We start from the raw sequence: 57,671 nt of genomic DNA, 5'->3' as shown, positions 1-57,671 counted from the left end.
AACCGGCAGCAGCTCAGTCACGTGTTTCTGTTTAGAATGCACGAGCCGCTCAACAGACACGCCAGATTGTTCATCCATGCGACGCCTTCGGAGCCACTTGATCTAGGACTGACAAAGCCTATAGCGCGCCAATCAGGATGAGAGCGCGTATTGCCTCATGTACTGATGCTCCCGGGTGCGATCGGTTGCCTCATTTATTTTGCTCCTGGCTTGAGTTGAGGAGGAGACCGGGTGCGGAGATGGCCGGGGTTTCGGAGCGCCCGGCCTCCTCCGCTGGTACCTCGCACGTCATTGGAGTGTTGTGACCTCGTACCCTGGCGGCATTTTCTCGCTAGGAGCGAACAGCAGCGCGTTCGCTTGCTCGCTGCGCCAGGATTTCAGCCGACGTTGAAGCGTTCGAAGAAGCTTGTTCGGATAGGCTCCAGGATATTCCTCCTGCAAGCGCGAGAGCAGTTCGCTGCCAGTCCGCCAAGGCTCGGTTTCAAACCATTTTCGCAACTCTGGCGTTGCTCGGATGTGCGGGTCGGGACGACGTCGGCCTCTCTCCGCCTTCACGAGTGGCCGATCCGTCGGTCGCATAGCTCCGTCCTTCCAGGCCGTGCGCAGGCTTGCCAGGAAGCGATCGATCGATTGCGATGCCGCAGCAGGATGGCCGATTGGTTGGGTGTCCCCGAGGACCGCGAGGCGCTCCTGCACGTCGCGGATGTCGCGCAACAACGCGACTGGATCGAGGGCGGCATAGATTTCTTGGAGATGATGGCGGACAGCGTCAGGCGTGCGGGCGTCCGCTGCCAGGCGCTGGTGTGGTGTAGCCGGCGCGCTGTATGTCTTGCGTACACGGGCACCGTCGCGCTGCTTGGCTATCAATTTGAACGAGGGTTGGAAGAAGTTCACGAACAGCCGCGCCGATCGATAGAGTTCAGCCAGCAGCTTGGCCGCTTCCAGGCGCCCTCGAACCGACGATAGCCGACTATCCTGCGCACGACGGCGCCGTTCTTCTGCTCGACGAACGCCTGGTCATTTTTTCGGTAGGGCCGGCAACGCGTGAAGACGATGTTGGCCGCCTCGCAGTAGGCTTTCAGCGTCTCGTTCATGAACACGGTATCATTGTCAGTATCGAAGCCGAGCAGCGCAAAAGGCAATTGTTTGCGCAATTCCGTCAGCACCGTGCTCAACAGCGTTTGTTCGCGCACGATCAGAGGAGCGCACTCCGTCCAGCCGGTAGCAATGCCGGTGAGCACGAGGGTCTGGATGAAGCTGCCGCGCGCAGATGGACCGCTATGCGCGACAAGGTCGGCCTCGACGAATCCGGGCGCCGGATCATTCCAATCTGCCGACGTCCTTATTGGAGCCCTGCGACGCAGGGAATGCGTCGCGTGCCGCTGTCGGGCGACATGGAAAATTGACCCCCTGACGACACGAGGAATTGCCCCCCTCGCGACACGGTCAGAACGGGGGTTTTTATGCAGCGACTCAGTTCAGGTCCTCTGCGGTTCAAAGATCCGCGGAGGGAGGCCATGCTGGAGCCGGACGAGGTTTCGGCGATACTCCGGCTCAACGAGCTGGGGTGGGGTAGCAAACGGATTGCCCGGGAGCTCGGGATTAGTCGCAACACGGTGAAGGACTACGTGGCGGCCGGCGGCTGGACACCCTATCGGCAGCCGCAGCGCAAAAAGGCGCTCGATGGCCAGGAGACCTGGCTCAAGGAGCGCCTGCGGCAGCACCACGGCAATGCCGATGTGATTCGCCAGGAGCTGGCAGCCGAGAAAGGCATCATCGTCAGCCTGCGCACGGTCGAGCGGGCGGTACAGCGCTATCGCCAGGAGCTTGCGGCCGAGGCGCGCGCGACGGTGCGGTTCGAGACACCGCCCGGCAAACAGCTGCAGATCGATTTTGGCGAGCGGCTGGTCGAGATCGGTGGCAGCAAGGTTCGCGCCTACCTGTTCGTCGCCACGTTGGGCTACTCGCGCCGGCACCATGTCAGAGCATTCCGCAACGAACGGCAAGAGAGCTGGTTCGATGGCCTGGAAAGCTCCTTCGTGAAGTTCGGTGGCGTGCCCGAGGAGGTACTGTTCGATAATGCGCGTGCGTTGGTCGTGGAGCACGATGCCGCGATGCGCACCGTCGTGTTCAATGACAAGCTGACCGCGTTTGCCAAGCACTGGGGGTTCCGGCCACGGGCCTGCGCGCCATATCGAGCCCGCACCAAGGGTAAGACCGAGAATGGCGTCGGCTACGTCAAACGGAACGCGGTCGCCGGCCGCACCTTCCCGAGCTGGGAAGCCTTTGAGGCGCATCTTGAAGCTTGGACGCGGGAGATCGCCGACCTACGCCAGCATGGCACGACTGGCGAAGCACCAATTGAGCGCTTCAGGCGCGCTGAGGCGCACGCGCTGAAGCCCATCGCTGGGAGGCCGCCCTTCCAGGCCGCACGTGAACTGATCCGGCGCGTGCAGGCCGACTGCGCGGTCGAGATCGATGGCAACGCCTACTCTGTGCCATGGCGGCTGATCGGCGAGACGGTGAGAGCGACGATCGCCGATGGCGTGGTGCGCATCCACCACGGGATCCATGAGGTGGCCGCTCATCCGATCTGTGTCGGTCGGCGCCGTCGCGTCGTTGACCCTAAACACTTTGAGGGCCTGACTGGCTTTAAACCGAGCCGTGCTGGCGAGCTCGCGTTATCGCCTGTCGCGCCGCCGTCGCCGACGCTGCTGCGGCCACTCGGCGAGTACGAAGCGATTGTGGGAGGGGGCTTCTGATGCGAGCCATTGTCCCCGACCGCCTGAGCGATATGCTGACGCGCCTGAAGCTGACGGCTGTCCGCGACCAACTGGATGGGTTGTTGGATGAGGCCGGTCGACAAGAGCTGAGCCTACGCGAGACTCTGGTGCTGCTGTGCGAGCGCGAGATCGCCCGCAAGGATGAGCGGCGCATCGAGATGACGCTCAAACTTGCTCGCTTCCCGTTCGTTCGCGATCTGTCGGGCTTCGACTTCTCGGCCCAGCCCTCGCTGGATCCGAAGCAGATACGCGAGCTTGCGAGCGCCCGCTGGATCGCCAATGGCGAGAACGTGCTGCTCCTTGGGCCACCTGGCGTTGGCAAGACGCACCTTGCGGTCGCGCTTGGGCGCGAAGCGATCCTGGCTGGGCATTCCGTTCAGTTCGTCGCAGCCACGACTGTCGTTGCGCAGCTTGCCAAAGGTCACAGCGAAGGCCGGCTCGAGGAGCGACTCGCGCAATTTGCCAAGCCAAAGCTCCTGATCATCGACGAGCTCGGGTATCTGCCCTTTGAACCCGATGCCGCGCATCTGTTCTTCCAGCTCGTTAGCCGTCGTTACGAGAGAGGCGCGATCCTGCTGACCAGCAACCGCAGCGTCGGCGAGTGGGGCTCGGTCTTCAGCGACCCCGTGGTCGCCACCGCGATCCTTGATCGTCTGCTGCACCACAGTCACGTAATCACGATCCGCGGCGACAGCTATCGCTTGAAGGAGAAGCGCCGCAGCGGACTTCTGCAGAAGCCCGCTGTACCAGAAGCCAAATCGGAGAAGAAGTCGTGACGCAAGCCGCTCGCTCGCTACAGCGCTATGAAGGGCGCGCTTCGCGAGCGGCTTGCTTCAGTCCTGCAAACAACAAGGGGGTCGCTTCCTCATGTCGTTGCGGGGTCAAATCCGGACGTCGCTTGACAGCCGCCGACGCTTGCGACCTAATCCTTCTCGGACCCCCACCAATGCGCGGTCGATCGTCGCAGCGCTCATTGCCAAAAGTTTGTCGCGGATCTCGGGGGTAAGGTCGAGGTGGCCATGCCGTTCCATCGCCTCAATCAACGCAGGCATTAACGCCTTCAGCCGCTTCCCGCAGATCCGGTCTGACGCCTCCCAAAGGAGCACGAGCGCGTTGTGTTCTACCTCATTATACATTCGACGTCGCGCCCTTCGGCTTGGGCGCGCGTCTTCCTCACCTCGAAGTAGTCGCATCGCCTGCTTGCGATGGAATCCGGTGATGTCGACGAACTCGTCCAATATCCGCGTCTTCTTCGCGCGATCCGAACGCCGATAGCGCGCGCCTGCTGCCGCCGTCAGTTCCTTCCGCGTTGCCATGCTTAGCCACCCCATCTTCGCCCCCGCTCGCTCCCGATCCAAGGGAGCAATTTACGTGAGGCAACGGCTCAGCATTTGGTAACAATTAGGGCGAGACAATGCGGAGTCTCACCCTGATCGCCGCCGCGCAAAAGCCAACCGATCGGAGGACGAGGCAAGGCTTAGGCAGTTTATTTTTGCTGTGCGAAGAGCCTTGGCCTCACACGTCTGCAAATGAAGGAGGCCGGCGCTCACACCACGCTTTTAGGCCCTCTCGGGCATCAGGTGATGTTAGGCTTTCGAAAAACTTCGCATTGATCTCGACCGGGTCAGCAGTGCCTCGACGAATTGAATTGAGCGACGTCTTCAGGCCCCGGAGAGAAGCCGGCGAACGCTGGGCGAGCATCCCGGCAAAATGCTCTAATCGCGCTTCAAGCGCATCCGAAGTACACACCTCGGTAAGATAACCCATCTGTAACAACGTGATGCTGTCAACTTGCTCGCCTGTTAGAAAAAGGCGTTTCGTTTGCGACAGGCCAAGCCGCTCCACGTAACGTCGTAAACCAGAATAGTAGTACTGAATACCGAGGCGAGAAGGAGACATTTGCAAGAGACATCCCCGCGTTCCGATACGAAAATCACATGCAAGCGCGAGGTCAGTAGCGCCTCCGTAAATGTTTCCATTCAGGCCGCATATAGTAGGAAAGGGGCATTCTTCGACAAGATCGCACATCGCGGCGAACAGGGCTGTACATGCCGCCGCACGATCACTCGACAATGTATCCAGGTCAAATCCTGAACTAAAACTTGGACCTTGAGCCGTTATCATTAGTACTCGCACGCTCGACTGCCGAGCCAAAGTCGCGACGATTTCAGAGAAAGTCTCGATGTCTGTTGGCTCGAACCGATTGTGCTGCCGAGACCGGTTCAATTGAATTCTCGCGATCCCTTTTGACACATGCAAGGTCGGCAAGTTCCCGAGCTCAGATGCTTCTTCATTCCTTTGTTTCCCTGCTGCGACCTCACTTCCAAATTTATTCATTCGATTCCCTCGACTGGCGAAACCTGCGCTGCAGGGACGGGTAGGTGAGGCGCGGTTGTCAACGATGAAGCACAGAAGCTTCGGCCCTATGCCCTCAGCCCCTCCGTATTCTTTTTACGTTGACAGATATTTTTTTTACATTCAATAGAATATCTCGGAAACTGGCCCTGCCGGCAGCGCGGCGAGGAGAGGCGTAAGTCATGTCCAACCGCAATTTCTATGTCCTGGTTGAGGGGAGGGCCGAGGCAAACCCGACAGACGTGCTCCTAGAGCTTGAGAGCGGCGAAACGCTATCCGCTCAGTGGCTGCACAAGCTCTGTGGTAGCTATGCCAGCGTCTTCCGGCGGCTCGGATGTGCGGTCGGTGATCGCGTGGCCGTCCAGGTCGAGAAGTCCGCACATGCTTTCGCGCTCTATCTTGCCTGCCTCCGTGCTGGGCTCTGCTATTTGCCCATCAACACAGCTTATCGCTCAGCTGAGTTGGCCTACCTTCTAAAGGACGCGCAGCCTTCCTTCCTTCTCAGAGGACCAAATACGGAAGCTCTTCCCGACATGACGGTGCCTCGGTCAACCAAGGTCTTAACGTTTGGCATCCGGGGTGAAGGAACATTCGCATCACTTGTCAAAGCAGGAGAGACCTCGTTTAGCACCGTCGAACTCAATGGTGCGGCTCCCGCAGCTCTCCTCTACACCTCAGGCACAACCGGCCGGCCCAAGGGTGCTCTGATCAGCCATGCTGCGCTCTCGTACACCGCTCAAACGCTGAGTCGATTGTGGGGCTTCTCGTCTTCGGATGTTCTGCTACATGCGCTGCCGATCTTCCACAGCCATGGTCTATTCATCTCATTCAACGTCGCGCTGGCAGGCGGAGCGCGAATTCTCCTGCAAAATAAATTCGATGTAAGTCCAGTGCTCGACGCAATTCCTCGCTCAACCGTTTTTATGGGAGTGCCAACTTACTATCATCGTCTATTGACCTGCCCTTCGCTGGCCAGCTCTCTTTGCCGAAACATGCGACTGTTCATATCCGGTTCGGCACCACTATCGGCTCCGATGCATCGCGATTTTGAAACTCGGACAGGGCACCGTATCCTGGAGCGTTATGGTTTGACCGAGGCAATGATTCTCTGCTCGAACCCCCTGGAAGGTGATCGTCGACCAGGTTCGGTAGGGCTACCGATTCCCGGTGTTGATTTGCGTATTGCAGGCGAGCGAGATGAAGCTCTGCCTGTCGGACAAGTAGGTATCATTCAAGCGCGAGGACCGGGGCTTTTCTCCGGTTACTGGAACAATGCTGAGCAAACCAAAGCCGAGCTCACAGCAGACGGGTTCTTCCGTACCGGCGACATGGGTCTCGTCGACGAGAAGGGATACGTCTCGATTACAGGCCGCGCCAAGGATCTCATCATCAGCGGCGGATACAACGTCTATCCCGCAGAAGTTGAGGCTGTAATCGATGAACTGACTTCCGTTAAGGAGTCAGCCGTTGTCGGAGCAACTCACGCGGATTTCGGAGAGTGCGTCGTTGCCTTCGTAATTGCTAGCGATAAGAGCGACCCACCGAGCGAAAGCGAGGTGATTCAGCAGGTCAAGCGAAACATGGCAAGTTACAAAACCCCCAAGAAGGTCATCGTAGTCGATGATTTTCCACGGAATGCTATGGGAAAAGTCTTGAAGAAGGAGCTCCGGACGACACTAGCGGACTTTCCCACGCTTGGCTCGGATAACGCCAATAGATAATCGGCCTCCCTAGGCTAACTGGAGATTGCACACTTGTGCGCATACCATCCCGCTGAATTTCAAGCGCTGACATTTCATGATGCGGTACCCGCCTTCAGAGAAGGACGAGATAGCCCGCGCAAATACCTTGAGCGCTGTCTCGAAACGATCGACGCTCGCGAGCCCACCGTGCGAGCTTGGGTCGAAATGAACGTGCGAGAGGCGAGGTCCGTGGCTGATCGATCCACAGCGCGTTACCTCGCGGGACGAGAGCTTTCGACCATCGATGGCATGCCGGTCGGGATCAAAGACCTCTTTATGACAAAGGATATGCCCACGCGTATGGGATCTCCCTTGTTCAGAGACAATCACACTCATCAAGATACGGCTTGCGTCCAGGCATTGAGAGCCGCGGGCGCCATCGTGCTCGGTAAGACAGTGACGACGGAACTCGGCATGTCCTACCCTGGACCGACTACCAACCCGTTCAGCCATCGCCATACCCCCGGCGGATCGTCGAGCGGATCGGCAGCGGCCGTCGGCGCGCGGATGATACCTGCGGCAATCGGAACGCAAGTGGCTGGCTCGGTGATTCGACCAGCGAGCTTTTGCGCGAACTATGCGATCAAGCCGACAATGGGCGCCATCCATCGTGGGGAGCGTCTGGCACTTAGCCAAAGCCACGTGGGGATCCATGCTGGCGACCTTCGTGACATGTGGCATGTGTCGATTGAAGTCGCAAAGAGATCAGGCGGCGATCCCGGCTATCCCGGCCTTTACGGTGAGACAACTCTTCATCCGGCAACCCGGCCACTACGAGTGATTGTGATGGAGGCCCAAGGTGCGGCAGAATTGGACGACGATTCCAGAGACGCATTTGAACGGTTCCTCACTCAGCTTCGCCACGCCGGCGTCCACACCATCGACAGAACCAACCACTCGCTGGTCGACTCGTTCGAACGTGCCATCGACGAAAGTCTTGAAATTACTCGTGACGTTTGTGCCTACGAGATGCGCTGGTCACTGGAGAACCTTGTAGAAAGGTTTGGCGGAGGGCTGAGTGACAGCTTGACCTCTCGTCTGGAACTCGCGAGAAAGATGAGCATAGATGACTATCGTCAACTACTCGCCCAGCGCGATAAGGCAAGAGCAGCCCACGCCGCAATTGCTCATATCGCCGACGCTATCGTTGCTCCGTCCTCCGTTGGACCAGCTCCAAAATTAGACAATCAAGGACTTGACTCGGGCATCTCACATACAACAGGCCTGCCGAGTTACAATGCTGTTACCTCCGTCTTAGGGGCGCCAACTATCACGCTTCCGCTTCTTGCGGTGAGGGGAATGCCTCTCGGAATTCAGGTTATTGGCCAGCAGCATACCGATCAGCACCTTGTAGGTTTAGGGCGTTGGATCAGCGAGACTATTCCGGCGCGATCGGTCTAATCTCTGCTGGCTCATTCTGAGTTCGACCGGCATGGGCCCTTGGCGAGGTAAATTCGGCAGCATCTGATCTCGGGCCCGTATGTTCGTCGATCGTCTCACCATAGGTAGGGGAAGTAGCGCCTAGGTTGAGCGCCGGGCCGGCAAATCGCGTGCTCCTTCGAGTATTGTTGGGCTAAAGGTTCGAGCCTTTGAGCTACCGGTTGACGAACCGGTCCGCCTCTCGTCGCGATACAATTGCGAAACTTTTCGCTATCTACTCGCGGATCGTGGTATGAACTCCCATACCCGCGGGCAGGACCGTGCTCAAATTCAACCGAACTAGCGAAATCGCCAACTGGATCAAGACCGAAATTGATTCCGGTGCTTTGCAGCCAGGATCCAAGCTTGATGAAAAGCAACTCTCCGACAGGTTTAACGTTTCGAAGACCCCTGTCCGGGAAGCCCTGATACAGCTGGCATCGCGTGGCTTGGTAGATCTGAAGCAGCGGAGGGGTGCGACCGTCTCGGTTCTGAGTGCGGAGCAAATTGTCGCTATGTTCGAAGTTATGACGGAGCTTGAGGGAATGTCTGCAAGGCTGGCCGCGGCGCGAATGCCGACGGACCTACAGGCGCGCCTCCGCGACATACACTCTCGCAGCGAAAGCGCGCTTCACAATGCGCAGCTGTACGATGCAATTAATAAAGAGCTCCATGAAACTATCTACGAGGGTGCGCAAAACTCATATTTGGAACAGTCGATAAAAGAGACCCGCGCTCGCCTGCGTCTCTATCGTCGGTACCCATTCCAAAAACCAGGTCGCATTCAACAGTCCTATCAAGATCATTGCTCAATTGTGGCAGCGATCACCCGAGGAGATGCCATGGCGGCTGCTCAGGCTATGCACGATCATCTCACGACTGGCGGACGCGTTTTCGCAGATCTCGTGGCGGAAGCCGCTCGTTTTGCGAATACACCTGATAAGGCGGCGGGATAACCCCGCCCAATTGCCTCCACCTACTCGGCAACTCTTCTCGTCTTCTAACCCGCGTGGCGCGATATGGCGCGAGCAGCAATGTGGAGCACGAACTATCACCGGTCACATAAAACCTACTGATCAACTCAACCGACGAATTGATGATTTTCTCGCTTGCCGATGACACATCGATCGGATCGTATTACATCATCTGCTTCACCTTCCAGGCGCCATCCCTCGCAAATCCCACAAGGGCTGCAGGAATTCTTCAAGTCGGCAAGAAAATGCGACGCAAATCTCTGTACGATACTAGTATCCTAAGCGCATGGAATATATCGGAGACGACCTCGCGGGGACCGACAAATGACGCTCCAATCGAACAGTCACAACAGCCCGCAAGCGATTGGCGCTACTCCAGTACACGAGCATCTCTACCATTTCCATCGCCGCGATTTTCGTGCCGGGCGGCTCTTCTTGTTGGCCCGTAGGAAGCGGGCACGCACAGAGACGGGCCAACCGCCGATGTTGCTCGCCGTAGCGCCGGCGACACAAAGGCGGCAATCACCGCGGCTGAGCGCTCATTTCCGGTCCGCCGAATTCTTGCCTGCAAAAGCGCAGCAATTCTGAGGTCGTGGGCCGGACTAATGCGGAAGAGCTGGCGCTTCTGGTCGCGAGCGAACAGGGCCAGTTATGGATGAACCCGCGATAAGAAAACACTCTTGTGAACGAGCAACAGGCAGCCCGCTCTTGATCAAGGCTTTCCAACGAAACTTGGCTCATAGGCCGACCGAAGGTCGGTCTCAAGAAGCGCGAGTCGCCGTCACATGATAGGCCCAGGCCCGATGGAACGATCCTTGCTAGATTGATCGGAAGGGTAGATCAAACCCAGGAGCGATACATGAAGAATTATGACGGCCCCATTGACCCTCAAAAAACAGCATTGCTAGTTGTCGACCTGCAGAACCACGAGATTTCTGAGGAAGAACAGCGCAAATATCCGGAGTACGTGGACCGCGTGAAACATCAGATCGTGCCGAACGTCCAGCGGCTACTGCAAGCCGCGAGGTCGTGCGGCGTGGAAGTGATGTACACGGTAATCGAAAGCCTCACCAAGGATGGGCGCGATCGTTCGCTTTGCCACCGTAAGCTAGTCATCCCAAAGGGGTCATGGGGAGCTCAGGTAATTCCCGAGATAGCGCCTGGCGAAGACGACATCGTCTTACCAAAGACAGCTTCTGGGGTATTCAGTTCGACCATCCTGGAGCGGGTTCTTCGTAACATGGGCATTGAGGAGGTAATTGTTGTTGGCGTTTTAACGGATCAATGCATCGATATGGCGCTGCGCGACGGTGTAGATCGCAGCTTCCATATGATTTGCGTCACCGACTGCTGCGCCGCCTATACTGAAGAGAGACACAATTACTCTCTTCGTATGCAATATGGCGCTGTCCGGAAAGTGACGACGGAGGAGATTGTATCGGAACTCTCAGGCAAGTTATTCGCCCGAAACAGCTGAGATTTCCCTTCTTGAGATTCCCTCAGTAAGCCGAGCGGTTTGTTTTCTGTCTCTTTTCCGCTGAGCAAGAGATGCAAAACGAGATCCTAACGTCTTACCCCTGAGAGGGAATCTCGAAGAGCTGCGTTGAAGCGTATGACACGCGCGTCAACGTTAACACCTGTGGCGCTTGTGCATTGCGGAGACTTCGGATGCGAAAGAGCCTGGTTTGCGTGCTGCGCAGACTATAAACCGTAGATCAAAAGCCATGCGACGAGGAGATGCAAGCCGTGCCGCGTAAACTTCCCAACACGCCTGTTGATGTCTGGCGCACAACTCCGGAAACGTTGGACCTGGCGGAAAACGCCAAGCGATTTGGCTGGTGGGATTTTCCGCTCGAAAGCGCTGCAACAGATTCGGCAGAAATGGATGGAATTGACCGCGCGTACTGGTTCTATAAAAGCGCGCGCCCAATTACGAGAACATCACGGGATGTTTCTGATGCGTTGTTCTTGAACGACAAGTCTATTGTGGAATTACCGACTGCATTTCGAAAGCAGCAGACTGCGACTCTGAGTGCACTGGGGGATCTGATCCAGGCGCGCGGGCTAGAACACTCTAAGGATCTTTTGTTCGAGAGCATCGAAGCCGCTGTCTTCAATGCCGATATCTCTTTCGCGAATTATGAATCTGTGGTGGCAGACGATCATGTCGTGAGCGAGGCTATAGGCGACGGCCGCTCTTCGATGATGTGTTGCTCATCGGCCCAATATTCCGCATTAACAGAACACCAGGGTAGACGTTTCACGATTCTTAACCTCGCGAACAATCACTCATTGGACTTGGGCGTTCAGGGTCTTCGAACCACTCAAGAGCTCTGCAGAGCGAATGGGATCATTGAAATCGGCGCCCCTCGATGCGCCGAGGAGTACGGCCGGGGCACGGTTTTCACGAAGAGGGGCATCAGGTTCGGGTTCGTGTCGGTCACATTCGGTCTCAATGGGCGACCCCTACCCGACGGTGAACATTATTGTGTGCACGCGTCACCGCTCATGTCCAAACGTGTCGTGGCCGATCTTGAGCTACTCAAATCGCAAATAAGGAGCTGTAAACATCAGAATGCCGATGTCATCATCGCCTCAATCCATTGGGGCTTCGAATTCGAGTTTTTTCCAAGACGAAAGCAAATTGAGCTCGCTCATGCGCTTGTGGAGGAAGGCGCCGACATAATTTTGGGCCATCATCCTCACGTAGTTCAGCCGATCGAGTACTACCGCACTACACGTGATCCCAACCGAGTTGCGGTCATCGCTTACTCCTTGGGTAGCCTAACTTGGGACTGGTATACGGCTCCACATTTAATTTTGAGCTTGATGCTGAACTTTCAGTTCGCAAAAGGTGATACAAGTGCAGGAAGCCGTACTTACATCGAAAGTGTCACCGCTACTCCTTTGTTTAGAAATATCTTCTACAGGGGCGATAACAAAGTGATGCGCATTGAACAACTTAGAGACCACCTGGATGCGAAAAATGCCGACTTCGGTCACTTAGAACAAATGCAACAATACGTAGACTTGATTTCGGGCCGCGGAGCCCCGGTTTGACGAGCTCGCGACAGCCTCTCATCCAAATGCTCTCCGCCATCAGGTGCGACCGTGAATGTGTAAGCGGAGTGACCTGCCACTGAATGTTCATCCAGCGGCAGTTAGAGTCTCGGAGTTTTGTGCAGCGAGACCGAACTTTGGACCACCCGGAACTAGAGTTTTGCGCCTCTGATCACGTTGGCGGGCTGGTGTCGCCGACGTGATTTTGCAGCAAAATCGGCGGCCGATTGCCGATCGCCCCGTGGGGCCGTTCTTCGTTATAGTATCTTCGCCAAGTCTCCACCTTTTGCCGGGCATCCGCAAGGGACAGGAACCAATGGGTGTTGAGGCATTCGGCCCGGAAGCGGCCGTTGAAGGCTTCGATGAAGGCGTTGTCGGTCGGCTTGCCGGGTCGTGAGAAGTCCAGCGTGACGCCGCGCTGGTAGGCCCAGAGGTCAAGATCGCGCGACACGAACTCGCTGCCTTGATCGACCCGGATCGTCGCCGGGAGTCCCACTTCATTGCAAACCCTTTCCAGTACCTCCACGACATCGGTGCCGCGGAAGGTGAGCCGCGGCTCCAGTGCGGGCGAGAAGCGGGAGAAGATATCGACGATCGTGAGCACCCGGAGATTGCCGCCGGTGGCCAGCTGGTCATGAACGAAGTCCATCGCCCAGATCTCGTTGACCCGCGTCGCGGGCCGTCGGTCGTCGCGCAACTTGGCCTTGACCCGGCGCTTGGGCGATTTGTTGCGCAATTGCAGGCCCAATTCGCGATAGATGCGACGGGTCTTGTTCTGGCCGTGACGCCATCCCTCGCGGCGCAACAGCACATGGACGCGGCGATAGCCGTAGCGGATGCGAACATGGCAGATCTCCTTGATCCGAGCTTCGAGGGCCGCCTGGCCGGAGCGACGAGATTTGTAGTGATAGGTCGATCGATCGAACTCGAGGGCCTTACAAGCCTTGCGGATCGAGACCTGCCACTCCCCGCAAACCTCATCGACGAGCTTGCGCTTCCGACCAGGCTTCACAGCTTTCGGCGGATCACGTCCTGCAGCATCTCCTTGTCGAGCGATAGGTCCGCCACCAGCTTCTTCAGCTTGGCGTTCTCGTCCTCGAGCTGCTTCAACCGGCGCATCTCGGTCGGCAGCAGTCCGTCGTACTTTTTCTTCCAGTTGAAATAGGTCGCCTGGCTGATCCCGGATTTGCGGCAGATCTCCGCAACCGGGACCCCGTCGTTGCCCTGCTTCAGGATAAACGCCTTCTGGGCGTCCGAAAACTTCGAGGCCTTCATCGTCGTCCGCTCCTCCCAGCCGAGGGGATTCGGCAGCGCAAGACTCTAGCCAAAATTGGTCCAGTTTGCCGGCCTCAGGTCAGCGGTAGCTGAAGCGCCGCCGCTCGTTGGCGAAATCGCGCAATCGGCCACGCAGAATTGCGTCCGGCGGGCGGCTGGAGCGATAGCGGATCATCTGTAAGCGCGATTTTCTCCGCACGCCGGCGGTTTTGATGGACTGCCTTGAATCGGGCGATGCGGGGCCGTTCAGGCGGTGGCGGCTTTGTGGAAGTTGAAGGGCAGCAGGTCTGCAATATCGGCGTCGCCGGCGCGCTGAGGCGATTCGGTGAGGACGTGGCGCAACCACGCTAACGGCACGACACGTGAGGCGCGGCAGGTCAGCATCAGGCTATAGACGACGGCGCTGGCCTCGGCTCCGTCCACGGTATCACTGAACAACCGTAAGCGGTACGAGCAGACCACGGACCTGGCGTGGACGGCCTACGCGCGCCGCTGGAAGCGCATAGGCATCCAGAACTGCCGCAGGGCCTCAACGGCTATTGGAATGTCGCGCCAGGCGTTTTGAGCGACGGGCAGCGTTGCCAGCGTATGGCGGGCCGGGGGTAGCAAGGGTCGACCGGCGTCATCGATGCAATGGACCAGGATCGGCCGCAGCATAAGGTGTTCGGTTCCGTTCGGGGAGAGAAGCCGCGACCAGACGAGAAGCCGAAGCTTCATGACGGCGTGGAAGCCCATGCACCAGGGCTGCGGGTCGACGTCGCCGTCCGGCGATCGCAGGAACAGCGGCTCGAAGCTCTCCGGTCTCGTCGACAGCGTCTCGCTGATCGCGTTGTGGCGCATCAGCGTGGCAGCGATCGCCGAGAACTCCTCGGTGTCGTGATTGAAGGCGTCGGGATCTACGCCAAGGAGCGGGCACACCCATTCCTCGGAGGCCATCGAGACCGGCCCGGCGACGACAGCGGCCACTGCGCCGTCGAGCATGGAGAGCGACGTCGCCCGCGGATGCCGAAGCGTCGGCGACCTGGCGCGCTCGCTCATCCATTGCCCGAGCCGCTCGAATGACATGGCATAGTTCGCCATCGTCGTCTTGCGTGCTTTTCGCGTTCCCCGCCGTTGCTTCGGCTTCGTCATGCCACGGCTCGCTTTTCGGCTTCGCGTGCGGCCTTCCAGTTCCAGGCCAGAAGTTCGTGCAGCTGGTTGGCCTTCGCGGCGCCGCTCACCATGCGCTCGAGAACGTCGACGAGATAGGCCTCGGGGTCGAGGCCATTCAATTTGGCCGTGTTAAGAAGCGAAGAAAGTATCGACCAAGTCTCGCCTCCGCCTTCGTCACCACTGAACAACGAGTTCTTTTTTCCGATCGCAATCGGCCTGATTGATCGTTCGACCGTGTTGGTGTCCGCCTCGAGCCGCCCGTCGTCCAGGAATGCCGTCAGGCCCTGCCAGCGTTCGAGCATATAATCGATCGCCTTGATGAGCGTCGAGCGGCGGGAGATCCCGTCCTTCACCGCGATCAGTCGAGCCTTCAACGCCTCCATGAGCGGCTTCGTCTCGGCCTGTCGCGCCGCGCGGCGTTCCCCGGCGCCGAGACCGCGGATCCTCTCCTCGATCGCGTAGACGGCTGCGATGCGCTCGATGACCTCCGCGGCGAAGGGTGAGTTCGTCGTCTTGTGCACCCTCACGAAGTTGCGGCGCGCGTGAACGAGACAATACGCCAGCTGGATCTGCCCGGCACCTTCGCATCGCCCACCAGCGAGGCGTAGGCGGCATAGCCGTCGACTTGCAGCACGCCTTCGAAGCCGGCCAACTGCGCCACGATCTCCTTCTTGCCGCGACCGTCTGCGAACACGTAGGCGACCGCCGGCGGCGCCGGACCCTTCCACGCCCGATCGTCCGTCGCATGCGCCCAGAACTGGCAGATCCTCGTGCGGCCGCGTACCGGGTCGAGCACCGGCATCGGCGTCTCATCGCAGAACAACCGCTCAAAGCCGTGCATGGTCTTCAGTTGCAGGTCGTAGAGGCCCCTGACCAGCCACGCCGCGCTGCCCATCCAGCGCGCCAGCGTCTGACGATCGACGACAACACCTTGGCCCGCCAGGATCTGCGTCTGGCGGTAGAGCGTCGATTGCCAGGCATATTTGGCCGCGGCGATATGCGCGATCAGCGCCGTCGTCGCCATGCCGCCCTCGACGAGCCGCGCTGGTGCCGAGGCCTGGACGATCGGGCCCTCACAGGCGCGGCAGGCATATTTGGGAGGGATCGTGCGGAGTACACGCAACCACCCGGGAAACCGAACCGCAGAGTCGGAGATCGCCCCTTCATCCGGTAGGTGGCCGCTGAACAGCGCCTACGATTCACGTGACTAGTGCGCCAAACAGCTTGCTAAGACGTTCCCGTTCAGAAGCGGAAGCCGGCCGCGGACGGTATCCCCAAAGGGCCGGCCATCAGACACTCGCTTGCTCAAAGCTCGATCCCAAACCGGAAACTCACGCCAGACGTAAACCGGCTGTCGGCACATGATGAGATAATGTGATAAAAGGCCCGCAGTTCAGTGGGATCGGACGTTCCTAACCCAACGGTCACAGGACCTATAACGAGACCTAGACCAGGAGCAGGGAATATTCAGCCGACTGTCGCAATCCTGCGCAATCGCTGGGAATACGCGTAATTGCTGCAGAGGACGCCCTGAATTCGCAGCCCACGGCAGCCCTCGGCCGGCAAACTGCAGCAAAAAACGGCCGAAGCCTGTCCGATGTGATAGCCCACATCTAGCGGCGCAGTTTACCCTGCGATCAAGAGAGGAATGTCCCAAATGCCGAAATCCACTGCGCGCTGTTTCATTCACAGACCAGCCCGTCTCAAGCGGCGTTTTGCCGCCATAGCAAGCGTGGCGGCACTACTAATGACCGTCTCACCCGGGGGCGCGGAAACGCTGAAATGGGCTCGGAGCTTGGACGTTCAGACTCTAGACCCTCACGCCTATAATGAGAACGTGACCTTTGCGTTCAATCGGCAGATGTACGAAGGCCTTGTGGAGCGCTCCGACGACGGAAAGCTCATTGGAGTACTAGCGACCGAATGGCGGATGTTGCCTGATCACCCCGACGTTTGGGAGTTCAAGCTTCGCCGGAACGTTACGTTCCACGACGGCGCACCATTTAAGGCCGACGACGCCGCATTTTCAATCCAGCGAGCTATGGCACCAACCTCGAATGTGCGGACCTATCTGGCTGCCGCCGCGGTTGAGGAAGCCATCGCGAAGGACGACTACACCGTGCAGGTCAAGACAAAGGGACCCAGCCCTCTTCTGCCCGAAAACTTGGCAAGCATCTTCATAATGAATAGAGCATGGGCCGAGAAGAACGACTCCGTTGTTCCGCAGGATTTTAAAGGCGGGAAAGAAAACTATGCTGCTCGCCATGAGAACGGCACTGGCGCCTATCGCCTTGTAAGCCGAGAATCGGATCGCCGTTCGGAGTTGGAAGCTTACGATAAATACTGGGGTATCGGCCAGTTCCCAATCGATATCGATCGGATCATCTATACCCCTATCCAGTCGGCCGCGACGCGTGTATCCGCATTGATCAGCGGAGAAGTTAATTTTCTCCAAGACGTCCCCCCCCAAGACATTTCACGGTTGGAGCAGAATGAAAGCCTTCGGGTGGTTCGCGGCCCAGAGATTCGCACGGTTTTTTTAGGCGTCAATACAAGCGCGAACACACTTGCCAGCGGGGAAGCAAAGGGAAATCCTTTCGCCGACAAGCGGGTGCGCCACGCAATGAACATGTCCATTGATCGTCTAGCGATCAAGTCGGCAATCATGCGAGGGGAGTCGGTTCCGCTCGGTACAATCATTTCGCCGATCGCCGACGGCTATACGGAAGAATTGGGTAAGTTCCCAAAGCTCAATATTGACCAAGCCAAGCAGCTTATGGCCGAGGCAGGTTACCCCAACGGATTTTCGGTCACTCTAAACTGTCCAAATGACGGCATGGTGAACGACGAGCGCATCTGTCAGGCCGTGGTGGCAATGCTCGCCAAGATCGGTGTCACCGTGCATCTCGATGTCCAACCCAGCGCAGTCGTCTGGCCTCTAGTTCTCAATAGGAAGACCGACTTTTACCTGATGACGTGGGGCTCATACGATTCTCAATTAATCTTCGATAATCTCGTCCACTCTCGGGGCGCCTGGGCTGCAGCGAATTACAAAAACCCGGAGATTGATGCCAAAATTGAATTACTCCGGTCGGAAGCCGATCCTCAAAGACGTAAAACCATAATCGCCGAAATTTGGAAGACCGTTCAGGACGAGTGTTTCTATCTACCGATTCACGCGCAGGTGTTGGCGCGTGCAACGCAGAAGAAGATTCACGTTACGCCAAACGTTGGTAATCAGATCTCCGTGAAAACCATCAAGGTGGACAAGTGACAGGTTTCTTTCTGCGCAGATTGCTGTCCGTGTTGCCGGTGATGCTGATGACGGCGTTTCTGTCGTTCGCCGCCTTTCATTTTATCGGCGATCCGCTCCAGAATATGGTCGGACCGGAGGCGACCGCGCAGGACCGCGCGCGGCTAGCGGCGGAACTCGGGTTCGACCGCCCCTTTTACATCCAGTTCTTTCGTTTTATCAGTTCGGCACTCCATGGGGACTTCGGCATTTCCACTCGCGTTGGAAGGCCGGTGTTGGATTTGATCCTGGAGCGGCTGCCTGCGACTCTGGAACTAGCTATATTATCGTTTATATTTGCAATGATAGCGGGAGTCGCCCTTGGCGTCGTGACAGCATTGCGGCCGCGCTCCATATTATCGGGCTTCAGCTTGACGGTCTCGCTGATCGCAGTATCCCTGCCTAACTTCTTAATCGGCATCGGCCTCATCTACGTGTTCGCGGTCAAACTTGGCTGGTTGCCGTCCTTCGGACGGGGCGACACGGTGAAGATCGGCTGGTGGACCACCGGGTTACTGACTAAGACCGGCTGGCAGGCTATCATCCTTCCCGCGATTTCACTGGCCACCTATCAACTCACGCTGATCTTGCGTTTAGTCCGCACTGAAATGCTTGAGGTCATGCATTCCGATCATATCCGGTTCGCACGCGCGCGAGGGCTGCCAGACCGGCTCATCTATTTTTCTTACGCTTTGAAGAACACGATGATTCCGGTCGTCACGGTTGCAGGTTTGCAGTTGGGATCCATCATCGCATTCGCCGTCGTTACTGAGACAGTATTCCAATGGCCAGGCGTTGGGCTGCTCTTTATTAATTCCATTAGATTTTCCGACGTCCCAATCATGGCCGCATACCTTCTCATCGTGTCGATCATTTTCGTTACCATCAACATGGTCGTGGATTGCGTCTACTACCTTCTAGATCCTCGCCTGCGGACGGGAGGAGTAGTCAGATGACCATTCACAAGCTTTCCGCATTGTTTAACTCTGATATCGGGCACTCTTACATCCGTTCCCCCAGAGCAGTTCTGTCTACGCTCGCACTGCTAACTCTCATTGTCGCGGCCCTGGGAGCTCCTTTATGGGCACCACAGAACACTCTCGACGCCAGCACGTTCGATCTGCTTTCGTCAAATACACCGGCCTGGAGCATCAATGAGTTCACGAACCGCTTCTACGCTTTCGGCACAGACGATCAGGGACGTGACGTGCTTTCAGCGACCCTTTATGGAACACGGGTTTCACTCCTAGTGGGCCTTGCCTCTGTTTTGGTTTCAATGTCGATCGGCGTCAGCTTAGGCCTGATATCCGGTTATTTCGGGGGACACATTGACGCAGCGATCATGCGTATCGCAGACATCCAGTTGTCCATCCCCGCCATTTTTATTGCGCTCCTTATTTCCGGCTTAACGCGGTCGCTACTGCCACCGAGCGCGCGCGAAGCCCTTGCTGTCTACATGGTAATATTGGCGATTGGAATTTCCGGATGGGTCACATATGCCCGCACGGTGCGCGGCGCCGTGATGGGGGAGAAACAGCGAGAGTATGTGCAGGCAGCCCTAATGATAGGCCTTCCGACGGGCACAGTGCTGGTACGGCACATATTGCCAAACGTGCGTCGACCGATCCTCGTGATCGCGACAATCTCACTTGCGCTTTCAATTATTACCGAAGCCACGCTGTCCTACTTGGGCGCAGGTCTGCCCCCCACCCAACCATCTCTTGGAACATTGATCCGCAGTGGGCAAGACTTTCTTTTTGCTGGGCAGTGGTGGATCCTGCTGTTTCCTGCCGCCACCCTTCTTACACTCGCGCTGGCCATTAACGTCTTGGGCGACTGGTTCCGGGATGTAATCAACCCAAGGGGCATCTGATGACAACAACTGCCCAGCCTTGCGTTCTTTCCATTCGGGGACTTAGCGTCGACTTTCCTAGCCGGCATGGCGCCTTGCAAGCCGTATGCAACGTCAGCCTAGACATCGCGCCAGGCGAAATACTCGGCATCGTCGGCGAATCGGGCGCGGGCAAATCGACCGTTGGAGCTGCCATCACGGGCTTACTACAGGCTCCCGGCCATATTAGTGCGGGCGAAGTTCGGCTTTCCGGAGATATCATCGATGCGCGCGACGTTAAGGCGATGCGGGCGTTACGCGGCAAACGCGTCTCGACTATTTTCCAAGATCCACTGACCAGCTTAAATCCACTTTTCACAATTGAGAGACAACTGGTCGACACGATCCGAACTCATCTCGCCTTATCACGCAGCGACGCAAGGATCGAGGCGGTGCGTCAGTTGGAGGCGGTAGGGATTCCAGAGCCAGCCCGGCGCGTGAAGAACTGGCCACATGAATTCTCGGGTGGCATGCGACAGCGCGCAGTTATCGCGCTTGCTCTCTGCTCACAACCCGAACTCATTGTCGCGGACGAACCAACAACTGCGCTCGACGTGACCGTTCAGGCACAGATCTTGAAGCTAATCAAGAACTTGGCTCGTGAACGTCAAGTGGGTGTGATGCTCATCACCCACAACATGGGCGTGATTTCCCAGGTCACTGATCGCGTCGCGGTGATGAGGGCAGGCGAAATCGTCGAACTAAACGACACTGCGGCTGTTCTTGGAAATCCATGCCACGAGTACAGCCAAGCATTGATTTCGGTTGTGCCGCGCGGCGACATTAAGCTGCATCGCTTTCCCGTGTCTGGCGCCGCTCGAAATATCGATGCGGCCATGCAGTGGCTGCTGGAAAGAGACATGCCGCAAAGTTCAAGCCAGCCGGAGGCACTTGTAGAACTCCGGGGTGTGGAGCGCGTATATGGGGCGACAGGCATGTTCGGTGGTTCCGCTCGGCGAGCCTTTAAGGCCCTGCACGATGTGAACCTGAGTATCCGCCCCGGAGAAGTCATGGGCCTTGTTGGCGAATCCGGCTCTGGAAAAAGCACGATCGCAAGAGTCGTTGCTGGGCTTGCCCGCCCGAGCAGCGGCCAACTGATTTATGGCGGAAAAGATGTTTATGCAGCCAGCCTTGAAGATCGTCAAGATATTCGGCGTCAAACTCAAATGGTGTTTCAAGACCCGTACTCGTCTCTGAATCCACAGATGCGCGTGGGCGAGATTATCATGGAGCCAATGATTCACTTTGGACTAGTAAAGGATAAGCGAGAGGCCGAACCGATAATGTTAGAGCTGCTGAAGGCCGTTGGTCTGGAGCCCACCGTCGCCCGCCGTTATCCGCACGCCTTCTCAGGCGGTCAGCGACAACGTATTTCAATCGCACGAACCTTGGCAAGTCGCCCGCGGTTCCTCATCTGCGATGAACCTACCTCGGCACTCGATGTCTCGATCCAGGCGCAGATCCTAAATCTTCTGAAAGACCTTCAAGAGAATCTATCGCTGACGATGTTATTTATCAGTCACGATCTCCCTGTCGTGCGTCAGATTTGCGACAGAGTTACAGTACTACAGAATGGGCAAATTTGCGAAAGCAGCGAGACGGAACAGTTGTTCAAAGCGCCGAAGCACTCTTACACAGCATCGCTCTTGTCCATGATACCGAAGATGCAGACCCCAGAGTGGATCGTCAAGCCGTCTGAGATCCCATCACAGTCCATCTGCTAGCCCCGGACGCGTCCGCCCGGGTTGTCAGATATCTGATGGTCATGCGGCAGCAGCCGATGGCTTTATACGCCCGCCGTACGCTCATCCCGTGGGCAACCATGAGATACGCGACAGCTTTCCGCTTGCCCGCGGGCAAAAAGCGGGCTTCGTGCCCGAACCATTTATCGCGAACGGCGTGCGCGGATCTCGTCATGGCCTGGCTGCAACAGCAGTCCACTCGCGAGAGGCCGGATACATTTATGCAATTGGAAGCGTCATTTTTGCTGTTACGAACCCTTGCACGGACCGGGGCGGACCATACATTCTTTCCCACGAGATCCTTGGGCGCCGCATTGTCCAGCACGGCATCAGCCACCAACCGCTTCAGCCGTGTGTTCTCGTCCTCCAGCGTCTTCAGCCGCTTGGCCTCCGACACTCCAGTGGCCTTCCATTTGTAGATGCTGGGGTCGCTGACGCCGCGCTTGCGGCACAGATCGGCAACCGAAACCCCGGCCTCATGCTCCTTCAAAATCCCGATGATCTGCTCTGCCGAAAAGCGGCTACGCTTCATGCTCTGGTCCTTGTTTGGGCCAGCGCGAACTTCAATCTGGATTAAGCCTGTGGGGCAAGGTCATTCACGTCCTTGAGGGTTATCCTGATCCGGACGGCGGTCGTGTTCAGGCTCATGCTGCCAGCCTCGGATCGTGCGCATGCATCCTGTAGGTCGATGCCCAGGGAGGCAGTTTGTCCAGTCGCGCCGCAGGCCAGCCATTGATGAGTTTTGCGAGCACGCCGGAGAGCCAGGGCTAGGCGCTGACGACATTGAGCCTACACGTTTCAATGAGCGAGGCCAGCAATGCCCAATTATCGGCACCCTCGTCGCACCCAGCGAACAGGGCATTCTTGGCATCGAGTTTGATTGGCCGCATCGCACGCTCGACCGCATTCGTGTCCATCTCGATGCGCCCGTCATCAAGGTAGAGCGTCAGGCCGTCCCAATGGCGCAGCGAATAGCGCAGAGCCTTCGCCGTGTCGCTCTTCCCCGCAAGATGATCAAGAGTTGCCTCAAACCACTGCTTCAAGGCTGCTGCCAGAGGTCTGGCATGAGCTTGTCGACCCGCGCAGCGCTCGGCAGCAGAGTGGCCCCGAAGTGCCTTCTCGACCGCGTTGAGCTGGGCGATGCGCTTAAGGGCCTCGCGGCAAACTGGAGCTGGCGCCGGAGCAGCCTCACGCGCGATCTTCACAAACTAGCGCCGTAGATGCGATCAGCAGAAGGCGAGCGGCCCAGACAGGGCGCCCGCACGCGTCTCCCGGGTCATGGTCTTGTAGGCCTGATAGCCTTCGCAATAGATGATACCGCGATAGCCCCAATCAGCGATGGCTTTGGGTGTCGCGTGCGAGGTCGGCCGTCCCGGACCGCGTTTTCCGTCGAGCGCGGTGCGCCTGCGATAGCTCTCGACTGTAGCGCGGCGATCTGGGAGAGAGGTGCGCGACAATCTGGATGAGAATCTGGTGTCGCGGCGGATGTGATGATCCGCGGGTTTGATTGACGCGCGCAAGTGCTTTGTCAGGTTGATTGTCGCGGCGCGTCAATCAGGGGCGATATTGGCGGGTGTGGCGTATGACGCTGGGCGTCCAGGTCCCTTTTTGCGCTCAGCGGCCTCGCGGCGTCGGTAGCTTTCGACATTCATCTCGAAGATGGTGGCGTGATGAACGAGCCGGTCGACCGCGGCGAGCGTCATAGCGGGGTCCGGGAAGATCTTCCCCCACTCGCCAAAGGGTTGGTTGGCTGTGATCAGCATGGAGCGCCGTTCGTAACGGGCGCTGATCAGCTCGAAGAGCACACTGGTCTCGGCCTGGTCCTTGGTGACGTATGCGAGATCATCGAGGATGAGCAGGTCGAACTTGTCGAGCTTGGCCAGCACGCTCTCGAGGACGAGGTCGCGGCGGGCCTGCTGCAGCTTCTGGACGAGATCTGTGGTGCGGGTGAACAGCACCCTGTAGCCGTTCTCGATGAGGGCGAGACCGATCGCCGAGGCGAGATGGCTCTTGCCGGTGCCGGGCGGGCCGAACAGGAGCAGGTTTGCGCCTTTCTCCAACCAGGTGTCGCCGGCGACGATGGCCATGACCTGAGCTTTGGAGACCATCGGCACGGCGTCGAACTCGAAGCTCTCGAGGGTCTTTCCGGGCAGAAGGCGGCCCTCTGTGAGGTGCCGCTCGATGCGGCGGCGATCGCGCTCGGCCAGTTCGTGCTCGGCGAGCACAGTGAGGAAGCGCGCGGCGGGCCAGCCCTCCTTGTCGGCCTGCTCGGCGAACTGTGGCCAGATCACCTTGCTGGCGGGCAGTCGCAGCTCGTTAAGGAGCAGGCTGAGCTTGGCGGGGTCAATCGAGGCGCTCTTCATGCTGCGTCTCCCAGGCTGGCGCCGATGAGCGCTTCGTAGGCCTGAAGCGGCGCCAGGCGGACGACTACGTTGGGTAGGCGCGCGGGATCGGGCGCGAAGCGGGCACGCAGCGCGGCCATGTCGGGGAGCCGGTGATTGTCGAGGCAGATGGACAGCTCCTCGGCCAGTTCGCTCTCGCAGCCGCGCTCGTGGGCGAGGCCAAGAAGCTCGACCATGATGCGGCAGGCCTGGCGCTCGGGCAGACGCTCGACGAGGAGATCGAAAGTCCGCCGGTAGGCCTCGCGCGGGAAGAGCCGATCGCGATAGACCAGATTGAGCAATGCCATCGGCTTCCTTCTGAGCGAATGGATGACGTGCCGGTAGTTGACGACCTGGTCATGCTTGCCGGACGGGGAAGCACGCCCGCGCGGCAGCGTCATGAGATGCGTGCCGCCGATGAAGACATCGAGCCGATCGTCGTAGAGGCGCACGCGCAAGCGATGGCCGATCAGGCGCGAGGGCACCGTATAGAAGACCTTGCGCAGCGTGAAGCCGCCTGAGGAAGTGACGCGCACGCTGAGTTCCTCATAGTCGGTGGTGCGCCGCTCAGGTAGCTCCCGAAGCTGGGCGCGCTCGGCATCGATGCGCTTGGCGTTGCGGGCATTGCGGCGGCCGACGATCTCGTCGACGAAGCGGCGATAGGAGGCGAGATCATCGAAGTCGACGGTGCCACGCAGCAACAGTGCATCCTCGATCGCCCGCTTGAGATGGCCGTGCGGCCCCTCGATCGAGCCGTTCTCGTGGGCGATGCCGGCATTGTTGCGTGACGGTGTCATGCCGTAATGGCTGCACAGCTCGTTATAGCGGCGGGTCAGGTCCTCGCGCGCGTCCTTGTCCAGGTTGCGGAAGGCGGCGGACAGGCTGTCCGAGCGGTGCTCGCGCGGCACCCCACCGAGGGACCAGAGTGCGTTCTGTAGGCCTTCCGCCAGCGCCACGAAGCTCTCGCCGCCGAGCACGACATGGGCGTGCTCGAAGCCGGAATAGGCGAGCCGGAAATGATAGAGTCGGTGGTCGAGCGGCTGACCGGCGATGGTGATGCCGAACGAGGCCACCTCGGTGAAGTCCGACAGACCGAGCCTGCCGGGTTCGTGCGCCTGGCGGAAGATGACCTCCTGCTCCTCACCGTGGATGGCACGCCAGCCTCGGATGCGCCGCTCCAGCGTCCGGCGCACGCCCTCGCCCAACTCGGAATGGCGCAGCATCATCTCCTCGAAAATGGCCACGGGCCGGATGCCGGGCGCTGCCCGCAGCAGCGGCACGACTTCAGAGTCGAAAATGTCGGCGATTGGATCGGGACGCCGTCGTGCGCGCGGCTCCTTCTTCTGCGAAGGTAGTACTGGATCCTTCTCGATGCGGTAGGCCGTTGCCACGCTGATCGACGCCTTCGCCGCGGCGACAGGCGTCGGATGGGTCTTCCTGAGCTTCATGTAGAGCCTTCTGTGGTTGCCGCCCGCAATGCAAGAAGTTTCTGACCCTTTGGCGTGTGATCGAGTGCGGTCTTCTGTCAGGCCTTCCTTTACGGCATTTTCAGAAGCCGCTGGCCGGTATGGTGATCCGCGGACCAGGTCCAATTCTCATCTCCGAGCACGTCGGCTCTTTGGCTCTAGCTGGTTTCCTGATCCAGATCTGTTCGATCGTTGCGCCCATTCGGGTCGTCGCCTTCTCACACCCCCTTCGCCAACGTCAGGCTATTTCGTGCTGCATGCAGTCATGCCGTCACTGCCTGCGCTGGGTTCCGATAATCCTCCTTCCGGGTGAGCATGGCCCAAATCGTCCGAGCCATCTTGTTCGCCAAGGCGATCGCCACAAGCATGCGCGGCTTCCTCGCCAGCATCTGCGCCAGCCAGGATCCGCTAGGGATCGACTTGCGCCCGAGCCAGTTCAGCCGCGACATCGCCCCAACGATGAGCAACTGGCGAATGTCCGCCTGTCCTTCCTTCGAAACGCGTCCGAGCCTTTCCTTTCCCCCTGAGGAATGTTGCCGTGGGACCAAGCCGAGCCAAGCCGCGAAGTCTCGGCCACGTCGAAAGGCCGCCATGTCGGGCGCGAAAGCCTCGATCGCGAGTGCGGTCAGCGGGCCGACCCCCGGCATTGTCTGCAGCCGCTGCGCCGTGACCGTCCGCGTCGCCAACTTCTTGAGCTGCTCTGCCTTGGCATCGATCCGCTCCGTCTTGTAGGCGATCTGATCAATGAGACTCCGACATTCCTCGCGGACCAGTTCTGGTAGATCGCTGTTCGGATCTTCGAGGATTGCGTCAATGCGTTTAAGTTGTTCGATTCCTTGCGGGATGATATGGCCGAATTCGTAGAGAACAGAACGCAGCGCATTCACCAGATCGGTGCGCTGATGAACAAGGCGCTTCCGAGCCCGAAAGAGCACTGCCCTGGCCTGCTGTTCTTCCGATTTCGGCTCGACGAAGCGCATCTCGGGGCGCTGTGCCGCGATCACGATTGCTTCGGCATCAGCCGCGTCGTTCTTTTGGCGTTTCACAAAAGGCTTCACATATTGCGGAGCGATCAGTTTCACTTCATGGCCGAGCTTGACCATCTCCCGTGCCCAATAGTGGGCGCTGCCACAGGCTTCCATCACCACCACTGCCGATGGGTGGCCCGCCATGAACTTCCGAAACTGAAGCCGCGACAGTTTCTTTCGAAATTTCAAGTGTCCCGCCATTGACGCCCCGTGGAGCTGAAACACATTCTTGGCTAGATCCACTCCGATCACCGTATCCATCAATTTGCCGTCCTCTTCGCTTCGGGGTTCAAACACTGCGTTCTTGGCACATTACGATGCCGTCTGGGGAGGGCGGCAACCATCCCATCTCAATTGATGGACGGTTATGTGGCGGCCGGGCACAAAAGTGATTCCTCCGAATCGGAAAAACCACCGGCATACCGGCCGACCGCGACCACCTGAGGCCTCGAAAAGGCCGCCGCCGCTGGACGGAAACTCCGGTCGGGCTACGCCCTCCCGACGTTCCCGTCCAGTGGCGGCATTCTCATCTGGATTGACGCTGCACTCTCACTTTGATCGCCGCGCCGCACTTATAGCGCGACAATCAGGATGAGAGCGCGTATTGCCTCATGTATTGATGCTCCCGGGTGCGATCGGTTGCCTCATTTATTTTGCTCCCGGCTTGGGTTGAGGAGGAGGCCGGGTGCGGAGATGGCCGGGGTTTCGGAGCGCCCGGCCTCCTCCGCTGGCGTCTGCCACATCATTGGGTTGTTGTGACCTCATGCCCCAGCAGCGTTTCCTCCGTAGGAACGAACAACAACGCGTTCGCTTGCTCGCTGCGCCAGGATTTAAGCCTACGCTGAAGCGTTCGAAGAAGCTTGTTCGGATAGGCTCCAGGATATTCCGCCTGCAACCGGGAGAGCAGTTCGCTACCAGTCCGCCAAGGCTCGGCTTCAAACCATTTTCGCAAATCTAGCGTTGCCCGGATGAGCGGGTCGGGACGCCGCCGGCCTCTTTTCGCTTTCACGATTGGCCGATCCGTCGGTCGCATAGCTCCGTCTTTCCAGGCGGTTCGTAGGCTTGCCAGGAAGAGATCGATCGGTTGCGATGCCGCAGCAGGATGGGCGATTGGCTGCGTATCAGCGAGCGCCGCGAGGCGTTCCTGCGCGCCGCGGATGTCGCGCAACAACGCGACCGGGTCGAGAGCGGCATAGATTTCTTGGAGATGGTGACGAATCGCATCGGGCGTGCGGGCGTCGGCGGCCAAGCGCTGGTGTGGCGTTGCCGGTGCGCTGTATGTCTTACGCACACGAGCACCGTCGCGCTGCTTGGCCATCAGTTTGAATGAGGGTTGGAAGAAGTTCACGAACAGCCGCGCCGATCGATAGAGTTCAGCCAGCAGCTTGGCCGCTTCCAGGCCCTCGAGCCGACGATAGCCGACCATCCTGCGCACGACGGCACCGTTCTTCTGCTCGACGAACGCCTGGTCGTTCTTCCGGTAGGGCCGGCAACGCGTGAAGACGATGTTGGCCGCATCGCAGTAGGCTTTCAGCGTCTCATTCATGAACACCGTATCATTGTCCGTATCGAGGCCGACCAGCGCAAAAGGCAATTGTTTGCGCAATTCCGTCAACACCGTGCTCAACAGTGTTTGTTCGCGCACGATCAGAGGAGCGCACTCCGTCCAGCCGGTAGCAATGTCGGTGAGCACGAGGGTCTGGATGAAGCTGCCGCGCGCCGATAGACCGCTATGCGCTACAAGGTCAGCCTCGACGAACCCCGGCGCCGGATCGTTCCAATCTGCCGACGTCCGTATTGGAATACTGCGACGCAACGAGTGCGTCGCGTGCCGTCGGCGCTTGCGACCTAATCCTTCTCGGACCCGTGCCAACGCGCGGTCGATCGTCGCAGCACTCATTGCCAAAAGTTTGTCGCGGATCTCGGGAGCAAGGTCGAGGTGGCCGTGCCGTTCCATCGCTTCAATCAGCGCAGGCATTAACGCCTTCAGCCGCTTCCCGCAGATCCGGTCTGACGCCTCCCAAAGCAGCACGAGCGCGTTGTGTTCCGCCTCATTATAGATCCGACGTCGCGCCCGTCGGCCTGCGCTTACGTCTTCCTGGCCTCGAAGTAGACGCATCGCATGTTTGCGATGGAATCCGGTGATGTCGACGAACTCGCCTGGAAGCGGCCGAGCTGCTGGCCGCACTCTGTCGATCAGCGCGGCTGTTCGTAAACTTCTTCCAACCCTCGTTCAAACTGTTAGCCAAGCAGCGCGACAGTGCTCGTGTACGCAAGACATACAGCGCGCCGGCAACGCCTCACCAGCGCCTGGCAGCGGACGTCCGCACGCCTGAAGGGTCAGATCGCCGCGGAAAGCCTTGAGCCGGGTGCGATTGCAATCGATATCGCCCGCCGCCATGGCTGCCGGACACAGCAGGTACATGACTGGCGACGCCGGGCGCGTTCAACAACTGGTGCTGCCGGCTTCGGCAGATGCAATATCGTTCGTGCCTTTGGTGTCGGAATCGTCGCCACCGGCGGCTGCGGAGCCTCCGCCAGCATACACTTCGATACGCGGCGACAATGGTCCTCTTATGTCGTCCGAATGGTCTCCACTATGAGCACCCTTGCCGCCAATCCCAATTCGTGCGCGCTGCGCGACGTCGTCGATGCCGAGCAAATCCTCACTGCAATGCGTCGACTCATAAGTCAGCACCGCCACCTTTGCAGACGGGGGAGCTGGCGCAGCCGTTGCGAGCATCGATGCAGACGTCGCTAAGTGCTTGAGCGCCTGCGCTCGGCGTGCGAGAAATCGCTGTGATCCTACTCGAGTGGGCTAAATTTCCATTGTCGCACCCGCAATCCGCCGAATGAGCAAACTTCCGGTTTTTGACATCGTGGTCCTGTACCGGGGTCGTGGTCGAGTAACTCAGCCATTCGGCTTCGCCCTCACAGATCCGGGCGGGCAGACTTCCCGCACCCGGCTCTTCCCGAGCGTAACCCGCGTCATATGCGCGCCTGCGCCCTCGAGTGATGCGTGGAACGGAAAGACGGAAGCGAGCCGTCAGGGTCTCGAACTCCGGCCATCTCTTGCGCGAGATGATCGGCTTTGCTGCCCAGCGGCTGATGGAGCTGGAAGTCGAAGGCCAGGTCGGTGCAGCCTACGGCGAGAAGAACCCCGAGCGTCTGGCCCAGCGCAACGGTGAGCTTCGACCGGACCTGGGAGACCTGGCCGGCACGGTCGAGCTTCGCATCCCAAGCTGCGCAAGGGCTCCTACTTCCCGGGTTTCCTGGAGCCGCGCCGGATGGCCGAGAAGGCGCTCACCGCCGTGGTCTGTCGATTCCGAGGTCATCGCGCGCACCGTACCGATTTGATGGCGCGCGGAGTTCCGAAATGATCGCGCGCTTCGTTGCGGTCATGGGCGCATCCAGCTTGTCATTCCCGCTAGCGACGTGGACCGAGCAGCTCGGCGACTGGATCGCGGGAAACGACGCGGCCTACAGCTTTTTTGGTGACGCGACGCAACTGCTGGTGCCCACAACGCCAAGATCGCGGTGATCGAGGCCTGCCTCTGTGACCCCATAGTCGACCGCAGCTACAGCGATATGGCGCAGCATTCCGGCACGGCCGCCTCGCCCGAGAGATAAGGCAAAGGTCGAGGCCTGCGGTGGGAATCATCGAGCGTTGGCTGCTGCGGCGGTTGCGCAACCGAACTTTTTACAGCCTGGCCGAACTCAACCGCGCGATCGCCTAGTGGCTGGCCAAGCTCAATGACGAACGGGTACTGCGTCAGTATGGCCGCATACGGCGCCAGCTTTCGAGGAAATTGATGCGCCAATTCTCAAACCGCTTCCGGGCCAGCCGTGGGTCCATGCCGAATGGCGGGTCGGGCTCGACTATCACGTCGAGATCGAACAACACCATATTCGGTGCCCTATCGCTTCGCCCGCCGCTGAGTTAGACTAGAAGCGCGGATCAGCGCACGAACGATTGAACCCTCCTTGGAGGCGAGCGTGCATATGCGTGGCAGTGGCAACGGGCGGCACACGACGATCAGCGCCACATGCCCTCCAGCCACCGGCGCTATGCGAGTGGACGCCGGCAAAGATCTGCAGGGAGGGAGGCCGGTCCGGCCCGATACTGCGCTAGTCGACCGGATCATCGAGGACCTGAAGCGAAAGATCTTAACCATGCCCGCCAACAGTTATACTGGCTGACTCGTTCTGCTCGCTACGAATTCATGAGAATCTCCGCAGCCAGCTCGCCGAGCGCCACGTCAGTCGTGGGCCGTAGCGGAGCGCTTTTGGTACAGCCAGCATACCCTGAGCGGAAAGCAGCGGATCGATGTAGGCTAGCGCACCTCCTATTGCGACATCCCGCACGATGAGGGTAAACGAGGTCACCGCGTAGATGCCCTCGCACGCGACGACCGTTCCAATGGCGTCCCGGATTTCCGCGCCTCATGTGCTCGGCTGTCCACAATACCGGCCGATGCCTCGCCTTGCGTGAAAGCCTGGAGCTGGGGTACGGAGCTGCGACGTGTCGCAATGATATTGTCATTTGCAGCCGCAATTATTTTGAAGGCCGGCGCCATATTTGCCCAAAGACCCACCATTTCCTTCGGCAGAGGCGCGAACGAGCAGCGCTGGAGCGGCCGATCGACTGGAGAGCATTCAGGGAGCAGGGCGCAGGCCTCGGATAGAGGATGACCAAAGAGCTGAGAAGCTGACGGCTCCGGGGCCGTGATGGTAGTCCCGATCGACAGGCGCGCCGTTAGCTTGTTTTGGTTGTGCAGGGCCTCTTCCGAGGCCCTGCGATCCGGCGCCCGCCAGGATCAGATGCTCTCAGATTGTGCGCATCGGACGACAACCTTGCAGCATTGCTGCGCGATAGCCACGCTAGTCGCTGCTCCCCGCCTACCCGACCTGCTACATTGACTCAAGCGTCAACTGGAAGGCCGCGAAGATGAAGAGGACTACAAACACAAGCGCAAACAATCTGCTTTCCAGTTCCGAAAAGGACGTGGTGATCGAAATGCGGCATGCTATGCATCGCGAGCCGGAGCTTTCCAACAACGAGTGGAAAACTCAACAGCGGATCCGCGAAACGCTTGAACGGTTTGGGCTGTTCGATGCGAAGACCTTTCACAAAACCGGCCTTTACGTCGACATCCACGGTTTAGCCTCCGGGCCGCAGCGCTCCGTCGCCATACGGGGCGACATCGATGCCTTGCCGATCCAGGAAACCCGGGACGACTTGTCCTATCAGTCCCGGGTCCCAGGTCATATGCATGCGTGCGGTCATGACCTGCATGCGTCGATCGCTATGGGTACCGCACTTGCGTTTCATCGGATGCGAGAGAGCTTTTCTGGCAAGCTTCGCGTGTTTTTCCAGCCCGCCGAGGAGGCGGAGCCACTCGGCGGACGATCAGTGGCTGAGCAGGGCCTGCTTAGCGGCTTCCACGCTGCTGTTGGGTTCCACGTCAAAACTGATTTGCCCGCGGGGATGTTCGGCGCACGCCCAGGCGCTGTGACACAATCCGCCGATCAGTTCGCGATCACACTTATCGGGACCATGGCCCACGGCGCGAGGCCGCATGCGGGCGTGGATGCAATTGCGATGGCCGGGGCATTCATCAATGAGGTCCAAAAGGTCGTGTCGCGGGAAATGCCCTTCGATGACGGGGCGATCGTCACAATCGGGACGATTGCAGGTGGCGAAGCCACAAATATCATTTGCCCGTCAGTTACGATGACCGGAACTATCAGAACAAGCCGTTGTGAGCGGAGAGAGCTCCTGGTTCAGCGCGTGCGAGAAATAGCTGAAGGGGTCGCGACGATGCACCGCGGGAAAGCGGAGTTCTCCCACAAATTCGGTGAACCGCCGGTCATTAACAACGACGTGATGGTTGACAGGTTTCGGCGGCTGGTGGTCGAGACCGTGGGCAAAGACAAGTTTTCCGACCTGAAGTCGTCGAGCGCAGGCGGCGGCAGCGACGATTTCGGATTCTACTCCGCGTGCGTGCCCTCGATCTACTTCTGGTTTGGCAGCAAGGAGCAAGGCAACGAGTCCGGCGTGCACACGCCAACTTTCGGAGCCTCGGACGATCTGCTCGTTCCGACAGCTGAGCTCGCGATCAGGTACTGCTTGGAGATGCTGAATTCGTAGCGGCGCCGATGTACGATCCCGCCACAAATGACACGAAAAGATCCGCCGGCCCGCCCTCGATCCACGCGAGAGAACGACCCACTCTTTCCAGAAGGAGTTTGCACATGGCAATGCCTAAGGCTTCGCAAGCATTCGCCCGCGGCGGGTATCTGCGGAGATTATCCGCCGTCAAGTCGGAGATAGAGCGGCGAAGGTCGAAGCGGTGGTCACGGCTCCGGCTAACATCATATATCTCTCCGGATACACTTCGAGGTCGGGCTATGTTCCGCGGGGGCTGGTCGTGACTTTAACGGATGAGTAGCCGACCTTCCTGACGCGCAGAATGGTCTGGCCGGCGGCGATCCATCAGATGTTTGTCGATCGCAGTCGTGTCACTGGTTATTCGGAGGCGCTCATCGCTACCCCGAACGGGAGGAGACCATCGACTTCATCTTGGACGATGGCGTCGGCCGCAAATGGACCGGTCTGGAAGAACGGCTCTTGCCCGCTGACAGTTAAGAAGTTCAAATCTCGCTCGACAGGCGCGAACATCGTCTACTGCACTAACGCCGTGACCCGGATCCGCGGCGTGAAATCGGACTCGGAATTCGCGATGATGCGGGAAGCTACCGCTATTTCCGACGCCGGCATGCTCAAAGCGAGAGACGTTATCCGCTCAGGCGCGCGCGAGGCCAATGAATCCGCCGAGGTCATTGCAACATTGGTGCGCAGCGCTAACGGCAAGCCCAGCACGGATTTTGCGGGCCTCTTCTTTGCGCTGCGCACGCATCTCCACGTGTCACATTCGCTGGACCGAAGACGTCTTCCAGACGGGCTCGCAGAGCAATTTCGAGTTCAGCGGCGGGCGTCATGGCTAGACCTCTCCGCTGATGCGCACGATGTCGCGATCGGTAAGCCGTCGGATCACATACGCCGGTTGCATGAAGGGAACGTTGCCAGGTTGGAAGCTGCACTTGCCGCCGCCAAACCCGGCAGGACCTGCAGCGACGTCGCCATAGCTTTCAACTCCAACTTGAAAACGCGATGGCTTGGTGAAGGAGTCTCGGTGCGGCTACGCCGTCGCGATAGATTGGACGGAACCTACAGCTAGCTTGAAGGACGGCGATAACACGGTCCTCAAGCCGAATACGACATTTCACCTCATGCTTGAAAACTGGATCGATGAAGACGTGGTTATGTGATCAGCGAAACCTTCCGCATACCGACGTTGCAGGTGAACCATTCACGAAGTTGCCGCGCGAGCTATTCGAACTCTGACGCGCAATCCGCTGCGGCCTCAGCGATTCCAGGCCTGCCGCTAGTGCGTTAAGGTCTCTCAAAGGAGAACAATGGGCCACTCTCGCTCGCAGCACTCGCCTTCTTGCACGAGGACACCGGTTTTCAACACTAGGCGTCCGCAGATAGGTGGCCCGGTCGCGGTGCTGATTGCGCCGAGCCGTAGTCCATCGCAATATCCCGGGCTCGCGCCTGCGCTCGTCATCACCAAGACCGAAGGTGGACGCGATCGTCACAATCGGAAAGGCCGCTTTCGAGCGATCATTGACAGCCGCTCCATGATGCTCACAATCTCTGAGCGTATCGTTGCCATTCGATCGGCGAGCCCTGGCGGCATGCGCGCGTTGCTGGGCAACTGTTCCGCCATAAATATCCGCCGGGATTCATGCAGCTTTTGCGTGGAGCGGGACAGAGGGGATGTTTCGCCCAGAGCCCCGTGGAGGAACCGAAGGCCGTTAAATACGTGAAAATCGCTGTGCGAAACTTCCTTTGGATCGATGTGTCGGCTGCCACTGTGCCGATTGCGGCGCCAGGAATAGCAAACCATCACCATCTCGCGCACTCTGCTGGAATTGTGCGCAAGAACGCCGAGGTTGCTGAATTTCTGCGTCGTTCGCCGGTCCCTTCTCAATTTCACCGCGTGGTTCCGATTAGAAGTGGTTCAGCAAAAGCGGAGATTGCAAGATGCAAGTCGGTGTTCCCAAGGAAATCAAAACACACGAATATCGCGTGGGCCTGACCCCTGGAGCTGTCCGGGAATATGTGGCTGCCGGCCACCAAGTATTGGTGGAGGCCAATGCCGGCGCTGGCATCGGGGCAAGCGACGAGGAATACCGGAAGGCCGGTGCAACAATCGCCGCGGCTGCTCGGGAGGTGTTTGCATCGAGCGAGATGGTAGTCAAGGTCAAGGAGCCGCAGCCGTCCGAATGGGTCCAGCTCCGAGAGAATCAGATCCTCTTCACCTATCTGCATCTGGCGCCCGATCCGGAGCAGGCAAAAGGACTGCTGAAATCGGGTTGCACAGCGATCGCCTATGAAACCGTCACCGACTCGAACGGGGGCTTGCCGTTGCTTGCGCCAATGAGCGAAGTCGCGGGCCGGCTCACGATCGAGGCTGCCGGCGCGGCCCTAAAACGGTACAGCGGCGGGCGGGGGTTATTGATCGGCGGCGTGCCTGGCGTTCAGCCCGCTCGTATCGTTGTCATCGGTGGCGGTGTCGTCGGTACGCATGCCGCCCGAATGGCAGCCGGTTTGGGTGCGGAAGTCACCGTCATCGACCGTTCGATCAACCGCCTTCGCGAACTGGACGAGCTATTCGAGGGCCGCGTCCGCACCAGGTACTCGACCATCGACAGCGTTGAAGAGGAAGTCTCTGCCGCAGACGTCGTTATTGGCGCCGTGCTCGTCCCAGGAGCCAGTGCACCGAAGCTGGTGTCGCGCAAGATGCTGAGCTCGATGAAGCAAGGCTCTGTGGTCGTTGACGTCGCGATCGATCAAGGCGGTTGCTTTGAGACGTCGCGTGCCACCACCCATGCTGATCCAACCTACGAAGTCGACGGCGTGATCCACTATTGCGTTGCCAACATGCCCGGTGCAGTCCCGCTTACCTCAAGTCAGGCCCTCAACAACGCAACTTTGCCTTTTGGCTTGGCTTTGGCAAACAAGGGCTTTGCGGCCGTGCTTGAAAATCCGCACTTGCGCGCTGGCCTGAACGTCTATCGGGGCCGGTTGACCTACAAGGCAGTGGCAGAGAGTCTCGGCCTACCATTTTCACCGATCGAACAGGCTGCGGCCTGATCTCCCAGGCCCCCTAGGGGCGTTTCCTCCCTAACTTGAAGGGGCCACCCTTGGAGTGGCCCCTCCTTTTTTTGCTTTCAAGCACCATTCTGGCACGTAATTCGACCAAGCCCACTGGGGCGAGTTCGTTAGGCCTGTTTTGGGTTGAAGAGGATTGTGAGAAGTCAGAATTGTCAGAGCTTTCGGTATGGTTCTCATTCTTTCACGAGTGCTCAAAACAGCTGGACCGTCGGGACGTCGCGATCAAAGATCGCTTATCTGTCCGGTGGCATTTCGATTGGAACTGCAAACCCCGATTTTACGCGGTCCATGATGACCATGGTTTTGAACCCCTTAATATCGGGGTTCTCGTAAAAGAAGCGTCTGGTGAAAAGCTCGTAGTCCTCCATCGTGCGAGCCGTTATGTACAGAACGAAGTCTGCATCGCCCGTGACATAGAAGCCATTTACGACTTCACTCGACGTTTTGATGGCCTTCTTGAATTTGTCGATGATATCGGAGCGCTCCCGCTCGAGATTCACGAGGACAAGCATCTGAATCGGCCTTCCCACTGCTCTTGCCGAGACGATGGACACATCCGACTCAATGATTCCTTCCGAACGGAGCCTCTTCAACCTTCTCTGACACGCCGTGGGGGAAAGCCCCGCCATTTCGCCAATGACCTCGGACGTGAGGCGATTGTTTTTTTGCACGATCTCCAGGATGCGTGCATCTATCCGATCGTAACGCATAGCGGTTGTCTCCAGCCCTAAGCTGCGTTTCGTCGCAAGGCATCAATGCTTTGCAGGAATTCATCCCGCGCACCGAAAATGCGACGCAAATCTGTTTGCGTCACTAGTATCCTGATTACTCCAGCAATTTCAATAAGTGACGGCGCGGGAGTTTCAAAATGGGTGTTCAAGGCTTTCGGCACAGACGCCCGGAGTGGGGTGGCCTCGCTATGCGGCACCTTCGAACTCTCAGACGACGAGACTTTTTAGCGGGGGCAGCGTTCATCGACGGCAAGTGGACGGACGGCGGGCAGAAGGACGCGGTTGTCGACCCCGCGACGGGGGAGGAAATCGCGGAAGCTGCCCGTTGCTCGGCGGCCGACATGGAGCTGGCAATCGGAGCAGCAGAGAAGTCGTTTGTTGCATGGAGGCGTCTGCTGCCCACCGAGCGAGGAGTGATCCTCAAATCTTGGGCGTCCCTGATCCGCGGCCATTCAGAGGATCTCGCCGTTCTTATGACCAGCGAGCAAGGAAAGCCTCTGGCGGAGGCACGCTACGAGATCACATATGGCGCGGGCTTTCTGGAATGGTTTGCCGCTGAAGGCGAGCGCACCTATGGCGAGACCATTCCGAGTCACAAAGCGGGAAGCCTGCTTCATGTGCGAATGCAGCCAATCGGTGTTGCGGCGGCGATCACGCCATGGAATTTTCCAATCGCGATGATCACGAGAAAGGCGGGAGCTGCTCTTGCCGCGGGCTGCCCGATCGTCGTGAAGCCGGCTCCCGAGACGCCATTGTCGGCCCTTGCCCTGGCTAGGTTGGCCGAAGAAGCTGGTATTCCGCGTGGCGTATTTCAGGTGCTTGTCGGTGATTCAATCGAGCTTTCGAAACCACTGTTGCGCGATACGAGGGTGCGAGCTCTTTCGTTTACTGGTTCTACCGAAGTTGGGCGCCTGCTTCTGGCAGAGGCGGCACAAACCGTGAAGAAAGTGTCGCTTGAGCTGGGGGGCCACGCTCCGTGCATCATCTTTGACGACGTCGATGTCGACAAGGCGGTTAAGGGAGCGATGGACGCAAAGTTCACCACTTCGGGCCAGGACTGTCTCGCCGCCAATCGCATCTACGTGCATAGAAAGATCTACCGCGCCTTCGTCGAGGCGTTTGCCACCCCTATTTCTCAGCTCAGAGTCGGGCACGGCCTGGAAACGACAACTGATATAGGGCCGATGACAAAGCTGTCGGTTGCCAACAAATGCAGGGCCCACATCGACGACGCCGCAAAAAAGGGGGCGCGGGTGTTTTGCGCCGACAAGGGCGCAAGTTTGGGTGCAAACTTCGTTCCTCCGACGTTGCTCAGCGATGTCACCGACCACATGCTGATCACGCATGAAGAAACCTTCGGGCCGGTTGCTGCCGTGCTCCCGTTCGATTCTGAGGCGGAGGTTGTATCCAGGGCGAACGCCAGCGAAATGGGGCTGGCTGGATACATCTACACAAACAACCTTCGCCGGGCGCTCCGCCTTTCTGAGCAGATCGAGTGCGGCATGCTCGGAATCAATACAGCTTCCTTTACTGGACCGCCCATTCCGTTCGGAGGCTGGAAGCAGTCCGGACTCGGACGAGAAGGGTCGAAGCACGGTTTAGCAGAGTACATGGAACACAAATACGTCTGTTTCGGCGATTTGGCGGCATAGGAGAACTATATGATTGATATCAAGACCATCGCTGAGCGAGATCGTTCCAGTGTTCTGCATCCCTTCACGCAGCTGAAGGATTTCGCGAGCGGCAAGCTTGGCGATCCCACAATCGTCACAGGTGGTAAAGGGATATCCATTCGGGATGCGGAGGGCCGAACATACATCGATGGCTTTGCCGGTCTCTACTGTGTCAATATCGGCTATGGGCGTACCGAAGTTGCCGAGGCCATCGCAAGGCAGGCCTATCAGCTCGCATATTACCACACGTACGCTGCTCACACGACCGAAGAGCTCGCAAAGCTTTCGCATCGCCTCGTGCAAATGGCACCGGGAAACGCCAGCAAAGTCTTCTACGGACTTTCCGGATCGGATGCCAACGAAACTCAGGCCAAGCTCGTCTGGTATTACAACAATCTGCGTGGTCAGCCGAAGAAGAAGAAGATCATCTCTCGCGAGCGCGGTTATCACGGGTGCTCGGTCATTTCTGGATCAATGACGGGAATGTCGTTCTATCACGATCAAATGGACCTTCCGTTTCCGGGTATTCTGCACACAGGCACTCCCCACCATTATTGGGGCGCTGAGCACGGGGAATCGGAGGAGGCCTTTTCTCGTCGGCGTGCGGCCGAACTCGAAGAGCTAATTGTGCGGGAGGGCGCGGAAACGGTCGGCGCGTTTATTGCCGAGCCTGTCCTTGGTACCGGAGGCATCACACCGCCGCCCAGCGGGTATTGGCGGGAGATTCAGGCCGTACTCAGGCGGTATGACGTTCTTCTCATCGCCGATGAGGTGATCTGTGGATTCGGGCGAACCGGGGCCGACTTTGGCAGTACTCTATACGGGATGGAGCCGGATCTCGTAACGGTCGCCAAGGGGCTCACCTCGGGCTACATGCCGCTCTCGGCAGCCATCGTGGGGGAGAAGGTTTACTCTGTTATGGAGGGGGCCGCCGATCGCGTTGGCGCATTCTCACACGGTTACACCTACTCGGGTCATCCGATCGCTGCCGCCGCCGCCAACGCAGTGCTCGATATCGTTGAAAAGGAGCAGCTCAGCAATCGCGCCAGGGTGGTCGGCGCGCACTTTCAAAAGCGGCTTAAGGAAAGGTTCGCTCAATTGGAGATCGCTGGCGAAGTTCGCGGCGTCGGCTTGCTCGGCGCTATCGAGTTTGTCGCGGACCGTCACACGAAGCGACGGTTCGACGCCCAGCTCAAAGTCGGCGCCCGCATCTCGAAGGCTGCTCGCGAGCGGGGACTTATTGCTCGGGCAATGCCGCATGGCGATATTCTGGGTTTTGCTCCGCCTCTTGTCGTCTCGGAAGGCGAGATTGATGAGATTGTCGAGCTTGCCTATCAGGCAACCAGGCAAGTCATTGACGAACTCGCCAGGGAGCCCGCAAGCGTTTAGAAACTCCGCATTCCACGCCCGGCACGTGTCGCACATCGGGCGCGCTTCATGAGTGAAGGTCATCCTCACCGTGAGGCGACCCGATCCGTTCTGAGCTAACTCAAGTAGCACCGGGCCGCCGCGGCAAATGCCCAGTTACACGGACTTTGTCAATCCTAGGAACTACGTCCGAATGGGGCAGGTCGCGCGCCCTAACGACCCAATGGTGGTGCGGAAGGTGCTGGCAAACGCGAGCGGAGAGATCTTCTCGCCCTTCGACTGGGCGCAAGCCATTTATCGCACCTCTGGCGGCGGTGGCCCTTCAGTTCATCTGAAGAAGGAGAGCAGGTGACTCTGTGGTATTCCTCCGTTGCGGGCCGTCTTGTTTGACGGACGCGAACGCTGCAGGTCCTACGGGTAATCCTGGGAGAAGCACTATGCCGATTTCGAGGGGCGGAGGTGATCACATCGGCCGAGCGGCGGCGCCGGTGGTCGCAGGATGAGAAGGAACGGCTTGTTGCAGCACTGGGCGAGGATGTGACCGAGACGTTGGGAGATCCCGCGCCGGTTCAAGGTCATCGAGACCGTGCGAGAGAAGTTCACTTGCCGCGATTGCGAGAAGATCAGCCAGCCGCCGGCACCGTTCCATGCCACGCCGCGCGGCTTCATCGGTCCGCAATTGCTGGCGACGATCCTGTTCGACAGTGGGGTCGAGGACTGGCGCGCCGCTTAACCAGTTTTCCCGGTCATGCACGTTTCCAGCCCCCGCCACATCGCACGCAGCATGCAGATTTCCCGCACTACGCGCTCCCATTTGCTTCATGACAAGGCTTATGGACCTATCATGTTGGAGCAGCTTTTACTTCGGCGGCACTCGCCCGGTAGCCGTTGAACAGCTTCAAGGTGTCGTACAGCCACGAGTTACTCCACTGCTTCCAGCCGAAGCCCTTTTGTTTCCGTGCCTTCGCCAGATGGCGTCTGACCTTCCTCTCTACCCAGTCTCTGATGTAGGGAAGCATTTACTGGAATCGCCTATCCGGAAGTAGTTTACCCATCCTCGGAGCTTTGGATTGATCAGGCTTATCACCCGACTAATCGGTTGCGACCGATAGCTGCCAAACACTTCCTTGAGCCCCCGCAGAAGCGCCGTCCGCTTTTTGAGCTTGGGCGTGTAATACGGCCGCATCACTCCGCGCAGACTGCGGAGATAGCGGAAGTCGATTCCCAGGAAGCCGAAGCTCTCGCCTCGGGCCAGGTCAACTATGCGACTCTTCTCATCATTCACCTCAACCTGTAACTTGGCGAACTCCTCCCGCAAGCGCTTGTTTATAGCGCCGAGCAGCCAGTCATGTCGCTGGTGGGCATAGATCAAGACAACCATATCGTCAGCAAAACGTGCATATTCGATATTGGTGTACTTGCCGCGACGTGTAACTTCACGTGCTCGCTCCAGCATCTTGTCCACCTCATTGAGGTAGAGGTTACTGAGCAAGGGTGAAAATTACGCCGCCTTGCGGAACGCCTTTCTTGCCAGAAGCTTTCAGCACAAGCCGCAGAAGATGCATGACGTCCCCATCATCAACCCGCAGGGCTACCTTCTCCAGAATCCGATCATGCCGGACGTTGTCGAAGTAGGCCCGCAAATCAAGATCGAGAACCCGCGTCTTCCGCTCAGCTATTGCTTTAGCAACTCGCTTGATCGCTTCATGTGTTGTCCGCTTGGGAACGATCCCGGTTGGAAATCCGCCTCGAATACAGGTTCGAGTATGAGCTTGAGCGCCCCTGTACCTCTCTGTCGCGGATAGCCGGAATCGACAGAACGCGGACCTTGGAGCCCCCGTCCTTCGGTATTTCCCGCTTCCTTGATGGAAGTGGCTTATAAGTGCGCTCGATCAGTTCGTCTCGTAATTGCTCGAGCAGAGACTCCACGCCTCGCGCTTCGATGGCTTCGAACGTCACCCCGTTATAGCGCGACAATCAGGATGAGAGCGCGCATTGCCTCGCCTTAATTGTTACCGGATGCTGAGCCGTTGCCTCACGTAAATTGCTCCCCTGGATCGGGAACAAGCGGGGGCGCAGATGGGGTGGCTGAGCATGGCAACGCGGAAGGAACTGACGGCGGCGGCGGGCGCGCGCTATCGGCGTTCGGATCGTGCGAAGAAGGCGCGGATATTAGACGAGTTCGTCGACATCACCGGATTCCATCGCAAACATGCGATGCGTCTACTTCGAGGCCAGGAAGACGTAAGCGCAGGCCGACGGGCGCGACGTCGGATCTATAATGAGGCGGAACACAACGCGCTCTTGCTGCTTTGGGAGGCGTCAGACCGGATCTGCGGGAAGCGGCTGAAGGCGTTAATGCCTGCGCTGATTGAAGCGATGGAACGGCACGGCCACCTCGACCTTGCTCCCGAGATCCGCGACAAACTTTTGGCAATGAGTGCTGCGACGATCGACCGCGCGTTGGCACGGGTCCGAGAAGGATTAGGTCGCAAGCGCCGACGGCACGCGACGCACTCGTTGCGTCGCAGTATTCCAATACGGACGTCGGCAGATTGGAACGATCCGGCGCCGGGGTTCGTCGAGGCTGACCTTGTAGCGCATAGCGGTCTATCGGCGCGCGGCAGCTTCATCCAGACCCTCGTGCTCACCGACATTGCTACCGGCTGGACGGAGTGCGCTCCTCTGATCGTGCGCGAACAAACACTGTTGAGCACGGTGTTGACGGAATTGCGCAAACAATTGCCTTTTGCGCTGATCGGCCTCGATACGGACAATGATACGGTGTTCATGAATGAGACGCTGAAAGCCTACTGCGATGCGGCCAACATCGTCTTCACGCGTTGCCGGCCCTACCGGAAGAACGACCAGGCGTTCGTCGAGCAGAAGAACGGTGCCGTCGTGCGCAGGATGGTCGGCTATCGTCGGCTCGAGGGCCTGGAAGCGGCCAAGCTGCTGGCTGAACTCTATCGATCGGCGCGGCTGTTCGTGAACTTCTTCCAACCCTCATTCAAACTGATGGCCAAGCAGCGCGACGGTGCTCGTGTGCGTAAGACATACAGCGCACCGGCAACGCCACACCAGCGCTTGGCCGCCGACGCCCGCACGCCCGATGCGATTCGTCACCATCTCCAAGAAATCTATGCCGCTCTCGACCCGGTCGCGTTGTTGCGCGACATCCGCGGCGCGCAGGAACGCCTCGCGGCGCTCGCTGATACGCAGCCAATCGCCCATCCTGCTGCGGCATCGCAACCGATCGATCTCTTCCTGGCAAGCCTACGAACCGCCTGGAAAGACGGAGCTATGCGACCGACGGATCGGCCAATCGTGAAAGCGAAAAGAGGCCGGCGGCGTCCCGACCCGCTCATCCGGGCAACGCTAGATTTGCGAAAATGGTTTGAAGCCGAGCCTTGGCGGACTGGTAGCGAACTGCTCTCCCGGTTGCAGGCGGAATATCCTGGAGCCTATCCGAACAAGCTTCTTCGAACGCTTCAGCGTAGGCTTAAATCCTGGCGCAGCGAGCAAGCGAACGCGTTGTTGTTCGTTCCTACGGAGGAAACGCTGCTGGGGCATGAGGTCACAACAACCCAATGATGTGGCAGACGCCAGCGGAGGAGGCCGGGCGCTCCGAAACCCCGGCCATCTCCGCACCCGGCCTCCTCCTCAACCCAAGCCGGGAGCAAAATAAATGAGGCAACCGATCGCACTCGGGAGCATCGATAGGTGAGGCAATACGGAGTCTCACCCTGATCGCCGCCGCGCACCCCGTCTATTCCCGGTGCGCCGTCGTTTTCTTTCGCCATCTCATACGCTGCGCGCAGGGTCTCCATCTTGCACACGTGGACGTATAGACCCCAGAAACGCCAGGACGGTTCAGCCTTCGCCTTGACGTATAGTCTCCGCCTCAGGTCTTGCAAATCGATGGACGCCTTTATCATCTCGTCCTTGCCTTCCTTACGTTAGAGACATCACAAATGGCAGGGACCCTTTGCTCCACGGGAGTTACTCCGCTTCATCGCTACTCCAGTCCCGGCCGCCACCTTCTCATCTTCGGTCGATTTCCCGGGATCTCCGGTTATACGACCTACCTTCTTCCGGCGATTTCTCTCCGGGATGAAGGCTTCTCCAGTTGCTCGGCATGTCCTTGTCACCGTGCTGTCGCTTTCACCCCGCCGAAATGACCCGTCGTGTCAGTTAGCATTCGATGGATCATGCTGCCTTCGCCCCTAAACTGCAGGCTCGACTTTCGGTTTTCAGCATTTTCGAGGCCACAACGCGTTCTCTTTTGATACGGCCCGATGACTCGTGGTCTCCCCAAGGGAGTTTTGTCGATAGGCTTCAAAGGTTCTATTTCTATCTCCTCTGCTACCCACACTACGGGGAGCTAACTTTTTCCCCGGCAGGACTTACTCCTGCTGAACATGCCAGCCTTCGCTGGACGCACAGTTCGGCATGCATATCCCGCTCAACCAAGTGCGAGAGGATCGACCTGCCATTGTCGACGCTCGCTGACCAGGTCGGCCACGGAACCTTCGCCATCATGCCGCTCTTCCAGCTGATCGAGCGTCATGTACTCGCAGTCGAGCGCCTTCATGGCGACGACACCACCATCCGCGTCCTGGCGAAGGGCAAGTGCACGACCCGCCGGAGCTGGAGTTATGGGCGGGATGACCGGCCCTTCGGTGGGCCGGCGCCGCCGGCTGCGGTCTATTACGCCTCACCCGACCGGCGAGGCCAGCATCCCCAGAGGCATCTGGCCGCCTTCGCCGGCATCCTGCAAGCCGATTGCTATAGCGGCTTCGAGCCGTTGTTCGACCCGCAAAGGAAAGCGATGCCGATCACGCCGGCATTCTGCTTCGCGCATGCGCGGCGGGGCTTCTTCGAGTTGGCCGATATCGAGAAGAACGCCAGGGTAGGCAGCAAGGGTAAACCAGCTCCCCGATCGCGCTAAGCCGCTGCTCGACGACATGCACGCCTGGCTGCTGCGCGAGCGAGAAACCCTCTCGCGCTCCTCCGAGGTCCTGAAGCCCACGAATTACATGCCAGGCGCTGAGCCGACTTTGCCCGCTTCCTCGACGATGGCAGGATCTGCCTCAGCAACAACGCCGCCAAAAGAGCGTTGCGCGGCATCGCCTTGGGAAGGCGCAATTGGACCTTCGCCGGCAGCCTGCGCGGCGCCGAACGCGCCGCCATCATGCTGACGATGATCACCACCTGTCGTCTTAACGATGTCGATCCCAAAGCCCGGCTCTCCGACGTCCTCGCCCGGATCGCCGATCTTCCCGCTTCGCGTCTGCGCGAACTGCTGCCTGGGAATGGAAGCTCCCGCGCCAAGCCGACTAACTGTAACCGGCATGAGCTCCCACGACCGCAGTGATCATTGAGCGCGGGCGTAGCGGATCGGCATCCAGTATTGCCGCAAGGCTTCGACCGCCGCGGGAATATCGGCGTGGGCGTTACGCAGAAATTTCTTGGTCTCGCGGCCGCTTCGTGGTGGTCCAAGCAGCGGTCGGCCCTGATCGTCGCGACAGTGCAGCAGGATAGGTAGAAGTAGGCCGTGATTGACGTTGCCGGTGTCCAGCAACGGTGCCCACGCCAATAGCTTGAGCCGCATCGCGGCGTAGAAGCCTTGGCACCATGGTCGCGGATCCACGTCTCCACTGGGTTTACGCCGGTGCATCGGCGCGAACCTGTCGGGTGCGGTCGAGAGGGTGTTGCTGATGTCGTTGTGACGCAGGGCGACAGCCGATATGGCTGCAAACTCCGGGGTGCCGCTGTGGTTGAAGGCATCGGCATCGATGGCGAGCAGCGGGCAGATCCAGTCGAGTGGGCTCATCGACACCGGTCCGGCCACGATTGCGGCGACGTAGCCGTCGAGCATGGGGAGATTGGTGGCGGCAGGTTGCTGATCGACCCGAGCCTGCAGCCATCGCTCGAGCTCCTCAAGTGGCATCTCGGCTGCGGCCATTGACGACGCTGCTTTATGACGACGCGGGCTCATGCCGCGGCCTGTGCGGTGCGCTGGCGCGCCGCCTTCCAGTGCCAGGCGAGCAGTTCGTGCAGTTGATGGCTCTTGGTTCCACCGGAGACGATGCGCTCCAGCACGTCGGTCAGATAGGCTTGCGGATCGAGCTCATGGAGCTTTGCGGTGTTCACGAGCGACGCGAGGATGGCCCAGCTCTCGGCACCACCTTCGCTACCGCTGAACAAGGCGTTGCGTCTTCCCATGGCAATCGGGCGCATGGAACGCTCGACCGTGTTGGAATCGACCTCGACGCGGCCGTCGCTGAGAAACAGCGTCAGTCCGTCCCAGTGATTGAGCGCATAGTTGATCGCCTCTGTCAGCTTCGATTGGGAAAACAGCTGACCTACCATCTCAATCAGTCGCGCATTGAGCGCCACCATCAACGGGGCGCTCCTGGTGCGGCGGGCGGCCAGCCGCTGCTCCGCACTGCTGCCGCGGATCTCTGCCTCGATCGCATAGACCGCCTGCAGCCGTTCAATCACGTCGCGCGCGAATGGCGACTGCGTGGACTTGTACACCTCGACGAATTTGCGTCGAGCATGGGCGAGACAAAAGGCGAGCTGGATCGCGCCGCCATGACGGCGGGCCAGCGCCTTGTAGGCGGCATAACCGTCCACCTGCAGAACGCCGCAAAAGCCCATCAACTGTCCGGCGATCTCCTCGGTGCCGCGGCCGTCGGCGAATACGTAGGTAACCGCCGGCGGCGAGGGGCCACCCCATGGCCGGTCATCCATAGCATGCGCCCAGAACTGGCAGATGCGGGGACGATGTCGTCCTGGATCAAGCACCGGCATCGGCGTCTCGTCGCAGAACACGCGCGGCGCAGCCTGAATGATCCGCAGCTGCAGCTCATAAAGGCTCCTGAGCCACAAGGCGGTACGTTTGACCCAACCGCGAGTGTCGCGCGGTCAAGATGGATGCCGTGGCCGGCCAGGATCTGAACTTGCCGGTACAGCGGCAAATACCGGGCGAACTTCGAGACCACCACATGGCTCACGAGGGCCGTCGACGCCATGCCGCCCTCAATCAGGCGCGGCAGCACTTTGGCTTGGACCACGCCATCGGTGCAGCCGCGGCAGCCGTATTTGGGACGGATCGTGCGCAGCACGCGCAGGAGCGCCGGGATCACTCCAACACCTCGCTGACGTCCTCGCCGATCTTGTGAAGCTGGCCCTGGCAGCACGGGCAGGCCGTCACCTCCGGCTCCAGGACCTGCTCACAGCGCGGCAGATGCTTGGGCAACGCGCCGATGTTGCGGCGCGCCTTCTTACGTAGCTTATCGGACGGCTTCACCGCAGGTGCATCGTCGTTGGCAGCTGCCGGCGGCGTGACACTGGTCTCAAGATCGTCAAGCTCAAGCTCAAGCTGCTCGGCCACGAGCGTGGCAAGCCGTTCCGAGCGCTTCCCGAAGATCATCTCCTTGAGCGTCTGCATCGCAACACGCAGCTTCTCGTTCTCGGCGTCGAGCGCGAGCACCATCTCTGTTAGAGCGGCGGGATCAGTCGAGAGGACGTCCGGGCGAATCGCCATAAATGGACCATACATCCGCGCGGCGCAGGCTCCAGCGAAATCCTCTCCTCTCAGCCGACAACGGCCGGCTGCTTCACCGGCTTGGGCGAGACGCGCGTCCACTCGAGTCCGTCGAGCAGCATCGCGAGCTGTGTCGCAGTCAGATGCACCACGCCTTCGCGGATCGGCGGCCAGGTGAAGTGCCCCTGGTGCAACCACTTCGTCATCAGCACCATGCCGCTGCCGTCCCACGCCAGAAGCTTCACTCTGTCCGTGCGTTTGCTGCGGAACACGAAGACGTCCCCACAACACGGATTCGCACGCAGCGCTTCGCTCACCAGTGCCGACAGCGTATGCACCGACTTGCGGAAATCGACCGGCTGTGTCGCCAGCACCACCTTGAGGTCAGAGCGTAGCGCAATCACCGGATACCCCGAAGCGCCGCCAGCACGGTCGACAGCGTCGCCAGCTCAACGTCCGGCTCGACCCGGATGCGCGCCCCGTTCACCTCGATCTCGACAACTCCGCAAACCTTGGCCGGCGGCGCGGCGATCTCCAAAGGCCTCGTCTGTAGCCCGGAAATACGTTCATGCTCGCCCGCTGTCCCGCGATCGATCCCCGGACCAATTTGGATTGGCACGAAGTTCGGTGCCTTGCCCCCCACCGCCGCCGCAACTTGGCGGCGCCACACCGTAAGCAGCCCGCGCGAAACGCCATTGCGCCGCGCAACCTCGGAGATGTTCGCACCCTCCTCAAAGCTCTCCGCCACGATCCGGGCCTTCTCCTCGCTCGTCCACCGACGCCGTCGGCGCTCCCCGGTGATCACTGAGCGTGCTGCCGGTTTGATGGACACCCCGTTAAGCTAATCCCACCTTGCGCTCCATCTCGACCGAGCTGATATAGCCGATGGCCGAGTGTCCGCGGTGTTCGTTGTACAACAACGTTTGAGAACGGCCACAGGACCGTTCTTCGCGAGGTTCTTTATCGGCATCATCCATGGTTTGGGCGCCGAGTTTGCGTTCATGGAGCCGTCGACAAGGCTTTGATGTTGTTTTTCGCTGCACCTTGGACGGATCGCAAGGAGATCGTTGGCTGGAAGTGCCAGCAGGGATGTTCGACCGGACGGCATGCCCTGACGCCGAGCTTTTGACAGCTCAACCGTTTGTCAGCATCGATGCGCTTGCGGCGCTTTCTGCGCTTCTCGATCTGGCGTTGAAGGATCGAACGCCATCAGCTGCCCTGCTTTCTGGCGCATCCAGAGGCTCTCACGGTCAGAATCGGGGAGCGACTCATGTCACGCCAGACGGCAATGCCAGGGAGCGGATACCGACACAATCAACAACCGCGGCCGCAGCAGATGGATCTGTTCGGGAGCGGCCTGTCGAGCGGCGCCACCGGTGCGCCCACATGGTCGGAGCTTCCGGCGGAAGCGCAGGCGGCCCTTACGAGTCTGATGACGCAGTTGATCCTCGACCATGCCGCGACGACAGCGACGCCGCGCGCGAAGGAGGTCGGTCATGATCTCTGACAAGGTCAGGCCTCATCATCTGGAGAAGGGGATACTTTACGTGCGTCAATCCTCAGCACATCAGGTGCTACACAATCGCGAGAGCGGCGCGTTGCAATACGCCATGCGGGACCGACTGACGGCACTCGGATGGTCAGAGGTTGAAGTGATCGATGATGATCTCGGTCGCTCAGCCGCCGGCGGCGTACAACGCGCCGGCTTCGAGCGGATGGTAGCGGAGGTTTGCCTCGGTAAAGTTGGTGCGGTTTGCGCCCGCGAAGTCTCGCGCTTCGCTCGCAACAGACGGGATTGGCAGCAACTCATCGAGATGTGCCGCGTGGTCGATACCGTTCTGATCGATCAGGAGACGATCTACGCGCCAAGGCACGGTAACGATCGCCTGTTGCTCGGGCTCAAGGGCAGCCTCAACGAGTACGAGCTGGATCTGTTGCGCCAGCGCTCGCTCTCGGCCCGCTACGAGAAGGCGCGCCGGGGCGAGTTGGTTGTGGCAGCGCCCGTCGGCTTCGTGAAGGCCGGCGACCGTTATGAGAAAGATCCGGATCGGCGTGTCCAGGAGCGATCAAGCTGGTGTTCGACAAGGTCGAGGAACTCGGCAGCGCGCGACCGTTCTGCTGGCTCCACGAGTACAATCTCGATCTGCCGGTGAAGCGGACCAACGGCGCAACGGCCTGGCGGCGACCGAGCTACTCCGCCATCCACCGGATCATTGAGAACCCGGTCTACGGCGGCGCCTATGCCTATGGTAAGACGGCTGTCGCGGCGGGATACAGCGCCGTGGGTGTGAGCGTGAAGATCCGCCGCAGGCGCGGAGCGAATGGCTGGCGCTGAAGCCCAACACCCACGACGGGTATGTGAGCTGGGAGAGGTTCGAGGCGATCCGCACCATGGTCAGCAGCAACGCTCCCACCGGTCGGCATCACGGCGCGCCCAAGCATGGTGACGCGCTGCTGGCCGGTCTGATCCGGTGCAAGCGCTGCGGTCGCAAGCTCACACTCCGGTACTCCGGCATGAACCACCATATCCCGCGCTATAGCTGTAGCCGCGCCTGGATGGACAATGGCGGCCCTCACTGCATCGGCTTCGGCGGACTGCCCGTCGATGATGCAATCGAGGAAGCACTGCTTGGCGTCATCGGTCCGGGCGCTATCGCCGCCGCAACCGCTGCCGCCAAGGAAGCCAGGGGAACGGCGCGATCAGGTGCGCGATGCTCTCAGTCGCGATCTCGAAGCGGCGCGCTATGCCGCCGACCAGGCTTTTCCGGCAATACGATGCCGCTGACCCCGCGAGCCGGCTGGTGGCGGGCGAGCTTGGAGCGCGCTGGAACAGGACGCTCGCTCACGCAGCGGAGGTCGAGGGCAAAATCGCCACGCATAATGCGGCGATGCCTGCCCCCATTGCTGATCCAGCCTCGCTCGGCGTTCTGGCCTCGAACCTCAGAACGGTCTGGGATGCGCCGACGACGGATGCTCGCCTCAAGAAGCGCATTGTGCGCACCCTCATCCATGAGGTCGTAGCCGATATCGATGATGCGGCCTCCGAGATCGTCCTCGTCGTCCACTGGGTTGGCGGCGTTCACAGCGAGATACGCCTGCCCAAGCGTGAGCAAGCGCGCTATGAGGCCACTCGGGCTCGTCGGCGATATGAGGCTGTCGATCCCGACAATCGCCTGGTCGCCGGCGAGCTGGAGCGACGTTGGAATGAACGTCTGCTGGCCGTCCGCGCGCTCGAGGAAGAGCGCGGTGCACTGTTGGCCAAGCCGGAGAGTCCTCTGAGCGAGGCGGATCGCGAGCGGCTGCTTGCGCTTGGCTCCGATTTGGAGCGGGCCTGGAACAGTCCTGGGGCGACGCCTGCCACGCGCAAGGGGATCATCCGAACCTTAATCCACGAAATCGTTGTATGCGTCGGCGATGCGGCAATTGAGCTTGTGATCCACTGGCAGGGCGGCGATCACACAGCGCTAGAGACCAGAAAGAACCGCACGGGCCAACACCGCTGGAGCACATCCGCAGATGTCATCGATCTCCTGCGTGTTCTGGCACGCCAGATGCCCGACGGCACGATCGCGGCGGTCCTCGACCGAGCGGCAAGTCGACGGGGCACGGTAACAGCTGGACCCGCGCCCGCGTTCGTCACTTGCGCAACCAGCAAGCTATCGCACCCTACCGGGAAGGCGAACGCATGGAGAGAGGAGAAATTACTCTGGATGAAGCCGCCGCTGCGTTGACGGTCAGCCCATCGACGGTTCGCCGTCTGATCGCGGAGCGAAGCTTGCCCGCGCACCAGCTGTGCAAGGGCGCACCCTGGGTGATCAAGGCGCCTGATCTGGAGCACCCCGAGGTCAGGAACGCCGCGCAGGCGCGGCGCTTCCGGCGCCCGTCGTCTGGCGATCTCCGCCAAAGAGAGCTTGAACTATAATGGCATAACGAGGTGGGCAGTATGAATCGGACTCGGGCGGCCCGAACAGGAGCAAATTGGCACCCTTACCCAACCAGCTGTCACCGGCGGCGAGCGCCATCACCTGCGCCTTGGAGATCATCGGCACGGCCTCGAAGTCGAAGCCGCCGAAGGTCTTCCCAGCAGACAGCCGCGCCTCGACGAGATGGCGCTCGGTGAGCCGGCGACCGCGTTCGGCGATCTCGTGCTCGGCAATGGTGGCGAGGAAGCGGGCCGCTGGCCAACCTTCCTTGTCGGACTGCTCGGCAAATTGCGCCCACAGCACCTTGATGGCCGGGAGGCGGAGCTCGTTGAGCAACAGATTGAGGCGCGCGGTATCAACGGTATTGGCTACGCTCATGCGGCACCTCCGATCTCGGCAGTACCGATGAGGCATTCGTAGGTGGCAAGGGGGTGCGAGCTGCACCACGACGTTCGGCAGGTGGGCGGGTCAGGAGCGAAGTGAGCGCGCAGCCGGTTAGGTTCAGGCAGTCGGCCGGCCTCGAGGTCGGCGGTGAGCTGATCGGCGAGTTCGGTCTCGCAGCCGCGTTCATGAGCGAGCGCGAGGAGATCGACCATGATCCGGCAGGCTTTTTTGTCCGGCAAGCGTTCGCGCAACCGATCGAAGGTCTTCCAATAGGCATCGCGCGGGAACAGCCGATCTCGGTAGACCAGATTGAGAAGCGCCATCGGCTTGCGCCGCAGGGAATGGATCACGTGCCGATAATCTCGAGACGATCATCGTAAAGGCGCACCCGCAGCCGGTGACCGATCAGGCGCGATGGCACCGTGTAGAACACCTTGCGCAGGGTGAAGCCGCCGGACGATGTCACGCGGACGATCACCTCTTCGTAGTCGGAGGTGCGCCGATCGGGCAGCTCCTGCAACACCACGCGCTCGCTATCGATCCGCTTGGCGTTGCGGGCATTGCGGCGGCTGACGATCTCGTCGATGAAGCCGCGATAGGTGGCAAGATCGTCGAAGTCGACAGTTCCGCGCAGCAGCAAGGCATCCGCGATTGCTCGCTTCAGATGACCGTGGGGCCCTTCGATCGAATCATTCTCGTGAGCAACGCCTCGATTGTTGCGGGAATGCCCCATGCCGTAATGGGCACAAAGGGCCTCGTATCGCTGCGTCAGATCATCCCGAGCATGGCAATCGAGATTGCGGAATGCGGCCGACAGGCTGTCGGTCCGATGCTCCCGCGGCGCCCCACCGAGCGACCAGAGGGCATTCTGCAGGCCTTCGGCCAGGGCAACGAAGCTCTCACCGCCAAGCACGACGTGGGCGTGCGCGAACCCGCAATAGGCCAAACGGACGTGATAGAGACGATGATCCAGCGGTGCGCCGATTTGTCGCCAGTGATGCGTCGCCTGGTGGGCGCTCGCTTCGCCGATCTCCGCCGCCTCGAAGAACGGATCCGCGAATTGACACAGGAGATCGAAGCGGTTGCCGATCGAGAGGACGTCACCCGCCGGCTGATGACAATTCCTGGTATCGGCGCATTGGGTGCGACCGCCGTACTTGCCGCGATCGGTGATGGGCTGCAGTTTCGCAAGGCCCGCGACCTTGCTGCCTGGCTGGGGTTAGTGCCCAGGCAATACTCGAGCGGCGGAAAACAGACGTTGCTTGGCGTCAGCAAACGCGGCAACCGTTATCTGAGAAAGCTTTTGGTGCAGGGCGCGCGATCCTGCTTCCGGCATTTGGACCGGACGCGCGATCGCCTAGGAAGCTGGCTCGACGGGCTCCAGGCTCGGATGCATCCGAACAAGGCCGTTGTCGCTCTAGCCGCCAAGATGGCCCGCATTGTGTGGGTGGTCTTGAACAAGCCCGGAGCACTCTACGAACGCAGAGATCCTGCCTTGCCTGACGCTTCTGGCTTCGATTGCAAGGCTCGGGAACAGTGATGACGAAACAGTGGATCAACATGCCGTAAGCCCTGTGCAAAAAAGCGGGCTTCCTGCCCGAACTATTTATTGGGAACGGCGTGCGCGGATCTCATCATGGCGTGGCTGCAACAGCAGTCCACTCGCGAGAGGCCGGATACATTTATGCAACTGGAAGCGCTGCATCGCGAATCCGTGCCAGATGGTCGGCTCGAGGACACGCCTGATCAATCAGACGCGGGCTTTCTGCCTCGAGTACGGTGTACCTTTGCGTCAGGGTGCCGGAATATTCAATCTCGAGTTGCCGCGCGTTTGAATGACGAAGGAAACGCGCTTGAAGATCCACTTGGTCCTCCTCCTTCACGGCAACGAAGCGCATTGTCGGTCGCGTAGCGGCCTCAGCGATCGCCTCGGCGTCGATGATATCGTTCTTGTTTGACTTCACGTAGGGCTTCACGAATTGCACGGGGATCAGGCGCACCTTGTGACCAAGTGCCTGTATCTTCCGGGCGAGCCACTGTGGACCGACGCAGGATTCCATGCCAACTATGCTTGGTTGTGCGCGCGCAAAGAACTGAAGAAGGGTGTCCCCTCGAAAGCGAAATTTCTGAACAGGTGTGCCGTCGCAGCTCAGGCCAACGACGTGGAATAGGTTCTTGCCAATGTCGATTCCATAGACAGCCGCGGGTCGCGGCAAATTGCGATCGGCCATGATACTCTCCTCTTTAGTCTGCCCTTCCTATGATGAGGGAGGAGGACGGGGCGGTCCATCCCATTAATGGTGACGCCCGCGGGCAAGCGGAAAGCTGTCGCGTATCTCATGGTTGCCCACGGGATGAGCGAACGGCGGGCGTGTAAAGCCATCGGCTGCTGCCGCATGACCATCAGATATCTGACAATCCGGGCGGACGATGCCGTCCTACGGCAGCGCATGCGGGCGATCGCCCACGAACGCCGTCGTTTTTGTTTGTCGGCGCCTGCACGTGCTGCTCAACCGGGAGGGCTACCTGGTCAAACCACAAGAAGCTGTTCCGGGGAAGAGAGGCTTGCGGTACGCCGCCGCGGCGGCCGCAAGCGGGCCGCCCTTGGGACCCGGGCGCCAATGACGGTGCCGATGGCCCGCAACGATCGCTGGTTGCTCGACTTCGTGTCGGATCAGCTGACCTGCGGCCGCCGCTTCAGCGTCCTCACCGTGGTCGATGACTGCACCCGCGAGTGCTTGGCGCTAGTCGCCGATACCTCGCTCTCCGGCATCCGCGTGGCGCGGGAACTGGACCGGCTGATGTTCGAGCGCGGCGAGCCCAGGATGGTGGTCAGCGACAACGGCACCGAGCTCACCAGCAACGCCATCCTGACATGGGCCGATCAAAGCCCCGTCGGTTGGCATTACATCGCGCCGGGCAAGCCCATGCAGAATGCGTTCATCGAGCGCTTCAATGGCCGGCTGCGGGACGAACTGCTCAACGAGACGCTGTTCACGTCACTGGCGCAGGCCCTCGTCGCGCTCGGATGCGGGCGGGCCCACTACAACGACGCACGACCACACTCTCAGCTCGGATGGAAAACGCCGTCCGAGTTCGCCGACACCTGCCATCCGCGACGGGATCTGGCGCTGTGCGTTATGCCGAAGGCTCTGCGCCAGCTCCCGTCGCTCCCCCAACTGGGCAAATCCAACGACCGGGGCGAACTCAGGGCTGGATAAAACTTGGGGCAAGGTCAGCACGTGCGGATGCAGGTCAATGTGTTGGGTGCCGAGCGTCGGCGGCGATGGAGTTACGACGAGAAGGTCCGTCTGTCGAGGAGACGTTTGCAGGCCGGCGAGACGGTCTGCGGCGTCGCGCGCCGGCATGGGGTGGCTCACGACTTCCAGCTCTTCGAACGTCAGCGCCAACTGCGCTTGCGGGTAAATCCGCGCACCGTCGTCGGTTTGCCACAGCCTCTTCCGCCGCCAGCTCGTCCCCGGTGGCGTCAGATCTGACGCTTTAGCTTGGCGATCTGCAACTTCTGCTGCGCAATCAGTGCCTCGCATAGCTTGCTGTTCCGGCAGGCGCGCCAAGCCGCCTGGGCGGTGATGCGGTGCCAGCTCTGGTTCCTGTCGAGATCACACGTGCACCGGCATCGATCAGCACGTCGCAACTGGCGTCTTCGCCTCCTAAGCAACGCGCAACGGCTGGAATCATCGAGATCGAGCTTAGCGGCGGCTGTCGTGTTCGCGTTGATCGCGACGAGCTGCAGCGGGTTTTTGAGCTTCTGCGACGACGATGATCCCGCTCCCGAGCGGCGTCAGGGTATGGATCGCGACTGGCCACACCGACATGCGTCGGGCCATGCAAAGTTTGGCGCTTGCGGTTCAGGAAAGCTTGGAGCGCGATCCCCATGCCGGCGATCTCTATATCTTATGGGGCCGCCGCGGCCTTCTGGTCAAGATTCTCTCGCATGACGGCTTGGGCATGTCGCTCTATGCCAAGCGCCTGGATCACGGCAGGTTCATCTGGCCGTCGACGTCGGTCGGCGCGGTGTCGATCTCGGCAGCGCAAATGGCTTACATGCTCGAGGGCATCGACTGGTGGACTCCCCAACTGAGCTGGCGGCCGCAGAGCGGGGGCTAATCCAGGAAAATCCTCATATTGCCGACATTTGGGAGTCCCAATGCATTCAATCTGTGATTCACTGCGTCGCATGAATGCGGATCGCGACGCCGCTCCGGATGACGTTGCCGCCCTGAAGGCGGCGCCGGCAGCCGAGCGCGCTAAGGGTACGGAGATCGCCGCCGAGCTCGCGGTCGCCCGTGCGAAAGCGTCGGAAGACGCGCCGAGTGGCCAGACCTTCCCGGAGCACCTGAACTCAGGACTGGATAACACTTGGGGGCGAGGTCACGATAAATGTCAGTGGCTAGTTTGATGATGTTGTCGCAGCCGCTACCGCCGGGAATGTCCGAAGTTTTGTGTAAGCGATTTCTGTGAAGGTGGGTTTTGCGTTTGAGACATTGAAAGCTGGCATCGACGGCATGGCCGATAATTCTGCTTGGCCGGACCGAGCGGTCAAGCCCCGAAGCCGCGCAGCGGCGCGCCGCAGGCGCGGGGCTTGACGGCGAAGGTTCGGTCCAAACGATCATGGTCGGCGCCGTGATGTCGGTTGTGATCATCAGCGCGCTGTTCCGGGAAACCGCGCGCCGAAGTGGATGGCGAACTGCCCCATCGCGGCAGTCCATTCAACCGGTCGCCGCCAATAAACGCCAGCGTTCCTGAGGGCGAGATACAACAGCTTGAGCGCCGCCTCGTCGGTCGGGAAGCTGCCGCGGGTCTTGATGATCTTGCGCAGCGAACGATGTAGCGCCTCGACCCCGTTTGTCGTGTAGATCATCTTTCGGATGCCAGGCGCGAAGGCGAAGAACGGCACTACGTGCTCCCACGCTTTGCGCCAGATCTGGCCAATGGCGGGATAGCGCTTGCCCCATTCGGCCTCGAACTCGGCAAGCCTCAGCGCCGCCGCGTCGGCACTCTCAGCCCGATAGATCGCCTTTCGAGGGCAGGATCGCCTTGCGGTCCTTCCAGGAGACGAAGGCAAGGCTGTTACGGATCAGGTGCACGATGCAGGTCTGCACCAGCGTCTGCGGGTAGACCGATGTGATCGCCTCGGGAAACCCCTTCAGCTCGTCGACGACGGCAATCAGGATATCGTTGACGCCGCGCGCCTTGAGTTCGTTGACGACCCGCAGCCAGAATTTGGCGCCCTCGGTCTGCTCGATCCAGAGCCCGAGCGTCCTTCTCGCCATCGGCATTGTAGGCGAGCGCAACGTAGACCGCCTTGTTCTTGACCAGCCCTTCGTCGCGTATCTTGACCCGCAGCGCGTCAAAAAAGACGATTGGGTACACGGCGTCGAGCGGCCGGCTCTGGCATTCCCGGACCTCATCGAGGACGGCGTCGGCCACCCGGCTAATGAGATCGGGCGAGACCTCGGCGCCTTAGAGCTCGGCCAGGTGGCCCTGGATCTCCCGCACCGTCATGCCGCGGGCATAGAGGCTCAGGATCTTGTCGTCGAAACCATCGAACCGGGTCTGCCCCTTGGCGGTCAACTGCGGCTCGAAGCTGCCGGCCCGATCGCGAGGCACGGTAATCTCGATCTCGCCATCCTCCGTCAGGATCGTCTTCGAGCTTGTCCCGTTGCGGCTGTTGCCTGAGCCCCGGCCGGCAGGATCACCCTTCTCGTAGCCCAAATGCTCGGTCAGCTCGGCTCCAAGTGCGCGCTCGATCAAGGCCTTCTTGAGCTGCTTGAACAGCCCATTCTCGCCGGTCAGGTTTTCGGGCTTGCTGTAGTTCGCAAGAAGCTGGTCCAGCAGTTCAGGGGTAATCGTCGTATCGGTGGTCATGTGAGTCTCCAATTAAGGTAAACTCACAGAAACCTCCTTACACATCGTTCCGGACACCCTCCTACCGCCCCGCTCGCAGAGGAGGTCCGTAACGCACAGAGCCGTGGCACGAGCCACTATCGGTCGCAGCTATTTTATCAGACAAGACTCTGCATAAGAGTCGTTGAGGTCCGCGATCGCCTTGCGGATGGCCCCGTTGAGTTCGTCAAGCGAGAAGAAGCGCCGGTTCCGCAGCCGCGCCAGCACAAACCGCTGGACGATCTGCACCGCCACTTCCACCTTCGCCTTGTCGCGTGGTTTGCGCGGACGCGTGGGCAGGATCGCGGTGCCGTAGTGCTCGGCCA

General features: G+C 59.8%; 36 protein-coding genes and 20 pseudogenes (1 of these 56 only partly in view). 30 read left to right on the top strand and 26 right to left on the bottom strand.

Going from position 1 to position 57,671, the window contains the following annotated elements:
* Positions 1-288: 288 nt before the first annotated feature.
* Positions 289-1,388, bottom strand: a pseudogene (locus AC0WRY_RS38585) (ISNCY family transposase); the annotation flags it as partial.
* 75 nt (positions 1,389-1,463) lie between these two features.
* On the opposite strand from AC0WRY_RS38585, the gene istA (AC0WRY_RS38580) reads away from it, so the two are divergent.
* Entirely contained in the window at positions 1,464-2,762 is a 1,299-nt protein-coding gene (gene istA, locus AC0WRY_RS38580; protein ID WP_164934316.1) for an IS21 family transposase, read from the top strand.
* A complete protein-coding gene (gene istB, locus AC0WRY_RS38575; RefSeq protein WP_128929835.1) occupies positions 2,762-3,559 on the top strand; it encodes an IS21-like element helper ATPase IstB in 798 nt (265 codons plus the stop codon). The genes istA (AC0WRY_RS38580) and istB (AC0WRY_RS38575) overlap by 1 nt, the downstream gene beginning before the upstream one ends.
* Positions 3,560-3,688: 129 nt before the next feature.
* Here the strand turns inward: istB (AC0WRY_RS38575) and AC0WRY_RS38570 are convergent.
* Both AC0WRY_RS38570 and AC0WRY_RS38565 read right to left on the bottom strand, forming a co-directional pair.
* Positions 3,689-4,114: pseudogene (locus tag AC0WRY_RS38570) on the bottom strand (ISNCY family transposase); the annotation flags it as partial.
* A gap of 184 nt (positions 4,115-4,298) precedes the next feature.
* Positions 4,299-5,120 carry an enoyl-CoA hydratase/isomerase family protein gene (locus tag AC0WRY_RS38565; protein WP_128929836.1) on the bottom strand — a complete coding sequence of 274 codons (822 nt, stop codon included), beginning with the start codon at positions 5,118-5,120 and terminating at the stop codon, positions 4,299-4,301.
* 200 nt (positions 5,121-5,320) lie between these two features.
* Between AC0WRY_RS38565 and AC0WRY_RS38560 the strand changes: the two genes are divergently transcribed.
* From AC0WRY_RS38560 to AC0WRY_RS38540, 5 genes are all read left to right on the top strand, one after another.
* The gene (locus AC0WRY_RS38560) at positions 5,321-6,859 is read left to right on the top strand and encodes an AMP-binding protein (protein WP_128955112.1); all 1,539 of its coding nucleotides are present in this window, start codon (positions 5,321-5,323) and stop codon (positions 6,857-6,859) included.
* A gap of 33 nt (positions 6,860-6,892) precedes the next feature.
* On the top strand, positions 6,893-8,281 hold the full coding sequence (locus AC0WRY_RS38555; RefSeq protein WP_128955113.1) for an amidase: 1,389 nt from the start codon (positions 6,893-6,895) through the stop codon (positions 8,279-8,281).
* A gap of 299 nt (positions 8,282-8,580) precedes the next feature.
* Positions 8,581-9,255, top strand: a complete 675-nt coding sequence (locus AC0WRY_RS38550; RefSeq protein ID WP_128929839.1) for a GntR family transcriptional regulator — start codon at positions 8,581-8,583, stop codon at positions 9,253-9,255.
* A gap of 877 nt (positions 9,256-10,132) precedes the next feature.
* Positions 10,133-10,750, top strand: a complete 618-nt coding sequence (locus AC0WRY_RS38545) for a cysteine hydrolase family protein (protein ID WP_128929840.1) — start codon at positions 10,133-10,135, stop codon at positions 10,748-10,750.
* A gap of 269 nt (positions 10,751-11,019) precedes the next feature.
* On the top strand, positions 11,020-12,333 hold the full coding sequence (locus AC0WRY_RS38540) for a CapA family protein (RefSeq protein ID WP_164934300.1): 1,314 nt from the start codon (positions 11,020-11,022) through the stop codon (positions 12,331-12,333).
* 172 nt (positions 12,334-12,505) lie between these two features.
* Here the strand turns inward: AC0WRY_RS38540 and AC0WRY_RS38535 are convergent.
* The 5 genes and pseudogenes from AC0WRY_RS38535 to AC0WRY_RS38515 form a co-directional block, all read right to left on the bottom strand.
* A protein-coding gene (locus AC0WRY_RS38535; RefSeq protein WP_128929842.1) for an IS3 family transposase occupies positions 12,506-13,608 on the bottom strand; the annotation gives its coding sequence in 2 pieces (ribosomal slippage) (positions 12,506-13,347 and positions 13,347-13,608; 1,104 coding nt in all).
* A 246-nt stretch (positions 13,609-13,854) separates the two neighbouring features.
* A pseudogene (locus AC0WRY_RS38530) lies at positions 13,855-14,046 on the bottom strand (transposase domain-containing protein); the annotation flags it as partial.
* 42 nt (positions 14,047-14,088) lie between these two features.
* Positions 14,089-14,739, bottom strand: a complete 651-nt coding sequence (locus AC0WRY_RS38525) for a UPF0149 family protein (RefSeq protein ID WP_237867281.1) — start codon at positions 14,737-14,739, stop codon at positions 14,089-14,091.
* Positions 14,736-15,281, bottom strand: coding sequence for an IS66 family transposase (locus AC0WRY_RS38520; RefSeq protein WP_128955114.1), 546 nt, complete (start codon positions 15,279-15,281; stop codon positions 14,736-14,738). The genes AC0WRY_RS38525 and AC0WRY_RS38520 overlap by 4 nt, the downstream gene beginning before the upstream one ends.
* Before the next feature lie 2 nt (positions 15,282-15,283).
* Positions 15,284-15,784 (bottom strand): IS66 family transposase, encoded by a 501-nt coding sequence (locus tag AC0WRY_RS38515; protein ID WP_128955115.1) that lies wholly within the window; start codon positions 15,782-15,784, stop codon positions 15,284-15,286.
* Positions 15,785-16,417: 633 nt separating this feature from the next.
* Here AC0WRY_RS38515 and AC0WRY_RS38510 point away from each other — a divergent pair.
* From AC0WRY_RS38510 to AC0WRY_RS38495, 4 genes are read left to right on the top strand one after another with little or no spacing between them, the layout of a single operon-like run.
* Positions 16,418-18,034 carry an ABC transporter substrate-binding protein gene (locus AC0WRY_RS38510; RefSeq protein ID WP_164934301.1) on the top strand — a complete coding sequence of 539 codons (1,617 nt, stop codon included), beginning with the start codon at positions 16,418-16,420 and terminating at the stop codon, positions 18,032-18,034.
* The gene (locus AC0WRY_RS38505; RefSeq protein ID WP_128955116.1) at positions 18,031-19,008 is read left to right on the top strand and encodes an ABC transporter permease; all 978 of its coding nucleotides are present in this window, start codon (positions 18,031-18,033) and stop codon (positions 19,006-19,008) included. The genes AC0WRY_RS38510 and AC0WRY_RS38505 overlap by 4 nt, the downstream gene beginning before the upstream one ends.
* Positions 19,005-19,925 (top strand): ABC transporter permease, encoded by a 921-nt coding sequence (locus AC0WRY_RS38500; protein WP_128929847.1) that lies wholly within the window; start codon positions 19,005-19,007, stop codon positions 19,923-19,925. Before AC0WRY_RS38505 ends, AC0WRY_RS38500 begins: the two co-directional genes overlap by 4 nt.
* Complete coding sequence (locus tag AC0WRY_RS38495) at positions 19,925-21,667, top strand: dipeptide ABC transporter ATP-binding protein (RefSeq protein ID WP_128929848.1); 1,743 nt, start codon at positions 19,925-19,927, stop codon at positions 21,665-21,667. The genes AC0WRY_RS38500 and AC0WRY_RS38495 overlap by 1 nt, the downstream gene beginning before the upstream one ends.
* Before the next feature lie 10 nt (positions 21,668-21,677).
* Here the strand turns inward: AC0WRY_RS38495 and AC0WRY_RS38490 are convergent.
* The 7 genes and pseudogenes from AC0WRY_RS38490 to AC0WRY_RS38460 all read right to left on the bottom strand — a co-directional run.
* Positions 21,678-21,806, bottom strand: a pseudogene (locus tag AC0WRY_RS38490) (IS3 family transposase); the annotation flags it as partial.
* Between the two features lie 159 nt (positions 21,807-21,965).
* A pseudogene (locus tag AC0WRY_RS38485) lies at positions 21,966-22,217 on the bottom strand (transposase); the annotation flags it as partial.
* Positions 22,218-22,329: 112 nt separating this feature from the next.
* Positions 22,330-23,013, bottom strand: a pseudogene (locus AC0WRY_RS38480) (IS66 family transposase); the annotation flags it as partial.
* A gap of 222 nt (positions 23,014-23,235) precedes the next feature.
* Positions 23,236-24,048: an IS21-like element helper ATPase IstB gene (gene istB, locus AC0WRY_RS38475; RefSeq protein WP_128929849.1), complete on the bottom strand. Its 813-nt coding sequence runs from the start codon at positions 24,046-24,048 to the stop codon at positions 23,236-23,238.
* Positions 24,045-25,514 carry an IS21 family transposase gene (gene istA / locus AC0WRY_RS38470; protein ID WP_128929850.1) on the bottom strand — a complete coding sequence of 490 codons (1,470 nt, stop codon included), beginning with the start codon at positions 25,512-25,514 and terminating at the stop codon, positions 24,045-24,047. The genes istB (AC0WRY_RS38475) and istA (AC0WRY_RS38470) overlap by 4 nt, the downstream gene beginning before the upstream one ends.
* Positions 25,515-25,795: 281 nt before the next feature.
* Entirely contained in the window at positions 25,796-26,821 is a 1,026-nt protein-coding gene (locus AC0WRY_RS38465; protein ID WP_164934317.1) for an IS110 family RNA-guided transposase, read from the bottom strand.
* A gap of 481 nt (positions 26,822-27,302) precedes the next feature.
* A complete protein-coding gene (locus AC0WRY_RS38460; protein WP_371746383.1) occupies positions 27,303-28,760 on the bottom strand; it encodes an ISNCY family transposase in 1,458 nt (485 codons plus the stop codon).
* Here AC0WRY_RS38460 and AC0WRY_RS38455 point away from each other — a divergent pair.
* The 7 genes and pseudogenes from AC0WRY_RS38455 to ald all read left to right on the top strand — a co-directional run.
* Positions 28,721-28,897, top strand: a pseudogene (locus tag AC0WRY_RS38455) (ISNCY family transposase); the annotation flags it as partial. The gene AC0WRY_RS38460 and the pseudogene AC0WRY_RS38455 overlap by 40 nt on opposite strands.
* A complete protein-coding gene (locus tag AC0WRY_RS38450; RefSeq protein WP_128929851.1) occupies positions 28,821-29,321 on the top strand; it encodes a transposase in 501 nt (166 codons plus the stop codon). The pseudogene AC0WRY_RS38455 and the gene AC0WRY_RS38450, both read left to right, overlap by 77 nt.
* A gap of 254 nt (positions 29,322-29,575) precedes the next feature.
* Positions 29,576-29,877: pseudogene (locus AC0WRY_RS38445) on the top strand (transposase); the annotation flags it as partial.
* Between the two features lie 71 nt (positions 29,878-29,948).
* Positions 29,949-30,677 (top strand): annotated as a pseudogene (locus tag AC0WRY_RS38440) (Mu transposase domain-containing protein); the annotation flags it as partial.
* Positions 30,678-31,508: 831 nt separating this feature from the next.
* Complete coding sequence (locus AC0WRY_RS38435) at positions 31,509-32,711, top strand: M20 family metallopeptidase (RefSeq protein WP_128929852.1); 1,203 nt, start codon at positions 31,509-31,511, stop codon at positions 32,709-32,711.
* Positions 32,712-33,060: 349 nt separating this feature from the next.
* The gene (locus AC0WRY_RS38430; protein WP_245502108.1) at positions 33,061-33,801 is read left to right on the top strand and encodes a M24 family metallopeptidase; all 741 of its coding nucleotides are present in this window, start codon (positions 33,061-33,063) and stop codon (positions 33,799-33,801) included.
* Between the two features lie 869 nt (positions 33,802-34,670).
* Complete coding sequence (gene ald / locus AC0WRY_RS38425; protein WP_128929853.1) at positions 34,671-35,783, top strand: alanine dehydrogenase; 1,113 nt, start codon at positions 34,671-34,673, stop codon at positions 35,781-35,783.
* 254 nt (positions 35,784-36,037) lie between these two features.
* Here ald and AC0WRY_RS38420 read toward each other — a convergent pair whose 3' ends face one another.
* Positions 36,038-36,514, bottom strand: coding sequence for an Lrp/AsnC family transcriptional regulator (locus AC0WRY_RS38420; RefSeq protein ID WP_128929854.1), 477 nt, complete (start codon positions 36,512-36,514; stop codon positions 36,038-36,040).
* A gap of 158 nt (positions 36,515-36,672) precedes the next feature.
* Between AC0WRY_RS38420 and AC0WRY_RS38415 the strand changes: the two genes are divergently transcribed.
* The 3 genes and pseudogenes from AC0WRY_RS38415 to AC0WRY_RS38405 form a co-directional block, all read left to right on the top strand.
* Positions 36,673-38,187 (top strand): NAD-dependent succinate-semialdehyde dehydrogenase, encoded by a 1,515-nt coding sequence (locus AC0WRY_RS38415; protein WP_128929855.1) that lies wholly within the window; start codon positions 36,673-36,675, stop codon positions 38,185-38,187.
* A 9-nt stretch (positions 38,188-38,196) separates the two neighbouring features.
* On the top strand, positions 38,197-39,597 hold the full coding sequence (locus AC0WRY_RS38410; RefSeq protein WP_128929856.1) for an aminotransferase: 1,401 nt from the start codon (positions 38,197-38,199) through the stop codon (positions 39,595-39,597).
* 495 nt (positions 39,598-40,092) lie between these two features.
* Positions 40,093-40,279: pseudogene (locus AC0WRY_RS38405) on the top strand (IS66 family transposase zinc-finger binding domain-containing protein); the annotation flags it as partial.
* A 288-nt stretch (positions 40,280-40,567) separates the two neighbouring features.
* Here the strand turns inward: AC0WRY_RS38405 and AC0WRY_RS38400 are convergent.
* Positions 40,568-41,032 (bottom strand): group II intron maturase-specific domain-containing protein, encoded by a 465-nt coding sequence (locus tag AC0WRY_RS38400; RefSeq protein ID WP_232995625.1) that lies wholly within the window; start codon positions 41,030-41,032, stop codon positions 40,568-40,570.
* Between the two features lie 623 nt (positions 41,033-41,655).
* Here AC0WRY_RS38400 and AC0WRY_RS38395 point away from each other — a divergent pair.
* Positions 41,656-43,170 carry an ISNCY family transposase gene (locus AC0WRY_RS38395; protein ID WP_128955117.1) on the top strand — a complete coding sequence of 505 codons (1,515 nt, stop codon included), beginning with the start codon at positions 41,656-41,658 and terminating at the stop codon, positions 43,168-43,170.
* 883 nt (positions 43,171-44,053) lie between these two features.
* A pseudogene (locus AC0WRY_RS38390) lies at positions 44,054-44,919 on the top strand (IS66 family transposase); the annotation flags it as partial.
* 34 nt (positions 44,920-44,953) lie between these two features.
* Here AC0WRY_RS38390 and AC0WRY_RS38385 read toward each other — a convergent pair.
* From AC0WRY_RS38385 to tnpA, 4 genes and pseudogenes are all read right to left on the bottom strand, one after another.
* On the bottom strand, positions 44,954-45,544 hold the full coding sequence (locus AC0WRY_RS38385) for a UPF0149 family protein (RefSeq protein WP_128969528.1): 591 nt from the start codon (positions 45,542-45,544) through the stop codon (positions 44,954-44,956).
* Positions 45,545-45,573: 29 nt separating this feature from the next.
* Positions 45,574-47,131, bottom strand: a pseudogene (gene tnpC, locus AC0WRY_RS38380) (IS66 family transposase).
* Positions 47,132-47,181: 50 nt separating this feature from the next.
* Complete coding sequence (gene tnpB / locus AC0WRY_RS38375) at positions 47,182-47,535, bottom strand: IS66 family insertion sequence element accessory protein TnpB (protein WP_128955119.1); 354 nt, start codon at positions 47,533-47,535, stop codon at positions 47,182-47,184.
* Entirely contained in the window at positions 47,532-47,963 is a 432-nt protein-coding gene (tnpA, locus tag AC0WRY_RS38370; protein WP_128955120.1) for an IS66-like element accessory protein TnpA, read from the bottom strand. Before tnpA ends, tnpB (AC0WRY_RS38375) begins: the two co-directional genes overlap by 4 nt.
* Before the next feature lie 438 nt (positions 47,964-48,401).
* On the opposite strand from tnpA, the gene AC0WRY_RS38365 reads away from it, so the two are divergent.
* The 3 genes and pseudogenes from AC0WRY_RS38365 (at position 48,402) to AC0WRY_RS38355 (ending at position 51,053) form a co-directional block, all read left to right on the top strand.
* Positions 48,402-48,638, top strand: coding sequence for a hypothetical protein (locus AC0WRY_RS38365; protein WP_210326194.1), 237 nt, complete (start codon positions 48,402-48,404; stop codon positions 48,636-48,638).
* Positions 48,628-50,862 (top strand): annotated as a pseudogene (locus tag AC0WRY_RS38360) (recombinase family protein). Before AC0WRY_RS38365 ends, AC0WRY_RS38360 begins: the two are co-directional and overlap by 11 nt.
* Positions 50,817-51,053 carry a helix-turn-helix domain-containing protein gene (locus AC0WRY_RS38355; RefSeq protein WP_232995628.1) on the top strand — a complete coding sequence of 79 codons (237 nt, stop codon included), beginning with the start codon at positions 50,817-50,819 and terminating at the stop codon, positions 51,051-51,053. The pseudogene AC0WRY_RS38360 and the gene AC0WRY_RS38355 overlap by 46 nt, the downstream one beginning before the upstream one ends.
* Positions 51,054-51,087: 34 nt before the next feature.
* On the opposite strand, the pseudogene AC0WRY_RS38350 reads toward AC0WRY_RS38355, so the two are convergent.
* Positions 51,088-51,432, bottom strand: a pseudogene (locus AC0WRY_RS38350) (ATP-binding protein); the annotation flags it as partial.
* Positions 51,429-52,420 (bottom strand): annotated as a pseudogene (locus tag AC0WRY_RS38345) (IS21 family transposase); the annotation flags it as partial. The pseudogenes AC0WRY_RS38350 and AC0WRY_RS38345, both read right to left, overlap by 4 nt.
* On the opposite strand from AC0WRY_RS38345, the pseudogene AC0WRY_RS38340 reads away from it, so the two are divergent.
* A pseudogene (locus AC0WRY_RS38340) lies at positions 52,421-52,978 on the top strand (IS110 family RNA-guided transposase); the annotation flags it as partial. It abuts the pseudogene before it with no gap.
* A gap of 331 nt (positions 52,979-53,309) precedes the next feature.
* Here the strand turns inward: AC0WRY_RS38340 and AC0WRY_RS38335 are convergent.
* Positions 53,310-53,669: pseudogene (locus tag AC0WRY_RS38335) on the bottom strand (IS110 family transposase); the annotation flags it as partial.
* Between the two features lie 66 nt (positions 53,670-53,735).
* Here AC0WRY_RS38335 and AC0WRY_RS38330 point away from each other — a divergent pair.
* From AC0WRY_RS38330 to tnpB (AC0WRY_RS38320), 3 genes and pseudogenes are all read left to right on the top strand, one after another.
* Positions 53,736-54,659, top strand: a pseudogene (locus AC0WRY_RS38330) (IS3 family transposase); the annotation flags it as partial.
* 27 nt (positions 54,660-54,686) lie between these two features.
* A pseudogene (locus AC0WRY_RS38325) lies at positions 54,687-54,788 on the top strand (hypothetical protein); the annotation flags it as partial.
* 430 nt (positions 54,789-55,218) lie between these two features.
* Positions 55,219-55,566 carry an IS66 family insertion sequence element accessory protein TnpB gene (gene tnpB, locus AC0WRY_RS38320; RefSeq protein WP_128929859.1) on the top strand — a complete coding sequence of 116 codons (348 nt, stop codon included), beginning with the start codon at positions 55,219-55,221 and terminating at the stop codon, positions 55,564-55,566.
* A gap of 535 nt (positions 55,567-56,101) precedes the next feature.
* Here tnpB (AC0WRY_RS38320) and AC0WRY_RS38315 read toward each other — a convergent pair.
* Together AC0WRY_RS38315 and istA (AC0WRY_RS38310) are read right to left on the bottom strand one after the other, a co-directional pair.
* Positions 56,102-57,327, bottom strand: a pseudogene (locus tag AC0WRY_RS38315) (IS256 family transposase).
* 129 nt (positions 57,328-57,456) lie between these two features.
* A protein-coding gene (gene istA, locus AC0WRY_RS38310) for an IS21 family transposase (RefSeq protein ID WP_164934314.1) crosses the window boundary here: on the bottom strand, positions 57,457-57,671 show its final stretch. 685 nt of this gene lie beyond the right edge of the window; only the last 215 of its 900 coding nucleotides appear in the window; its start codon lies beyond the right edge, outside the window — the gene reads right to left on this strand; its stop codon occupies positions 57,457-57,459.

The organism is Bradyrhizobium sp. T-12, assembly GCF_058314695.1.
Note: the sequence above shows the minus strand (reverse complement) of the source record. Positions and strands in the feature narration are given on the sequence as shown.

What these genes read in the sequence shown, in the direction of transcription:
- AC0WRY_RS38385 (WP_128969528.1), bottom strand. Translation starts at nt 45,544, where the DNA reads ATGGCCGCAGCCGAGATGCCACTTGAGGAGCTCGAGCGATGGCTGCAG.
- AC0WRY_RS38365 (WP_210326194.1), top strand. Translation starts at nt 48,402, where the DNA reads ATGTCACGCCAGACGGCAATGCCAGGGAGCGGATACCGACACAATCAA.
- tnpB (WP_128929859.1), top strand. Translation starts at nt 55,219, where the DNA reads ATGATCCCGCTCCCGAGCGGCGTCAGGGTATGGATCGCGACTGGCCAC.
- AC0WRY_RS38565 (WP_128929836.1), bottom strand. Translation starts at nt 5,120, where the DNA reads ATGAATAAATTTGGAAGTGAGGTCGCAGCAGGGAAACAAAGGAATGAA.
- AC0WRY_RS38410 (WP_128929856.1), top strand. Translation starts at nt 38,197, where the DNA reads ATGATTGATATCAAGACCATCGCTGAGCGAGATCGTTCCAGTGTTCTG.
- istA (WP_164934316.1), top strand. Translation starts at nt 1,464, where the DNA reads ATGCAGCGACTCAGTTCAGGTCCTCTGCGGTTCAAAGATCCGCGGAGG.
- AC0WRY_RS38560 (WP_128955112.1), top strand. Translation starts at nt 5,321, where the DNA reads ATGTCCAACCGCAATTTCTATGTCCTGGTTGAGGGGAGGGCCGAGGCA.
- AC0WRY_RS38495 (WP_128929848.1), top strand. Translation starts at nt 19,925, where the DNA reads ATGACAACAACTGCCCAGCCTTGCGTTCTTTCCATTCGGGGACTTAGC.
- AC0WRY_RS38500 (WP_128929847.1), top strand. Translation starts at nt 19,005, where the DNA reads ATGACCATTCACAAGCTTTCCGCATTGTTTAACTCTGATATCGGGCAC.
- AC0WRY_RS38525 (WP_237867281.1), bottom strand. Translation starts at nt 14,739, where the DNA reads ATGACGAAGCCGAAGCAACGGCGGGGAACGCGAAAAGCACGCAAGACG.
- AC0WRY_RS38435 (WP_128929852.1), top strand. Translation starts at nt 31,509, where the DNA reads ATGAAGAGGACTACAAACACAAGCGCAAACAATCTGCTTTCCAGTTCC.
- istB (WP_128929835.1), top strand. Translation starts at nt 2,762, where the DNA reads ATGCGAGCCATTGTCCCCGACCGCCTGAGCGATATGCTGACGCGCCTG.
- AC0WRY_RS38430 (WP_245502108.1), top strand. Translation starts at nt 33,061, where the DNA reads ATGTTTGTCGATCGCAGTCGTGTCACTGGTTATTCGGAGGCGCTCATC.
- AC0WRY_RS38415 (WP_128929855.1), top strand. Translation starts at nt 36,673, where the DNA reads ATGGGTGTTCAAGGCTTTCGGCACAGACGCCCGGAGTGGGGTGGCCTC.
- AC0WRY_RS38420 (WP_128929854.1), bottom strand. Translation starts at nt 36,514, where the DNA reads ATGCGTTACGATCGGATAGATGCACGCATCCTGGAGATCGTGCAAAAA.
- istB (WP_128929849.1), bottom strand. Translation starts at nt 24,048, where the DNA reads ATGAAGAGCGCCTCGATTGACCCCGCCAAGCTCAGCCTGCTCCTTAAC.
- AC0WRY_RS38400 (WP_232995625.1), bottom strand. Translation starts at nt 41,032, where the DNA reads ATGCTGGAGCGAGCACGTGAAGTTACACGTCGCGGCAAGTACACCAAT.
- istA (WP_128929850.1), bottom strand. Translation starts at nt 25,514, where the DNA reads ATGAAGCTCAGGAAGACCCATCCGACGCCTGTCGCCGCGGCGAAGGCG.
- ald (WP_128929853.1), top strand. Translation starts at nt 34,671, where the DNA reads ATGCAAGTCGGTGTTCCCAAGGAAATCAAAACACACGAATATCGCGTG.
- AC0WRY_RS38545 (WP_128929840.1), top strand. Translation starts at nt 10,133, where the DNA reads ATGAAGAATTATGACGGCCCCATTGACCCTCAAAAAACAGCATTGCTA.
- AC0WRY_RS38465 (WP_164934317.1), bottom strand. Translation starts at nt 26,821, where the DNA reads ATGGATACGGTGATCGGAGTGGATCTAGCCAAGAATGTGTTTCAGCTC.
- AC0WRY_RS38355 (WP_232995628.1), top strand. Translation starts at nt 50,817, where the DNA reads ATGGAGAGAGGAGAAATTACTCTGGATGAAGCCGCCGCTGCGTTGACG.
- AC0WRY_RS38510 (WP_164934301.1), top strand. Translation starts at nt 16,418, where the DNA reads ATGCCGAAATCCACTGCGCGCTGTTTCATTCACAGACCAGCCCGTCTC.
- AC0WRY_RS38395 (WP_128955117.1), top strand. Translation starts at nt 41,656, where the DNA reads ATGGGGTGGCTGAGCATGGCAACGCGGAAGGAACTGACGGCGGCGGCG.
- AC0WRY_RS38515 (WP_128955115.1), bottom strand. Translation starts at nt 15,784, where the DNA reads ATGGCGACGACGGCGCTGATCGCGCATATCGCCGCGGCCAAATATGCC.